This is a genomic window from Peribacillus sp. NPDC097225 (genome assembly GCF_044761955.1).
Classification (GTDB): domain Bacteria; phylum Bacillota; class Bacilli; order Bacillales; family DSM-1321; genus Peribacillus.
This window is the reverse complement of sequence record NZ_JBIWDJ010000009.1, coordinates 1-57671: the sequence shown is the minus strand read 5'-3', so window position 1 is coordinate 57671 and position 57671 is coordinate 1. Positions and strand designations below refer to the sequence as shown.

The 57671-nt window shown below is 42.0% G+C and carries 51 protein-coding genes, 9 tRNA genes, 1 rRNA gene and 1 pseudogene (1 of these 62 running past the window's edge); 13 read left to right on the top strand and 49 right to left on the bottom strand.

Translation table 11 applies throughout. The features are described 5' to 3' along the window. The 6 genes from ACIQXH_RS18540 to ACIQXH_RS18515 form a co-directional block, all read right to left on the bottom strand. Positions 1–736, bottom strand: the start of a protein-coding gene (locus ACIQXH_RS18540; RefSeq protein WP_403125244.1) for an amino acid adenylation domain-containing protein. It extends 6458 nt beyond the left edge of the window; only the first 736 of its 7194 coding nucleotides appear in the window; it begins with the start codon at positions 734–736; the stop codon falls past the left edge of the window. Between the two features lie 35 nt (positions 737–771). Next, on the bottom strand, positions 772–1680 hold the full coding sequence (locus tag ACIQXH_RS18535) for an isochorismatase family protein (RefSeq protein ID WP_402959240.1): 909 nt from the start codon (positions 1678–1680) through the stop codon (positions 772–774). A 21-nt stretch (positions 1681–1701) separates the two neighbouring features. Beyond that, on the bottom strand, positions 1702–3339 hold the full coding sequence (locus ACIQXH_RS18530) for a (2,3-dihydroxybenzoyl)adenylate synthase (protein ID WP_403125241.1): 1638 nt from the start codon (positions 3337–3339) through the stop codon (positions 1702–1704). Between the two features lie 21 nt (positions 3340–3360). Then, the gene (gene dhbC, locus ACIQXH_RS18525; protein WP_403125226.1) at positions 3361–4578 is read right to left on the bottom strand and encodes an isochorismate synthase DhbC; all 1218 of its coding nucleotides are present in this window, start codon (positions 4576–4578) and stop codon (positions 3361–3363) included. A 57-nt stretch (positions 4579–4635) separates the two neighbouring features. After that, positions 4636–5421, bottom strand: coding sequence for a 2,3-dihydro-2,3-dihydroxybenzoate dehydrogenase (locus ACIQXH_RS18520; RefSeq protein WP_403125223.1), 786 nt, complete (start codon positions 5419–5421; stop codon positions 4636–4638). 220 nt (positions 5422–5641) lie between these two features. Next, the gene (locus ACIQXH_RS18515; protein ID WP_403125221.1) at positions 5642–6508 is read right to left on the bottom strand and encodes an alpha/beta hydrolase; all 867 of its coding nucleotides are present in this window, start codon (positions 6506–6508) and stop codon (positions 5642–5644) included. 417 nt (positions 6509–6925) lie between these two features. Here ACIQXH_RS18515 and ACIQXH_RS18510 point away from each other — a divergent pair, with 417 nt between their 5' ends. The 4 genes from ACIQXH_RS18510 to ACIQXH_RS18495 are packed head-to-tail and all read left to right on the top strand — an operon-like array spanning position 6926 to position 10785. Beyond that, positions 6926–7894: an iron-hydroxamate ABC transporter substrate-binding protein gene (locus ACIQXH_RS18510; protein WP_403125218.1), complete on the top strand. Its 969-nt coding sequence runs from the start codon at positions 6926–6928 to the stop codon at positions 7892–7894. 22 nt (positions 7895–7916) lie between these two features. Beyond that, positions 7917–8924: a FecCD family ABC transporter permease gene (locus tag ACIQXH_RS18505; protein ID WP_402959245.1), complete on the top strand. Its 1008-nt coding sequence runs from the start codon at positions 7917–7919 to the stop codon at positions 8922–8924. Positions 8925–8952: 28 nt separating this feature from the next. After that, positions 8953–9945 (top strand): FecCD family ABC transporter permease, encoded by a 993-nt coding sequence (locus tag ACIQXH_RS18500; protein WP_402991445.1) that lies wholly within the window; start codon positions 8953–8955, stop codon positions 9943–9945. Positions 9946–9960: 15 nt separating this feature from the next. Continuing rightward, positions 9961–10785, top strand: coding sequence for an ABC transporter ATP-binding protein (locus ACIQXH_RS18495; protein WP_402875598.1), 825 nt, complete (start codon positions 9961–9963; stop codon positions 10783–10785). Between the two features lie 51 nt (positions 10786–10836). On the opposite strand, the gene ACIQXH_RS18490 is transcribed toward ACIQXH_RS18495, so the two are convergent. Beyond that, a complete protein-coding gene (locus ACIQXH_RS18490; RefSeq protein ID WP_403125215.1) occupies positions 10837–13962 on the bottom strand; it encodes an MMPL family transporter in 3126 nt (1041 codons plus the stop codon). Continuing rightward, a complete protein-coding gene (locus ACIQXH_RS18485) occupies positions 13963–14427 on the bottom strand; it encodes a MarR family winged helix-turn-helix transcriptional regulator (RefSeq protein WP_402875595.1) in 465 nt (154 codons plus the stop codon). Positions 14428–14598: 171 nt separating this feature from the next. Here ACIQXH_RS18485 and ACIQXH_RS18480 point away from each other — a divergent pair, with 171 nt between their 5' ends. Beyond that, on the top strand, positions 14599–15132 hold the full coding sequence (locus ACIQXH_RS18480) for a YtxH domain-containing protein (protein WP_402875593.1): 534 nt from the start codon (positions 14599–14601) through the stop codon (positions 15130–15132). 42 nt (positions 15133–15174) lie between these two features. On the opposite strand, the gene ACIQXH_RS18475 is transcribed toward ACIQXH_RS18480, so the two are convergent. From ACIQXH_RS18475 to ACIQXH_RS18430, 10 genes are all read right to left on the bottom strand, one after another. Beyond that, on the bottom strand, positions 15175–16956 hold the full coding sequence (locus ACIQXH_RS18475) for an ABC transporter ATP-binding protein (RefSeq protein ID WP_402875652.1): 1782 nt from the start codon (positions 16954–16956) through the stop codon (positions 15175–15177). Between the two features lie 31 nt (positions 16957–16987). After that, positions 16988–18730: an ABC transporter ATP-binding protein gene (locus ACIQXH_RS18470; RefSeq protein ID WP_403125211.1), complete on the bottom strand. Its 1743-nt coding sequence runs from the start codon at positions 18728–18730 to the stop codon at positions 16988–16990. Between the two features lie 280 nt (positions 18731–19010). Beyond that, the gene (locus ACIQXH_RS18465) at positions 19011–19901 is read right to left on the bottom strand and encodes a peptidylprolyl isomerase (RefSeq protein WP_402991382.1); all 891 of its coding nucleotides are present in this window, start codon (positions 19899–19901) and stop codon (positions 19011–19013) included. Between the two features lie 226 nt (positions 19902–20127). Then, positions 20128–21201, bottom strand: coding sequence for an ABC transporter substrate-binding protein (locus ACIQXH_RS18460; protein WP_402875589.1), 1074 nt, complete (start codon positions 21199–21201; stop codon positions 20128–20130). Further along, entirely contained in the window at positions 21198–22001 is an 804-nt protein-coding gene (locus ACIQXH_RS18455) for an ABC transporter permease (protein ID WP_402875588.1), read from the bottom strand. The genes ACIQXH_RS18460 and ACIQXH_RS18455 overlap by 4 nt, the downstream gene beginning before the upstream one ends. A 1-nt stretch (position 22002) precedes the next feature. Continuing rightward, positions 22003–22806 (bottom strand): ABC transporter permease, encoded by an 804-nt coding sequence (locus tag ACIQXH_RS18450; RefSeq protein WP_402875586.1) that lies wholly within the window; start codon positions 22804–22806, stop codon positions 22003–22005. Continuing rightward, on the bottom strand, positions 22796–23905 hold the full coding sequence (locus tag ACIQXH_RS18445) for an ABC transporter ATP-binding protein (protein ID WP_403125207.1): 1110 nt from the start codon (positions 23903–23905) through the stop codon (positions 22796–22798). The genes ACIQXH_RS18450 and ACIQXH_RS18445 overlap by 11 nt, the downstream gene beginning before the upstream one ends. Positions 23906–23977: 72 nt before the next feature. Further along, positions 23978–24520 (bottom strand): helix-turn-helix domain-containing protein, encoded by a 543-nt coding sequence (locus tag ACIQXH_RS18440; protein WP_402875580.1) that lies wholly within the window; start codon positions 24518–24520, stop codon positions 23978–23980. A gap of 328 nt (positions 24521–24848) precedes the next feature. Further along, positions 24849–26231, bottom strand: coding sequence for a protoporphyrinogen oxidase (locus tag ACIQXH_RS18435; RefSeq protein WP_403125205.1), 1383 nt, complete (start codon positions 26229–26231; stop codon positions 24849–24851). Between the two features lie 270 nt (positions 26232–26501). Further along, entirely contained in the window at positions 26502–28535 is a 2034-nt protein-coding gene (locus tag ACIQXH_RS18430; RefSeq protein ID WP_402875650.1) for a Na+/H+ antiporter, read from the bottom strand. Between the two features lie 182 nt (positions 28536–28717). Here ACIQXH_RS18430 and ACIQXH_RS18425 point away from each other — a divergent pair, with 182 nt between their 5' ends. Next, entirely contained in the window at positions 28718–29482 is a 765-nt protein-coding gene (locus tag ACIQXH_RS18425) for a MerR family transcriptional regulator (protein ID WP_402875577.1), read from the top strand. Positions 29483–29549: 67 nt separating this feature from the next. Here ACIQXH_RS18425 and ACIQXH_RS18420 read toward each other — a convergent pair whose 3' ends face one another. After that, on the bottom strand, positions 29550–30443 hold the full coding sequence (locus ACIQXH_RS18420; RefSeq protein ID WP_402875576.1) for a diacylglycerol/lipid kinase family protein: 894 nt from the start codon (positions 30441–30443) through the stop codon (positions 29550–29552). A 431-nt stretch (positions 30444–30874) separates the two neighbouring features. Here ACIQXH_RS18420 and yhfH (ACIQXH_RS18415) point away from each other — a divergent pair, with 431 nt between their 5' ends. Genes yhfH (ACIQXH_RS18415) through yhfH (ACIQXH_RS18395) form a run of 5 tightly spaced genes read left to right on the top strand, consistent with a single transcriptional unit; the run spans position 30875 to position 31686 of the window. Continuing rightward, positions 30875–31009, top strand: coding sequence for a protein YhfH (gene yhfH / locus ACIQXH_RS18415; RefSeq protein ID WP_402875574.1), 135 nt, complete (start codon positions 30875–30877; stop codon positions 31007–31009). A 46-nt stretch (positions 31010–31055) separates the two neighbouring features. Beyond that, positions 31056–31196, top strand: a complete 141-nt coding sequence (yhfH, locus tag ACIQXH_RS18410) for a protein YhfH (RefSeq protein WP_403125202.1) — start codon at positions 31056–31058, stop codon at positions 31194–31196. 22 nt (positions 31197–31218) lie between these two features. Then, the gene (gene yhfH / locus ACIQXH_RS18405; RefSeq protein WP_402959253.1) at positions 31219–31359 is read left to right on the top strand and encodes a protein YhfH; all 141 of its coding nucleotides are present in this window, start codon (positions 31219–31221) and stop codon (positions 31357–31359) included. A gap of 26 nt (positions 31360–31385) precedes the next feature. Continuing rightward, the gene (gene yhfH / locus ACIQXH_RS18400) at positions 31386–31526 is read left to right on the top strand and encodes a protein YhfH (protein ID WP_402991368.1); all 141 of its coding nucleotides are present in this window, start codon (positions 31386–31388) and stop codon (positions 31524–31526) included. 22 nt (positions 31527–31548) lie between these two features. Beyond that, the gene (yhfH, locus tag ACIQXH_RS18395) at positions 31549–31686 is read left to right on the top strand and encodes a protein YhfH (protein ID WP_402959257.1); all 138 of its coding nucleotides are present in this window, start codon (positions 31549–31551) and stop codon (positions 31684–31686) included. Positions 31687–31840: 154 nt separating this feature from the next. Here yhfH (ACIQXH_RS18395) and ACIQXH_RS18390 read toward each other — a convergent pair whose 3' ends face one another. The 11 genes from ACIQXH_RS18390 to ACIQXH_RS18340 all read right to left on the bottom strand — a co-directional run bounded on the left by ACIQXH_RS18390 (position 31841) and on the right by ACIQXH_RS18340 (position 45555). Further along, entirely contained in the window at positions 31841–33472 is a 1632-nt protein-coding gene (locus tag ACIQXH_RS18390) for a PucR family transcriptional regulator (protein WP_402875567.1), read from the bottom strand. A gap of 261 nt (positions 33473–33733) precedes the next feature. Continuing rightward, the gene (locus ACIQXH_RS18385) at positions 33734–33949 is read right to left on the bottom strand and encodes a hypothetical protein (protein WP_402875565.1); all 216 of its coding nucleotides are present in this window, start codon (positions 33947–33949) and stop codon (positions 33734–33736) included. A gap of 13 nt (positions 33950–33962) precedes the next feature. Beyond that, the gene (locus ACIQXH_RS18380) at positions 33963–35447 is read right to left on the bottom strand and encodes an NCS1 family transporter (protein ID WP_402959259.1); all 1485 of its coding nucleotides are present in this window, start codon (positions 35445–35447) and stop codon (positions 33963–33965) included. Positions 35448–35490: 43 nt separating this feature from the next. Then, positions 35491–36909, bottom strand: a complete 1419-nt coding sequence (hydA, locus tag ACIQXH_RS18375) for a dihydropyrimidinase (RefSeq protein WP_402875561.1) — start codon at positions 36907–36909, stop codon at positions 35491–35493. A 14-nt stretch (positions 36910–36923) separates the two neighbouring features. Continuing rightward, complete coding sequence (preA, locus tag ACIQXH_RS18370; RefSeq protein WP_402875559.1) at positions 36924–38210, bottom strand: NAD-dependent dihydropyrimidine dehydrogenase subunit PreA; 1287 nt, start codon at positions 38208–38210, stop codon at positions 36924–36926. Between the two features lie 26 nt (positions 38211–38236). Continuing rightward, positions 38237–39595: an NAD(P)-dependent oxidoreductase gene (locus ACIQXH_RS18365; RefSeq protein ID WP_402875649.1), complete on the bottom strand. Its 1359-nt coding sequence runs from the start codon at positions 39593–39595 to the stop codon at positions 38237–38239. Between the two features lie 559 nt (positions 39596–40154). Beyond that, positions 40155–41417 (bottom strand): GTPase HflX, encoded by a 1263-nt coding sequence (gene hflX, locus ACIQXH_RS18360; RefSeq protein ID WP_403125198.1) that lies wholly within the window; start codon positions 41415–41417, stop codon positions 40155–40157. Positions 41418–41748: 331 nt separating this feature from the next. Beyond that, positions 41749–43869 carry a heavy metal translocating P-type ATPase gene (locus ACIQXH_RS18355; protein ID WP_402875555.1) on the bottom strand — a complete coding sequence of 707 codons (2121 nt, stop codon included), beginning with the start codon at positions 43867–43869 and terminating at the stop codon, positions 41749–41751. Then, positions 43862–44224, bottom strand: coding sequence for an ArsR/SmtB family transcription factor (locus ACIQXH_RS18350; protein ID WP_402875647.1), 363 nt, complete (start codon positions 44222–44224; stop codon positions 43862–43864). Before ACIQXH_RS18350 ends, ACIQXH_RS18355 begins: the two co-directional genes overlap by 8 nt. A 319-nt stretch (positions 44225–44543) precedes the next feature. Next, the gene (locus ACIQXH_RS18345; protein ID WP_034304915.1) at positions 44544–44744 is read right to left on the bottom strand and encodes a cold-shock protein; all 201 of its coding nucleotides are present in this window, start codon (positions 44742–44744) and stop codon (positions 44544–44546) included. Between the two features lie 289 nt (positions 44745–45033). After that, positions 45034–45555: a TetR/AcrR family transcriptional regulator gene (locus ACIQXH_RS18340; RefSeq protein ID WP_403125194.1), complete on the bottom strand. Its 522-nt coding sequence runs from the start codon at positions 45553–45555 to the stop codon at positions 45034–45036. 98 nt (positions 45556–45653) lie between these two features. On the opposite strand from ACIQXH_RS18340, the gene ACIQXH_RS18335 reads away from it, so the two are divergent. Then, positions 45654–46472: an SDR family oxidoreductase gene (locus ACIQXH_RS18335; protein ID WP_402876099.1), complete on the top strand. Its 819-nt coding sequence runs from the start codon at positions 45654–45656 to the stop codon at positions 46470–46472. A gap of 123 nt (positions 46473–46595) precedes the next feature. Here ACIQXH_RS18335 and ACIQXH_RS18330 read toward each other — a convergent pair. From ACIQXH_RS18330 to sigW, 8 genes and pseudogenes are all read right to left on the bottom strand, one after another. Beyond that, positions 46596–47590, bottom strand: a pseudogene (locus ACIQXH_RS18330) (HAAS signaling domain-containing protein). Between the two features lie 260 nt (positions 47591–47850). Then, entirely contained in the window at positions 47851–49653 is a 1803-nt protein-coding gene (gene glmS / locus ACIQXH_RS18325; protein WP_403125191.1) for a glutamine--fructose-6-phosphate transaminase (isomerizing), read from the bottom strand. After that, the gene (locus ACIQXH_RS18320) at positions 49623–49859 is read right to left on the bottom strand and encodes a hypothetical protein (protein WP_402959269.1); all 237 of its coding nucleotides are present in this window, start codon (positions 49857–49859) and stop codon (positions 49623–49625) included. Before ACIQXH_RS18320 ends, glmS begins: the two co-directional genes overlap by 31 nt. Positions 49860–50111: 252 nt before the next feature. Continuing rightward, a complete protein-coding gene (gene glmM / locus ACIQXH_RS18315; RefSeq protein ID WP_403125188.1) occupies positions 50112–51461 on the bottom strand; it encodes a phosphoglucosamine mutase in 1350 nt (449 codons plus the stop codon). A gap of 53 nt (positions 51462–51514) precedes the next feature. After that, positions 51515–52852 carry a CdaR family protein gene (locus ACIQXH_RS18310; protein WP_402876106.1) on the bottom strand — a complete coding sequence of 446 codons (1338 nt, stop codon included), beginning with the start codon at positions 52850–52852 and terminating at the stop codon, positions 51515–51517. Continuing rightward, positions 52845–53669 carry a diadenylate cyclase CdaA gene (cdaA, locus tag ACIQXH_RS18305; RefSeq protein WP_402876108.1) on the bottom strand — a complete coding sequence of 275 codons (825 nt, stop codon included), beginning with the start codon at positions 53667–53669 and terminating at the stop codon, positions 52845–52847. Before cdaA ends, ACIQXH_RS18310 begins: the two co-directional genes overlap by 8 nt. Positions 53670–53881: 212 nt before the next feature. Then, positions 53882–54511 carry a zf-HC2 domain-containing protein gene (locus tag ACIQXH_RS18300; protein WP_402876110.1) on the bottom strand — a complete coding sequence of 210 codons (630 nt, stop codon included), beginning with the start codon at positions 54509–54511 and terminating at the stop codon, positions 53882–53884. 16 nt (positions 54512–54527) lie between these two features. Continuing rightward, positions 54528–55091, bottom strand: coding sequence for an RNA polymerase sigma factor SigW (gene sigW, locus ACIQXH_RS18295; protein WP_402876112.1), 564 nt, complete (start codon positions 55089–55091; stop codon positions 54528–54530). A gap of 175 nt (positions 55092–55266) precedes the next feature. Here sigW and ACIQXH_RS18290 point away from each other — a divergent pair, with 175 nt between their 5' ends. Then, positions 55267–55446: an aspartyl-phosphate phosphatase Spo0E family protein gene (locus tag ACIQXH_RS18290; RefSeq protein WP_402876114.1), complete on the top strand. Its 180-nt coding sequence runs from the start codon at positions 55267–55269 to the stop codon at positions 55444–55446. Between the two features lie 139 nt (positions 55447–55585). On the opposite strand, the gene rocF is transcribed toward ACIQXH_RS18290, so the two are convergent. The 11 genes from rocF to rrf form a co-directional block, all read right to left on the bottom strand. Continuing rightward, complete coding sequence (gene rocF / locus ACIQXH_RS18285) at positions 55586–56488, bottom strand: arginase (protein ID WP_402876116.1); 903 nt, start codon at positions 56486–56488, stop codon at positions 55586–55588. A 156-nt stretch (positions 56489–56644) separates the two neighbouring features. Further along, positions 56645–56720, bottom strand: a tRNA-Ala gene (locus ACIQXH_RS18280). 25 nt (positions 56721–56745) lie between these two features. Next, positions 56746–56817: transfer RNA gene (locus tag ACIQXH_RS18275), tRNA-Gly, on the bottom strand. Positions 56818–56820: 3 nt separating this feature from the next. Continuing rightward, positions 56821–56895, bottom strand: a tRNA-Gln gene (locus ACIQXH_RS18270). Positions 56896–56993: 98 nt separating this feature from the next. Further along, positions 56994–57077, bottom strand: a tRNA-Tyr gene (locus ACIQXH_RS18265). A gap of 16 nt (positions 57078–57093) precedes the next feature. Continuing rightward, positions 57094–57169: transfer RNA gene (locus ACIQXH_RS18260), tRNA-Thr, on the bottom strand. 16 nt (positions 57170–57185) lie between these two features. Further along, a tRNA-Val gene (locus tag ACIQXH_RS18255) sits at positions 57186–57261 on the bottom strand. A 17-nt stretch (positions 57262–57278) separates the two neighbouring features. After that, positions 57279–57353: transfer RNA gene (locus ACIQXH_RS18250), tRNA-Glu, on the bottom strand. Between the two features lie 28 nt (positions 57354–57381). Then, a tRNA-Thr gene (locus tag ACIQXH_RS18245) sits at positions 57382–57454 on the bottom strand. A gap of 3 nt (positions 57455–57457) precedes the next feature. Next, positions 57458–57532 (bottom strand) — tRNA-Asn (locus tag ACIQXH_RS18240). A gap of 44 nt (positions 57533–57576) precedes the next feature. Continuing rightward, positions 57577–57671, bottom strand: a 5S ribosomal RNA gene (gene rrf / locus ACIQXH_RS18235); the annotation flags it as partial.

The window sequence follows — 57671 nt, the reverse complement described above, 5'->3', positions numbered from 1 at the left end:
CCGAATATTTATGAGCATTTTTTTTAAAGGATTGTGTGGCAACAGTCGATAAATAACCCGTTTGGCTAAGAAAACCGTTAGATGTCCTAGGAGCCCGTTCAGCAAGGCTCATGACTTCCGGTTGATCAGCAAAGCGCTCCAGCCAAAAATGACGATCGGCTTCGAATTTCTCGGACGCCCTGTATCTAGCATCTTCCTCCAATAGCTTAACGAAGGGACTAAAGGCTGCCTCCTCACATGGTTGACCTTGGACAAGTGCCGTATACAGCTTCGCCACTCGCTGCGATATTAGTGAAAATCCAAAGGCGTCCATAACAATATGATGAATCCGCTGATACCAGAAATACCGTTCTGGCCCGACCTTAAACAACGCTTGAGAGAATAGTCTGTCCATTTTTAGGTTAATAGGTTGAAGCAAGTCTTCTTTCATCCATTGTAAGGCCTTCTCTTCAGGATTATCTTGATCACTTACATCCAAGAATTGAAAAGGAATTTCATTTGCCTCACCCATGACTTGATAGGGTCCACTTTGGTCTTCCCCAAAGTGGATGTGTAAACTTTCGGCCTCCCTTACTGCCTGCATGAGCGCTGCTTCAAACTTACTTACTTCCATTTTCCCTTTAATCTCTATGTATTCACCCGTATTGTAAATCGGGTTATCCGGCTCTAGTTGCTGCGCAAACCATATGCCTGACTGTGCGCCGGACAATGCCATGCGAGTTTTTTGGTTCTCCATATTACTCACCTCATTTACCTCCTTTTCACATCGGATCAAGCTAAAACTTTCTGGGAAGATAGCAGGTTCCACCAATCAGCAATTGTCGGTTTCTCAGCCATTTGCATGAAATTGATTTCCGCCCCTTTTCCTCTCAACATTTCCACAAGGCTCATCATGCGGATGGAGTCCATTCCTCTATCGATTAAATCCTCATGATCTTCAAGACCTTCTGAAGGGTCTTCGCCAAGAAGGTCGAAAATCATCATCCTTAATTCCTCTATTGTCCAATCGGCTCCTTCCTGACTAGCAGGTGATGTTTGTTCACTGACTTGTAATTGGTCAAGCAACTGAAGCGTTGAAGTTGTAAACGCACATCGCTCTGCGGCATATTTCAGGGCCATTTTATGTTCTTCCAACGAAAAATCAGCGACCGCATCGGCCACCAGGAATGGTTGTATATCTTGCATAAACGCTTCGCTTGCCGTTAAAAGGCATCCAATATGGGCATATACTCCACAAATAATAAGTTGATCACGTCCCTGTTCTTCCATTAATTCAAGAAGATTGGTTCGTTTGAATGCACTGTATCTCCACTTAGTCAGCATGATGTCGTCATCAGACGGAGCAACGTCGCCCACGATTCTTGTCTGGTTCGGGTCATCATCGAGCCCCGTTCCCCAAAAATCTGTCAGGAGCGCACGGTCCTTAGGATTTTGATCTCCCGGTTGCGCCGTATAAACTACCGGTATGCCTAATTCCACACAACGATCCTTGATGGTTGTTATGTTCTTCAATAGTTCCGGTATGGGTGAATCATTTTTTTCGAAAAAATCGATAAAATATTGTTGCATATCATGAATGAGAAGAACCGAACGCTTCGGTTCCGCCTTCCATGCCACCTTATTTTTTGGTAAATCAGATTCAACTGGCATTGCATATGGTGTGATAGCGGGAATAGCCATCAAATCACTCCTTTTTCTAATTTATTTTAATAATGTTGCTATTTTACGTTCATTTAGCTTGTCAGAAATGATTTGTCGAAGTGCCTTTTTGCTTACTTTTCCTAATGGCGTTTTAGGAAAGGTCTCGATGAATTCCACTCGGTCGGGAATTTTAAATGTAGCCAGACCCCTATCCTTCAAGAACTGTTTGAGCTCTCTGGCTTTAGGGGTTTCCCCCCTTGGTATCACGAATGCGCATGACCGCTCCCCAAGGTATTCATCAGGCATCGAGACAATGGCTGCATCATGAACGGCTTCATGGGCCAGCAGATGGTTTTCCACTTCTTCTGCCGCAATTTTTTCGCCACCTCGATTGATTTGATCCTTATCTCGGCCCTCAACGACTAAGTAGCCTGAAGAATTTATGCTTACCAAGTCACCCGTACGGTAAAATCCATCTTTAGTAAAGGCCTTCTCATTATGTTCCGGTGCCTTGTAATAACCGCAAATCGTATAAGGCCCCCTTGTCAATAATGTCCCTACTTCACCGGGCGCAACTTCCTTATCTTCTTCATCAACCACACGAATTTCATCAAATTCTGACATTGGACTTCCTTGAGTGTTCACGATGAGCTCATTTGAATCATCAAGCCTCGTATAATTCACTAGTCCTTCCGCCATGCCGAATACTTGCTGTAATTTACACTGAAAGGCCGGGCCTACTCGACGGGCGGCCTCAGCGCTAAACTTCGCTCCTCCAACTTGCATCACTTGAAGGCTTGATAAATCATCATTACGGGATGAAACGGCTTCAAGCCATCTCAATGCAAGGGGCGGTACGAGTGCGGTAATCGTCGCACCATGTTTTTCAATGAGAGGAAATGCTTCATCAGGGCTAGGACCAGGTGAAAGGACAACCTGTCCCCCACCATATAATGTGCCTAGGATGCCAGGAGAACTCATCGTAAAGTTATGGGCGATAGGAAGCACCGCTAGATAGATGCTATCTTGATTGATTCCACAAATTTCAGCACTTAACCTTAAACTGTATATGTAATCATCATGTGTTCTTGGAATTAACTTTGATAAACCGGTACTTCCGCCGGATAACTGTAGGAAAGCGACATCACTAGACTGGACGATTGTTTCCACCAATTCGTCAGGTTCTCCGTATAAACCTTCCAAACTTGTGAACTCCTCTGCGTCCCCTGTCACAATCACATTCAACAAGCTATCATTCTTACTTTGAACGCCTCGGGCAAGTGTTCTGTAGTCAAATCCACCATGTTTATCTGGAATGATGTAAGCAACGGCTTCAGTGAACTCGCAAAAATACCCGATTTCATTGCTGCGATGGGAAGGAAGGGCATATACAGGAAGAGCCCCGATCCTGAATAAGGCGAAAATGACTTCAAAAAACTCAACGACATTAGGAAGCTGGATGACGACCCTGTCATTCTTCTTTATCCCTAACTTTTGAAGGCCGACCGCTAACCGATCGGCACGGTCGTCCAACTCTGCATAAGTCAGGTTTCTTTCCCCTCCGGTAATGGCAATCCGATCTCCATGCTCCTTGGCACGGTCACGTAGCATGCCGCCAAAGGTCTCCCCTTTCCAACAACCTTCTTTTCTATATAAATCAGCCAAATCCTTAGGCCACGAAGTAAAACCTTCTAACATCATCTTTCCCCTCCATGCCAATTACTTTGATAATTCCGTATCAATCCCCATTGCGCGAAGCATGGTTTGAAACTTAGCCGAAGTTTCGGCAAGTTCTTCTTCCGGTTTAGATTCTCCGACCACGCCGGCTCCGGCAAACAAACGAAGCGCCTTTTCTTCCACTTCTGCGCATCGAATCGTGACGATCCATTCACCGTCACCATTTGCATCACACCATCCAACCATTCCCGTGAAATATCCCCGATCGAAAGGTTCAATCTCCAAGATGGATTCCCTTGCCCGCTCAAACGGCGAACCGCATACGGCAGGAGTCGGGTGAAGCGCGATGGCAAGCTCCAAAGAAGAAGTTTCAGGATCCGCAAGTTCCCCCTTCACTTCTGTCGATAGATGCCACATTGTCTCTGTACTTATTACCGATGGGCTTTTGGGGACTTCCATCTTTTTGAAAAATGGACGAAGTGCTTCCGCCACTGCTTCTACTACGACAGCATGTTCATGTAAATCTTTTGAAGAAGAAAGCAATTCCTTCGAACGTCTTTGATCTTCCACTGGATCGTCACTTCGCGGTCGGGAGCCTGCCAACGGATTAGCCACCACGTGTAAGCCAGTTCTTGAAACAAGTAGTTCCGGGCTTGCGCCGATTAATGTTTTGGTGCAAACGCTTGAATCTTCTTGCTCTCCCAAATCAACGGCAAATGTATAACCCTTTGTATTTTGTCTTGCCAAGTTATGAAGCAACTCATTGATATTTACACTTACCAAAGATGTAAGTTGCAAGGACCGAGCCAAGACGATTTTGTCCAGATGACCACTGGCTATCTGTACTAGTCCTTCTTCGACACCTTCTTTATATTGGGCAGGCTCTGGAACCGATTTAATTTGGTATGTAGGGACTGAGCCCGTCTCCACTGTTCTACTAGGACCATATTCTTGAACACGTACAGTTGAATGTATCGTCTCTGGCACATGCAGATTAGCGGGCTTCTTATAATCAAACGGTATGGCGCCGGTGACGATTGGATTATCCTGTCCAAGCCTTTTTGCTCGCTCCAACGTTGCTGCAACCCTGTTAGCAAGATCCTCCATCTGATTCTCTTTTTCTTCATTTCCCGGAACCGTTAGCAAGGAACCTTTTCCCAATAAGGTTTGGTTCGGGCTTGATAGAAAGAAGTCGCCATCTTGGTAATCTTCCAACATCGGTTTTTCCAATACAGTCGAATTATATGGATGTTTAGTCATGTGCTATAACCCCTTCGTTATTGAATAGTCAGATATGTTAGTGGTCTTCCGAGCTTATTAGACTCCTAATGTAGCTCCACCATCTACACAAAGATTACTCATGGTAATATGATTTGATTGGTCGGATATGAAGAAAAGAATGGCATCGACAATGTTAGAAGGTTCCGCAATTTTTTTCAGTGGAATTCCTACTTTATATAATTCAGGCATGCCATCGATGACCGGTTTTACCCCATTATCACCTTCCCATAAAGACCACTGCATTTCCGTAGCGGTCGAACCAGGAGCAACGATGTTACAACGAATATTATGCTGAGCCAATTCCAAGCCTAGGCACTTAGTAAACATGGTGGCCGCTGCCTTGGATGCCGCATAGGCCGCTAAATTGATTCGTGGGACACTCGCTGCATTGGAACCCACTGTAACAATCGAACCTTTTTTCCTGTTTATCATATGTTTACTCACGGAACGGGAGACATTGAAGACACCAGTGGAATTGACGGCAAAAGTCCTTTGCCAGTCTTGATCACTATAGGACTCGATTAGCCCCGGGCTAAGAACCCCGGCTACATTCACCAATATTTCTATTGGACCAATCTCTCGCTCGACCCTATCAACAATGCGGTCGATGGCTGGACTATCACTTACATCCGCTGAAAACCCATATACCTCTAAACCTTCAGACTTCAAGGCATCTACGTGTTTCTGTAATTTATCTGTTTGGAAATCAACCGCCGCTACTACGATACCAAGCTTGGCTAACGACTGAACGACTGCACCTCCAATCCCTTGTGCTCCTCCCGTTACGAGTGCCACTTTCCCCTTACATTCCTGAAAGTACATACTTAACTCTCCCTTTCTTGATAAGAGAATCTAGTGCAACCATGCAACAGATTCTCAGTTTCATTACAAAAATCGTTTGGTAGAGAACCATTTAACCTGCTCTCCCTCCATCTTTTATCAATAATGATAATCATTATCATTTAAATTCTACAGGTAATGTTATACATTTCTATCTTCACGGTCAATGGGTATTCATCGATTTGCTAAGAAAGACCTATTCCTACACAGGTCCATTTGCCCTTAAAGCAAAACGTAGTCCCTTGTTAATTAATGGAGGTAAAACAGACACGTGATTTTCCTCCTCGAACTCCGTGAACTTTACATGTAGCCGGCCTTTCGTTGAAGTTCTTAAACGGTTAGAGAGTTCTAATGCATTTTCATTCATGCCACTTTTGTGATTTTTTTCGAATTCCCCCACACCTACAAATAAGGAGATATCCCTATCATCCCTTCCCAATCGACTCAGGAAATGATTCTCTTCTTCCGAAAACCACTTTTTATTCCAATGAATCGAGGGACTACCCGCGATATATGTTTGAAAAGCTTGAGGATTACTGAATAAGGTATACAGGGTAAATAAGCCACCTAATGAATGACCGAGAAGCGCTTGTCTACCCCGGTTAATGTTAATGGAACTCATAATCTCGGGCTTGAGGTCTTCTTCAATGAAATTCAAGAAGTTCGCCGCCCCTCCATGTGGAGGCCAATCCCCCCCATCAGGTTTCTTTGGCAATTCTGAATAATCGACGGGCAATGTAAAGTCATAATAACGGTCGGTGGAAAATGCTCCGTCTATCGGATATCCAATACCGACGATAACGGCAGGTACGATCCCTGTCTTTTCAGGTCGCTTCGACTGCAAACGCATGGCCTCGACAATGGTTCCAAACACCGAATTGGCGTCGAGCACATATATGACTGGAAATCCTCCTGCTGGCTGTGCCTCTTTTGGTCGATAGGTGAAAATTTGGTACATCCGTCCTTCCCTACTAGATTTCATGAGGAATTGACTCGTCCCTTTCAAGACTACTTCTCTATCTTCCCTAAAGTGACCCACCATTGCTGCCTTATCCTTTTCTTTCTCCATATTCTTTCATTCCTCCCATTACCTAATTTTCGACTATTAATCTTCACTTCTAGTTATCATGTATTTCATAACCCATTTATTGATAGTACTTACTCCCCACTAAATGATAATGTTTCTCATTTAGTTTATCAACATTGGTGAAATTTGCAACCACACCTTTCCTGAATATCTTTTTCATAGAAAATTAATGATGATATTTTATTTTTTTACAAAAATGCTATTGATAATTTTGTGGATTACCTATATATTGTATATTGCATGATAATGATAATCGTTATCACTGGTTACCTTCGTTTAACTCACTAGATTCCTAGTTGGACAGGTATCGAAATAAATTTTTAACTGCGCTAGAGAGCATCTACATATTGTTTGTAACACATTTTTAAAAAAATATTTTAGAATAAGGGGAGTCAGAACATGAAGAAAAAGTTAATGGTACTTGGCATGGCGGCAGTCTTTAGTATTGGACTTGGAGCTTGCGGTAATGCTGAAAACAGTTCAGGAGATACTTCTGAAAAAAGCAGTGCGACCGAAACGAAGAAGCAAGAGACACAAAAGATAAGCTATCTTGGCAAGGAATATACGATTCTTTCTGAAGTTAAAAGAATAGTGACAGCAAGTTTGGAGTCAATGGAAGATGCCGCTGCATTAGGAGTTAAACCAGTGGGTGCTATAACGGTAGGTGGAAAACTTCCAGAATATTTGGTGAAAGACCTTGAGGGTGCAGAGTCAATTGGTGAGAAAATGCAGCCAAACTACGAAACCATTCTTGGCCTTAAACCAGATGCTATCATGTGGACATCCAAATCCGACGGTACGGTAACGGAAAAATTAGATAAAGTGGCTACAACATTCCCTTACTCACATATTTCTACTGATTGGGAGGACAACTTACGGTTAATGGCCAAGCTGTCCGGCACGGAAGACAAGGCCGAATCCATCATCTCTCAATACAAAGAGGATGCTGAAAAAGCAAAAGTGGAAGTCGGCGAAAACCTGAAGGATAAAAAGGTAATGGTTGTGAGGGTAAGAAACGGTAGTCTATTCCTCTATCCTCAAGATGTATACTTCAACCCAGTGTTATATGCTGATTTAGGATTAACGGTTCCTGAAGAAATTAAACCAGTCAAAGCGCAAGAAATGATTGCATTAGAGAAATTTGCTGAAATTAACCCGGACTATATCTTCCTACAGTTCTCAGAAAGCGAAAATGCTGAAAAACCAAAAGCTTTAGAAGAATTGGAAAGCAACTCCATTTGGAAGAGCATCGAGGCTGTTAAAAACGATAAGGTGTTTGTGAACTCTGTTGATCCGCTTGCACAAGGTGGAACAGCTTGGAGTAAAACAGCCTTCTTAAAAGCTGCATCGGAAAATTTAGCTAAATAAGCAGTAAGGTGCGTTGATTGATATGGCAAAAATAAATTCATTACCGATCATAATTCTATGTATGGCACCCGTCTTAATTATTCTGACAACCATTTTGTCCATTCTTTATGGTGCAAAAAATATAGACTTTATAACAGTATGGAATGCATTTTTGCATTATGACCCAGAGAACGTCGATCATGCTATTATAATCACTTCACGATTGCCAAGGGTTCTGGGTGCCCTTCTTGTTGGGGCATTTTTAGCCATATCAGGAGCACTCATGCAGGGGATGACAAGAAACTATCTTGCATCCCCTTCAATCATGGGAGTGACCGATGGCTCTGCATTTGTCATCACTCTTTGCATGGTTTTCGCTCCTGGCATGTCTTCTTTCCATATGATTCTTTTTTCGATGCTGGGTTCTGCCTTAGGGGCTGGCATAGTTTTTGGTTTTGGTTCATTACTACATAATGGTTTATCCCCGGTACGCCTAGCCATAATCGGTACGGTAATCGGAACATTTTTGAGTAGTATATCGGCTGCGATAGCCTCCTACTTCCAAATTTCCCAGAGTGTTAGTTTTTGGTATAATGCAAGATTGCATCAGATCAATCCGGACATCCTGAAACTTTCGATCCCCATTGGGGCAATTGGCATCATCCTTGCTCTATTCATTTCCAAATCCATCACCATTCTATCTCTGGGGGATGAAGTCTCCATCAACTTAGGTCAACGTACGAAACTAGTTAAGCTTGTTTCCCTACTCTCTGTCGTATGCCTAACGGGTATTGCAGTGGCACTCGTCGGCAAGATTGGATTTATAGGGTTGATCATCCCACACATCACACGCTTTTTAATAGGAATCGATTATAAATGGATCGTTCCCTGTGCTGGTGTAATCGGTGGAATTTTCCTAGCATTATGCGATGTAATCAGTAGGTTCGTTAATTATCCATTCGAAACGCCGATCGGAGTGGTCACCTCCTTAATCGGCATCCCTTTCTTCCTATATTTAATAAGAACGAAAGGAGGAGAAAAAAGTGTATAGTCAATCATCGAAACGCTTGGTTATCACAATGACAGTCGGTATCTGCCTAATCATAGCGACAAGCTATTTAAGCTTGGTAAGCGGTACCTTTGATATGACCGTCATGGATGTCGTTCGGACGTTATTCCGTATAAACCCGGTCGCAGACTACGATTTGGTCATTTTTGATTTTAGGCTCCCCCGCATTGTCATTGCCGGTCTAGTGGGACTTGCACTAGGTATTGCAGGAGCTGTCATTCAAGGTGTAACGAGAAACGGTTTGGCGGATTCAGGCATCTTGGGAATAAATGCAGGGGCCGGAACTGCCATCGTCATCTTCATGTTTTTCTTTCAAGGTAAATATATTGGAGCAGGTTCTGATTGGCTGTCCATCATGAGCGTTCCGTTGTTTGGATTGGTTGGTGGAATTTTAGCCGCCCTCATCATATTCCTTATTTCGTGGAAAAACGGTTCCCTTGATACGAGTCGTTTCTTACTGACCGGGATTGCGATTGGCTCGGCATTTGGGGCCCTTTCCCTCTACATATCTTTGAAGATGAAATCTTCGGATTTTGAAATGGCCACTGTATGGATCTCAGGCAGTATCTACTCGGCCAATTGGAAATACATCGTCGCCATGTTACCTTGGCTAATAATCTTAATACCCATCATTATGAGGAAGGCCTATTTATTGGATTTGTTTCAATTGGAACAGACCAGTATAAAAAGCCTCGGAATATCAGTAGAAAAGGAAACTTCGATTCTCTTGCTCAGCAGTATCGGCTTAGTGAGTGCATGTGTTTCCGTATCAGGTAACATCGGATTTATCGGGTTGATGTCCCCACACATTGCAAAACACCTTGTAGGAATCCACCACAAACATGTGCTTCCTGTGTGTGGGGTGATTGGGTCCTTCCTGGTAATCGCTTCCGACTATATCGCAAAGACGGTGTTTGCACCGGCTGAATTGCCAGTAGGAATCGTCATTTCCATTATCGGTGTTCCCTATTTTCTCTATTTATTAATAAAAGAAAAAAGATAAAAGGAGAGATGGCCCGTGAGCATTCTGCAGATGGAAAATCTGGAAACCAATTATGAAAAATTCACAGTGTTCAAAGATTTAAATTTGGAAATAAAAGAAGGACTGATCACAACCATCATTGGACCGAATGGATGCGGTAAATCCACTTTACTAAAAACAATAGGGCGCATCCTTAAGCAAAAAAACGGGACCATTTATCTGCAGGGGCAGGATTTACAGTCCATTCATACAAAGCGGATTGCCCAGTTAATGGCCTTGCTTCCCCAAAACCCTGTCGCACCTTCTCAATTGAAAGTGGAGGAACTTATTTCATATGGTAGATATCCACACCGCAATAATGTCAATAAATTAACCAGAGACGATAAAGAAAAGATTGAATGGGCCATGGACATTACCAAGACCCTCCCTTTTCGTGATAGGGAAATAGCCAACCTATCCGGTGGGCAGCGTCAAAAGGTTTGGCTTGCCATGGCATTAGCACAGGAAACGGGCATATTATTATTGGATGAACCTACGACATACCTTGATATGGCTCATCAATTGGAAGTTCTACGGATCGTTGAAAGGTTAAACATAGAACAAAATAGAACCATCGTCATGGTTTTACATGACATCAATCATGCGGCCCGCTTTTCTGATGAAATCATCACCATGAAGAATGGAAAAATCATGAAGGTTGGAACCCCTTCCGAGACGATTACACCGGAAGTCTTGAAAGAGGTCTTTCAAATCGATGCACGGATCATGATAGACCCCTCCAATGGGGCTCCCGTATGTTATGGATACGATAATATCGCCCAACAAGAAGAAGCAGCAAAAGATGTTTATGTAACGCGTTAATGCTAAGTAACCAAACGAAAGGCACCCAGGTGGGGTGCCTTTCGTTTGGTATCATTTCTCAGATTGCTGTTGGTTCATAAACGGCCACCAGTTAGCTTTTCCGAACGTTGCAACCATCACTGGGATAAACAGTGGCAATATGATGAACGCGTATAGAGCTAGGCCTACCAATATTAAAGTCGCAATCTCTAGGAGTGACAGAACGCCTGCAGGCATCATGGCAGCGAAAGTCCCACCAAGGATCACGGCCGCGGAGATAATGACCGTCCCCATTTTCCGCATCGATAAATACATCGCTTCTTTTACCGGTTTACCTTTCCACTCATTAAAGCGATCCATCAAGAAAATACTATAATCGATTCCGAGTGCTATTAAGATAACGAAAGCGAAGAATGGAACGGCCCAGCCTATGCCCGCATACCCCAGAATGTTAACGAATATCAATTCTGTAATCGCCGCTGCCGTGAAGTATGTCAAAACAAGAGACACGATTAAATAGATTGGCATAACCAACGATCTAAACATAAAGAATAGAACGATTGCAATACCTGAAAGCATCAACACCACTGTCTTAGAGAAATCAGCCTCTGACATCATGCTCAAATCATGATGGGTGCTTGTAATTCCGCCGATAGCAATGTTGGCATTTTCTAGTTTTGTTCCTTTCGTTACATTTTTGACCGCATCCTCAATCCTATCAATTTGTTCAATGGATTCGTTGGAATATGGATTCGTCTTGAAGATTACATCAAGTGTCATCACTTTGCCGTCGTCAGATAGATAGGTATTCAGTGATTCTCCAAATTCCTTGCTTTCCAACACCTCTTTTGGAATGTACATGCCTGTGACCGTTTTATCCGTCTTCGCAAGACCGGATAAATAGCCCTGTGCAGATGATAATCCATCATGGACTTCATTCAGGCCATCGGCACTTTTATTTAAACCATCTTCCAATTGGTTTAGCTGACCACCCATGCTGGAAAAGCCATTCAATAGCTCTTGCTGACCACTGCTTAAGCTTGTTAGGCCCCCTTCAAACTGGGATAGATTTTTAATGACTTCGCTTTGTCCATTGGCCATGGTCGTTAATCCTTTTTGCAAGGTATCCACCCCTGTGATCAACTGGGTTAGACCTTTCCCCAGGGCTTTTTGTCCGTTCACGATTTCCGCCATGCTTTTATTCGCGGTATTCAAGCCACCAGATACAAGGCCGAGATTCTTATTGAGTTCCGTTAGTCCAGCTGCCATCGTTCCTACCCCACTCTGTGCGCCCTGGACCGTTTGTTTGATTGTTTGGTAGTTCACATCTTGCTGAAGCTCCGGATTACTAGCTTCCATTTTTTCAAAGGATGCGTTCAGCCCCGTAAGACTTTTCGACACCTCATTAAGATTTGTCTGAATATCTTTGTACCCGCCTTTAAGTTCATTCAATCCAGATGTGGACTGCTGGTAGCCTTCCAAAAGCTTTCCACTGCCTGTAGCCAGCTTTTCAAGGTTAGACTTGACCTCTTCCAGTCCTTTTTTCACGTCCCCTGTACCTAAGGAGCCATCACGGATACCTGCTTCAATACTCGTTAAAGCGGTCTCTACCTGGCCTACCCCGTTTTTCAATTCATTGGTTCCAGAGATCAGGCCTCCGATTCCGTCTGTCGCCTTCTTTAAACGCGGACCAGATTCTGAAAGTTCACTTCCTGCCGTCTTTAATCCGTCACTAATCTGTTCAATCCCTTGATTCCCTTCTCCGATTCCTTTTTCCAACGTTTTGGCCTGATTGGAGACAAACAAATCCTCTATAGGCTCACCGGTCGGACGGGTTACAGAACGGACGACATCGACGTCATCCACCTTCGTGATTTCCACACTGATCTTCTCCGCAAGCCCGACATAATCCTCTGAATCCATCCGCTCATCATTCTGGATGACGATCTGGGTTGGCATGGATTGTCCCGGACCAAATTCGTCGGCAATGATATTGAAGGCCATGATTGAGGGAACATCATTCCCAGCCTCTTCAAGAGAGTTATAAGAAATCTTCCCTTCATACATAAATAAAAAGGGAACACAAACAATCGCCACGATAAGCAAGGCCAGCAAAGGACGATTTAAGGAGAAGTTTCCTAATCTGCCCCACAACTTACTATCGCTATGTTCAAGCTTGCCTTTTGAAGGCCAGAATAGCTTCTTGCCAAGCACTGCCATGAAAAATGGAACGATTGTATACAGGGCAACCATCAGAATAAAGACTCCGATGGCCACGGCAGCTGCTGATTGATATAGCTTAAACGTGGAAAAGCCAATGGCCGCAAATCCGATCATCACGGTCAATCCGCTGAAGAAGACCGTTTTACCAGCCGTACGATACGTTTCTACAATGGCTTCCGTCAATGACTCCTGTCCTGATAATTCCTCTTTAAAACGACTTAACAAGAGAATGCAATAATCCGTTCCGATCCCGAACAAAATCCCGACCAAGAAAATCTGGGTATAGGACGAGATGGGAAAATCCCAACGGTCCACCAAAAAGGAAACGATGGATTGGGAGCATAAATAGGTGAAGCCTACTGTAATCATCGGAATGAGAGGCGTCACTACCGAACGGAAGACCACCAATAATACCACCAATATGAAGATGACGGTGATTCCCTCCGTTTTTTTTAATCCTTCCTGGGAATTGGTATTAAGATCTTCATCGATTATCCAACTGCTCGTGTAATAATGATCAACATCTATTTGATCCAATTCCTTATAAAGCGCGTCAATGACGTCCTTTGCCTCACGGTCTCCCTTGGTCATGGTGATGGAGGTCAGTATCGTGGATTGATCTTTCGAAACCAACTGTTCTTTAAGGGATGGTTCTTTAAAATGGGTCAGTATTTCTTTGATGCCCAGTTCCCCTTTATTCACTTCTAACCTTTGTATCCCCTTTTCAATCTCTTGCCTTTCATCTGCAGTCAGCTTCTTTTCACTATGAAAAACCAGGGCCACCTGCGATTCATCCTCATTTTGCACTTGCTTCAAAAGTTCATTCGCCATTCCGGAAGAATACTCTTTCGGAACATCCAACTGTCCCTTTTCCTTGACGAGTTCCGCCATATTAGGAGCTATGAACAATAATCCAACTGTAATGGCAATCCAGATAATGACGATTGCCCATTTTCCTTTTAAAATTGCTCTCATTTACCTTTCCTCCCTTATCCCCATCTTCATCTCGGCAAAAGTCCATGAAAGCTTTTCATATGTATCCAGGAAACTAACAATCTCTTCATATTTAAAATTCCCCATGATTGTCTCTACGACTATATGAATCTTCTGCTCCATTTCCTGAAATAATGTTTCTCCCTTTTCGGAAAGCCTCAAATGGACCACCCTTCGGTCATCAAGGTCACGTGCACGCTCTATCAAGCCTTTGCCTTCAAGGCGTTTAATGTTCGATGTGACTGCGCTTTTATTGACATGGAAAGCCTCACTAAGCTCGGTCGAGGTACAGAATTGCTGTTGTTTTATGAAACGCAAAGTATAATATTGTTCATTTGTCAGTACATCACAAATCTCGTCTTTAATGAGAAGCTCCCCCATCTTATTCACATGAAAGGAAACCTTCATGTATCGATCAATCAATTCGGTAACTTGTTTATCACTCATCCCTTCACCCCATAAAAAGTAGTTCAGTCACTTAACTATTTGCCATCTTACTATAAATTGGATTAATATGTCAATTAGATGACAGTTTTATTGTTATCCGTTTAAATCATGGAAAATTAGGGAAACAAGAAAGTAAGAACATACTAACCATTCTTAAAGGAGGAAGTATAGATGACTCAATCAAATAATCAAAACGAATCGAATAGCAAACTACTAAAAGGTATTATTATCGGAGGAATTGTCGGCGGTGCCTTAACATTATTGGACTCGAACACAAGAAATAAAATGAAACGTTCTGCAGTTCTTTTAAAAGACAATTCCATGAATATGATTGAACAGGTAAAACAAAATCCCGGTGAAGTGAAGGAACAAATGGTATCCGGCGTTAAGGGTGCAACCGAAACGATCAAAGAGGCAATCAGTGACGTTGAAACCCTATATGAAACCGTTAATGAAGAAGTCGTAGGAAAAGTATCGGAAGTGAAAGAGATTTCCACCAACGCCCTCGGTTCAGCGAAAGATGCAACAAGTGAATTGAAGGACATTAGCTCTAAAGTCGTAGTGGCTGGGAAGCAATTGAAGGAAACTCCTGCACAATCCCTGAAAACGGAAAAGGAAGATAATAAAAAAGGCGAAAAAGATAGCGATGAAATGGTCACCAAATCCCAACTATCAAATGAAAAATCCATCTCATCCAACTTCTAACACATAAAGAAAGAGCAGAGAAAACTCTGCTCTTTTTTCGTACTAAATATTGAATTGACTATCGTACAAATCCTTATAAAACCCTCGACTCATCATAAGTTCGTGATGGGTACCCATTTCGATGATTTCACCATCTTTTATAACCAAAATCTTGTCGGCGGTTTCTATTGTTTTCAATCGGTGGGCGATGACGAAGCTCGTGCGCCCCTCCGTCAAGCGGTTCACTCCTTTTTGGATTTCAATTTCCGTCCTTGTATCAATACTCGATGTCGCCTCATCTAAAATCAACACATCCGAATCCGCCAAGATGGCCCTGGCTATGGCCAAAAGCTGCTTTTGCCCTTGACTTAAATTCAAACCGCCTGTTGTGATCCGGGTCTGATACTGATCTGGCAAGTGTTTGATGAAGCCATGTGCCGAAGCAACCTTAGCCGCTTCAATCACTTCAGAATCTGTTGCATCTAACCGGCCATATCGGATATTTTCTAAAATGGTCCCCGAAAATAGAAAAGTATCCTGGAGAACAATGCCGATTTTCTTTCGTAAATCACTAATTTTATAGTCTTGTATGTTTCGACCATCCATGTTGATTTGACCCTGGTCCACTTCATAAAATCGGGATAGCAAATTAATAATCGTCGTTTTCCCCGATCCGGTCGGACCAACAAGGGCAATGGTCTGCCCGGCTGATGCCGTAAAGTTAATTCCCTTTAGAATCGGTTGATCCTTGGAATAGCCAAAATGGACATCTGTAAACTCTACATCCCCCTTAAAGGCATCGACGGGTATTGCACCCTTTTTATCCTTCATATCAGGCGTTTCATCCAAGATTTCAAATACACGTTCGGCTCCTGCAATGGCTGATTGAAAGGTATTTAGTAGACTGGACAGTTGATTGATTGGTCGGAAAAATTGCCGGGAGTAGGTCACAAAAGCGGCAATGAGTCCCACCGTGACCGTTCCCTTTACGGCCATCAAAGCACCGACACCGATGACAATAGCTAAGCCGATGTTGTTAATGAAGTTATTAATTGGCCCCAAGAACCCGGAAACTGTATCAGCGGCCATTGAAGAACGGCGAAGCCTCTCATTAACGGTGGAAAACTGGCTGAAGACCTTTTCTTCTTTTCCAAATAAAGTGATGACTTCCGTTCCTGAAATGGATTCCTCGATGAACCCATTTAACTCCCCTAAGTCACGTTGCCTTTTTATGAAGTTACTGCTGCTGTATTTGATGATCTTTTTAGTCGTCAGTATCATCAGCGGGACAATCAGTAGGGTTACCACCGCTAAAATTGCATTCATGGAGAACATCGCTATCGTCACACCGGCAATCATGAGCAACGAATTAAAAATTTGGATGACACTTTGACTTAATGCATTGTTCAATTGATCAATATCGTTCGTCACCCGGCTCATCAAATCTCCATGAACCCGGTTATCAAAAAATCGTAAGGAAAGCGTGTGAAATTTATTATATAAGTCTTTACGCAGCGTTCGAATGGTCCGTAACGATACATTTATCATGATGGCTGTCTGCATCCAGGTGAACAGAGACGATCCGATATAGACAGCTGCAAGTACCCCTAGCATTCTTACCGTACCCGTAATATCTTTCGGAATAATATAGTGATCTATGATTCTTCCAATCAGATAAGGTCCTGATAGACCAAGTAATGTCGAGAGCACCACAAATAAAATCGCTATGATCAAACCCGCTTTCTGCTTCTCTACATACTGCCAAATCCTTTTAACCGTCTGTTTTTTATTCTTTGCTTGAACGACCGGGCCACCAAATCCTCTTGGTCCGCGGGCTTTCCCCATCACATCTGATACTGGAGGTTGATTCATCTGCTTATTCATGGGGAGCTATCTCCCTTCCGCTTTGCGTCCGATAAATATCCTGGTAAACACGACTTTTGGCGAGTAGTTCTTCATGAGTACCCTTCGCCTCAATCATTCCGTCATCCATCACAAGAATCTGATCGGCATCCATAATCGAAGATATCTTGGATGAAACAATGAACACCGTCGAATCGGTAAATTCCCGCTTCAACGCCTGTAGGACCTTTGCTTCCGATAGGGCATCTATCGCTGACGTCGAGTCATCCAAGATCAAGATCCTAGGTTTTCGGATAAAAGCCCTTGCAATAGACAACCTTTGCTTTTGCCCACCTGACAAATTGTTGGCACCCTGAGTCAGCCTATACGAGAATGCCTTTTCAAAGCCCTTAACAAAATCAAGAGCGGCCGCGGATTGAGTCGCTGCTTCCATATCTGCCGTCCCCGCCTCCTCTTTTCCGAACCGTAGATTTTCTTCAATGCTTCCGGAAAACAGCGAGGCCCTTTGAGGAATATACCCAATCTCACCCCTTAGGCTTTTTAGAGGATAATCCTGTAAAGGGATGCCATCAATAGTAATCGTACCGGTATCAGGATCATATAAACGCGGAATCAACTTAACGAGGGTGGACTTCCCACTGCCTGTTGAACCGATAATACCTATCTTTTGTCCTCCTCGGGCATGAAAACTAATATCTTTAATCACATATTCACCATTTTTGCTATAACTGTAATTCACACGTTCAAACTTCACATCCCCCGTCCTTGCCTGAACAGATGCTGGTTTGGAAGGTTCATTAATATCAATTTCCGTATCTAACACTTGTTGAATCCGGTCTGCCGAAGGAAAGGAGCGCGTGATCTGCATCAAGACGTGACTACTCGACATCAATCCGTTCATGATGATATTCAAGTAGTTGATGAAAGCTAATATGACACCGACCTGCATCGTTCCGTTTTCTACCCTGATTGCACCCATCCACATACCAGCCACCACACCCAAATTGATAACAAATAACAAAATGGGCATTAAGGCCATAATGGTCTGCTCTGCCGCTACATTTCGTTTCGTCAGCTTATCATTAAACTCCTTGAAACTCTCCTTTTCAAATTCCTGGCGGTCATATGCCTTAATGACCCGGATGCCACTCAGTGTCTCCTGGAGCTTTGTATTCACATGATCCATGGCTTCTTGAACCCGTTTAAATAACTTCCCTGCCTGTGAGGAAAAATAAATAATGGCGACCATCAAAACAGGTACAGCGACCGCTAATACCGGAAACAATTCACGTGCTGTCACCCAGACGATAATGACACTCCCAATAAACATGAGCGGCCCCCGGACAAATATCCGTAAGGTCATCATAAGAGAAGACTGCACAGAGGTAATATCATTTGTCACAATCGTGATCAGCTTACCTGTCCCGAATGAATCAGTATTCTTACTAGAAAAAAGTTCCGTTTTCCAAAAAACATCCCTACGTACATCTGAAGCAAAATGAACAGCGGCTTTCGTGCTGTAAACGGTACAACCCAATCCACCTATCAGTCCAATCACTGCAGCTCCCAGCATCAAAAAGCCTAGTTTGGTCACATACACATTGTCTTGGTTGGCTATTCCCTCATCAATGATATGCTGCATCATAGTGGGTTGTAGTAAATCCATCGCTACCTCTATACACATACATAACGGTGCTAAAATCGCAAACAGCGTATATGGCTTCAGATAGGGCAATAACTTTCTTAACGACTTCACTTGCCTTCCCCTTCTTTCTAAAACAGTTCCTATTGGTTTAAAGGCTTTAACATTATTTTCACATGAAACTTTCTTCCATCACCCATTCCGTATACCTTGTAAAATAGCCCGTCAACATGTCCATTTTATGTAAACCTTTCTTCATATCGATTAATTTTAACACCCTAAAACCACTAAAAACAATTGAAATATCGCCAGATTTCACCTCACAAAATCGTATATAAACAAAAAATGGTGCAAAATCGTATGTTACCGATTTTGCACCATTTTCCCTCGTATCTTATTTCGTTGCTTCGAATTTATTCGTTATATCGTAATCTTTCTTCACTTCTGCTAACCAAACCGTGTATTCTTCTTGTAATTTATTATTTAGAAGCGCTTCTTTGATTTCTGACTTGCTATCTTCTAAATTCGCTTTTTTAGCTTCTTTTTTACCCGTAACTTTTATGATATGGTATCCATACTCCGTTTTGACCGGGTCACTGACTTTATTAACGTCCATGTTGAAGGCAACGTCTTCAAATTCTTTAACCATATTACCTTTTCCGAAGTATCCTAAGCTTCCGCCTTTTTCCTTCGTTCCAGCATCAGTGGAATACTTGGTTGCCAGCTCAGCAAAGTCTCCGCCAGCAGCAAGTTCTTTTTCTACTTTTTCCGCTGTCTTTTTGTCTTCCACTAAAATATGACTAGCTTCCACTTGTTCTTCTTGGGCAAACGTATCTTTATTTTCTTCAAAATACGCGCTGATTTCATCATCAGTAACAGTAATCCTAGGTTCCACTAATTTTTTCGTATGAAGATAAACCACGATGTCTTGTTTCAATGACGCTAGGGAAGAACCGCTCGCTTCCAATTGCTCTTTTAAAGCATCTTCTCCACCGTATGATTCAGCTAAGGTATCGATTTCTTTTTGGATTTCTTTCTCTGTAATTTTAATGCCTTCCTTATCTGCTTCTAATTCAACGATTTTATCAGTGATTAATTGATCGACCGTTTCTGCTCCATAATTTTTGACAAGCGTATCTTGTAGCTCTGCCTCTTTGATTTTCTCTCCGCCTACGCTCGCGACTGTCTTATCAGTAGAGACTACCATTGCATATATTAGGATGGCGGCGATAATTAATATGGCGCCTGCCCATACATATGTCTTCGTGCTTTTCAATAAATTCATATTCTCTCTCCCTTGATTTTTCATTTTATAATAGCAGGAAATTATTAAGAATATCTTAAGATTCCTCTTCACTCTGCTCTTAATGATTATACTAACATAATTTTTTCTCCACCGACATTTTAGAGTATCAAAGGAAACCGGCTTATCCAGTGGGCGACTTATCTACTATGCAAAAAAAAGCCTGGTCCGAGAAGGAGGACAACACCTTCTCAAACCAGGCTTCCATTTATTTGCGATGCATCTTGAATTCTAGAAAAAGGTCGTTATAACGGGCCAGATTTTTCTTTCCGATGTTTTCGTACACTTCTAGTTTATCAGTCAGTTCAGGAGATGGATAGAACCTCTCATCCTTCACTACTTCTTCCGGTAAATACTTCAAGGCTGCTTTATTCGGAGTGGAATAGCTTACATATTCCGCATTCTGTGCAGCCACTTCGGGATCTAACATGAAATTAATAAACTGATGGGCCGCATTCACGTTTTTCGTTGTTTTTGGGATGACCATATTATCGAACCATAAGTTCGATCCCTCTTTGGGCACCACATATTCAAGGGCTTCGTTTTCCGCCATGATTTCGGAGGCCACTCCGGACCAGACGATTCCAATAGCTGCTTCCTGCGTTTCCAGGAGCATGCGGCTCTCATCTCCAACAATCGCTTTTACATTTGGAGTAAGGCTATCAAGCTTCGTTTTCGCTTCTTGAAGGTGTTTTTCATTCGTATCATTTAGGGAATAATTCAACGAGTTTAGACCCATGCCGATTATTTCACGAGCACCATCCGTCAAAAGGATTTGATTTTTCAAATCTTTATCCCATAAGTCTTCCCAGCTTGTTATTTCTTTTCCCCCAAGCATCTTGGAATTATAAACAACCCCAACGGTGCCCCAGAAGTAAGGGACCGAAAACTTGTTTTCCGGGTCGAAAGGTAAATCGATAAATCGCTCATCGATGTTTTTCAAATTTGGAAGTTTGGAATGATCCAGTGGAATCAACAGATTTTCTTTACGCATTTTATCAATCATATATTCGGACGGAATAGCCACGTCATAGGTGGTACCGCCCTGTTCAATCTTTGTCATCATTGCTTCATTCGAATCGAATGTCTCGTAAATGACCTTGATCCCGGTTTCTTCCTCGAATCGGTCAATCAAATCCGTATCGATATAGTCTCCCCAATTATAAATGGTCAGTGTATCGCTACTTGTAAACCCTTGCGATGAGTTCAACTTCGATGTCACATACAACAGCAAGGCAGAGGTGATTGAAATGACTAGGAACATTTGGACAATCTTCTTCATCTTTTCCCCCCCATTCCTGTATGCTTGACTCGCTGCGTAACAAAGTAATAGACAACGACCAATATTAGTGTGACAAAGAATAGCAAGGTCGATAACGCATTAATATTCAAGGAAATCCCACGGCGGGCCAATGAATAAATTTCCACTGATAAAGTAGAGAATCCATTACCCGTTACAAAGAACGTAACCGCAAAATCATCCAGTGAATAAGTCAATGCCATAAAGAAACCGGCAAAAATACCCGGTGAAATATAAGGCAGAATGACTTTCGACATTACATTCCATCGGCTCGCCCCTAAGTCTCGGGCTGCATCAATCAAGGTAGGGCTCATTTCTTGAAGCTTTGGAAGCACCAGTAACACAACAATTGGAATGCTAAAAGCGATATGTGATAGCAGTACCGAGTAGAACCCAAGCTTGATGCCAGCCATTGTGAAAAGAATCAAAAAGGAAGCACCAATAATGACATCTGGACTTACAATCAGGACGTTATTCAGGGATAAGAATGAATTCCTCATTTGGCTGTTTGTAAAAGAACGGATCCCAATGGCACCGATGACCCCGATAATCGTGGCGATTAGCGCCGACAATAAGGCAATCACAAGCGTATTTAAAACAATGATCAACAGCCTTGTATCCTGGAAAAGCTCCTTATACCAATCCAGCGTGAAACTCTCGAAGTCATACATCGTTCCACCGCTGTTAAACGAATAAAAGACTAAAAAGAAAATCGGCGCATAGAGTACCAGAAAAATCAGGACAAGGAAAACCCTCGATAACGGCGATAGTTTTTTTCTCAATTTACACACCCTGCTTTCGGTTACCCGTTACGAACATAATCAGGAACATAATAATGATTAAAAAGACGGCAATGGTAGAACCCATTCCCCAATCCTGGGTCACCAAGAAATGTTGTTCAATTGCAGTTCCGAGCGTAGTGACCCGATTTCCAGCAATTAGCCTTGTCAGCATGAACAGTGAAAGGGCTGGGATGAAAACAACCTGGCAGCCGGTCTTAACGCCATCGATCGTTAACGGGAATATCACGCGTCGGAAAGTCATCCAACGTGATGCGCCTAAATCATTAGCTGCATCTACAAGAGTCGGATTCATTTCGTCCAACGCATTGAATATTGGTAAAATCATGAATGGAATAAAAATATAAACGGAAACGAATATGAAACTGAAATCAGTAAAGAGTATCTGTTGTTTTCCGATTCCTATCGCTTCCAAAAAGGCATTCGTCATGCCATATGTGCCGAATATGCCAAGGAACGCATAGGCTTTTAATAACAGATTGATCCATGATGGTACAATGACCAGCAGCAGCCAAAGTTGCTTGTGTTTGGTCTTGGTCAGAAGATACGCTGTTGGATACGCTACTAATAGCGAGATCGCTGTAATTAAAAAGGCATACCAAAACGAACTGAGTGTCATCTTCAAATAAACGGGAGTGAAGAATTTTTGATAGTTAATTAACGACAGATTGCCTTCGATATCGAAAAAGGAATAATACAGAACCAGTAGTATCGGCGCAATGACGAAAAATGCAATCCATAAGATATAAGGGATAAAGTAAATATTTCTAGAAAACTTATTTTTCATGGCTTTCTCCACCATGGTACGCTTCTAAACGCTTATCGAACTCTTCCTCTGTTTCTCCCAAACGCATGACGTGTATGGCCTCTGGGTCAAAATATAGACCGATTTCATCCCCGACGGTCACCTTTTTCGTCGACTGGACTAGCCATTCATTTCCATCATGGTCATAACAGCTGATTTCATAGTGCACGCCACGAAATAACTGAGAGTCCACCCGAACTTGCAGTTTCCCTCGATCGACTGAAGTAATCTCTAAGTCTTCAGGTCGGATGACAATTTCCACGGCTTCATTACGATTCAATCCTTGGTCCACACATTCGAATTGTCTCCCTACAAACTCGACAAGGTAATCTTCAATCATTTTTCCTTTTACGATATTGGATTCGCCAATAAAGTCGGCAACAAAGCGATTCAAAGGTTCATCATAAATATCAATAGGCGTTCCGCTTTGTTGGATTTTCCCTTTATTAAGGACGAAAATTTCGTCTGACATCGCTAGCGCTTCTTCTTGGTCATGAGTGACGAAGATAAAAGTAATGCCAAGTCTTTGTTGCAATTCCCGCAATTCATACTGCATTTCGGTACGCAGTTTTAAATCCAGGGCTGATAATGGTTCATCTAGAAGAATGACTTCCGGTTCATTCACAATCGCCCGTGCAATCGCTACCCTCTGACGCTGACCGCCTGACATCTCCCTGATTTCGCGTTTTTCATAGCCATCCAAATTCACGAAACTTAGGGCTTCTTTCACCTTAACCTCGACGTCGGCGTTCTTCATTTTTTTAATCCGAAGTCCAAATGCCACATTCTCAAACACATTCAAATGTGGAAATAGGGCATAGTCTTGAAAAACCGTGTTGACCTGACGTTTATTGGCCGGAACATTGTTGATTTTTTCACCCTCAAAATAAATATCACCTTTTGAAGCTTCCGTGAACCCTGCTATCAATCGTAGGATGGTCGTCTTACCACAACCCGATGGACCCAGTAGTGTATAAAACTTCCCTTTTTCAATTTCAAAACTGACATTATCCAGAACAACTGTATCGTCATCGAATTGCTTCGTAACATTTTCAAACCGTATAATCTTTTCATTTGCCATAGAGACTTCCCTCTTTCCATTGAACCGCATGTTCTACTTTTCAAATAGACAAGCGTTTGCAATCACTAAATTCTATAAATATGATTCCGTCACCACCAGCAGTAATTCGGATGCCCCATCAAAATCATTGATGATTTGATGTTCATCGGATGCATGAAAGTAAATGGATTCCCCAGCTTTTACAAAATAGGTATGAGTACCAAGCTTCACAATCACCCTGCCACTCAATACATATCCAAAGGTTTCTGACAACGAGGGTTCAAACTGCTTGAACTCCCCTTTTTCCTGAAGTGTCAGCCGAATCGGTTCCATTTCTTTTTCATTGGATTCTGGTACAAGCCACTGAATCTGATAACCGCGCTCTTCATCAATGAAAAAGGTTTGCGTTTCTTCCTCATACACTACCTTTTGAACTTGCTCCTCTTCATCAAAGAAGTCTTTTGGGGTGCAGCCAAGTACTTCAAGGATATTAAAAAAAGTCTCTATTGAAGGTGAACTTAAATCTCTTTCCAGCTGCGAGATATACCCTTTACTTAAATCCGTTCTCTCTCCCAGCTCTTCCTGAGTCAATCCTTTTTTTAAACGGAGATTTTTAATCTTTTTGCCAATATGCATAGTATTACCTCAATCCGTTTAGGAATAGTAAACTTACAGTCAATAAAGTTTTGTATTAGTAAACTTTAAGTTTAATTTAATTTTAATTTAACGGTCTTTATTATACAGGAATTAAGTAAAAGTTCAACGGTAATGCAAGGAAAAAATCCCGTTGCGATGAGATGGCTAGATAGTCCGCCAACAACTGGGAAAAAGGAAGGCTGACTCTTGTATCCTTACCAGTATTTAATCAATCGTTTAATGAAAGTTTACCCGTTTAGATGCCCAATCCATTCTGCCGAAAGATGTGCATAATAAAAGGACCGCCATTTTCGGCAGTCCTTTTTCATCATAATCTGGCCGCAATCTCCTGGGCCCTTTTCTCTCCATCCGTAATACAATCAGGGATTCCTACCCCATAATATGAGCAACCTGCAAGAAGTACATTCGGATAGTTCGCTTTCATTTTCTGCTCTAGGGATTGAACAATGTAAGGGTGTTGAATGTGGTAATTCGGCATGTTGTCCTGCCACTTCGTAACTTCGCTTGATACAGGACACTCAGAAATATCCAAGCTTTTTTTAATATCCCCTAATGCCACTTGTATTAATTCTTGCTTCGATAATGACTGTAACCGATTATAATCAGGGTTGGAGCTTTTATAAAAGAGCCGGACTAGCAACTGGCTATTTTCTGAAGTATGCTCCCATTTCCGACTAGTCCAGGTACAGGCATTGCACATCAAATCACTATTTTCACCGACAATGAATCCTGTTCCATCAGGCAGTGTACTGTCGGGGATATCGAATCCAAGGTATATGCTGATCATAGAACTATTAAGCAATCCGGCAAAGTCCTGGTCCAGTTCAGTGTCGCCCAATAGTTTTTGCGTAGTCGTATGTGGCGTACTTAGAACGATGAAATCCGTCTCGATGGTTTCTCCATTTACTAAGGTAACCGTATAGCGCTCTTCATTTTTCCTTATTCTTTCAACCGGATTCCCTTTTAAAATGTCCACACAATCGAGGAGTTCTTCCAACCGTTCAACCAACATCGATAAACCATTCTTAAACGAAAGGAACTTTTTGTTCCCCTTGCTCCTGTATTTATCCTTATTCTCCGATAAGCCGCGGATGATGCTCCCATATTCATTTTTATAATCCAGCATTTCCGGTAATGTCTTGGCAATGGTCAGGTCATGTAACTTACCTGAATAAACGCCAGATAAAACTGGAGAAATCTGCTTCTGAACGAGTTCCTTACCCAGAAAGCTTTCCAGAAATAAACCGATTGAATCATTCTTCGTAAACGTCTCGTTTTTTGTATAAAAATCTCTTAACGCGTCCACCTTACCCTGTGGAGAAATGAGTTCGGTTTTTGCCAAGGACTCCAGGCTCATCGGAATACCGAATAGAGCGTCTTCAGGTATTTTCTTCAGTTTCCCGTCCGTATGGATGAATGATGTTCCTGTGGCATTGTAGACCACATCATCTTCAAGACCCAATTCTTTGATAAATGGTTTTACATGTTGTTTTCTGGCAACAATCGAATCCGCACCCGCCTCCATCTTAAAAGCACCATCATGAATCGTATTGATTTTACCGCCTAATGTATCATTTCCTTCTATCAGGATTAATCTTGCGGGAAGGTTATCGGCCTTCACGACCTTCTGTAAATGATACATGGTCGACAACCCTGTAATTCCTCCGCCAATGACTACAACTGTTTTCATATTTTCACACCTCTATTAGCATACTTATCAATAAACAAAGTGTACCATAAGGCAGAAGGGAAATTAAAACAGCCACGAATTCAACATGGACTTTTGAACCGGCTGTAACATTTCAGACAAATTCCAATCACTTAGTAGATGGTGTGCGAATGTTCCTTATCGATATCCCACTCGCTTTGTTTTATCTTTTCCTTTTCTCTACGGTTGAAACTCCTCCAAGCGCACGAAAAGCACGGTCGATTAATTCGACCGTGCTTATCCTGAATATGGTCAATGACTGTTTTCGTTGATACTAAGTGCTTCGCGTAAATTGATTTGCTGCCGGATTCTATTGGCAACATCCCTTGGTATTTTTCTTTTTTCAAACATTTCCTGAACGTCGTCACGTTCTGCCTGAATCGCCTTATAAAATAGTTCTCGTTCATAATTGACCATTTTACTAGGTTTACGACCTTTATTTTCTCTTTTGTATCTCAAAATAAGTAATTTATACTCTTCGATGATCATGGAAGAGGTCTCATGGTTTTCAGGTGTAATGCCTGCTTGTATCTCTTGGATAGCCACTTTATACATCCTGATCTTAAGGTCTTTCACCTTTTCTAGTCTCTCCAAATTAATTCTTCTTATTTCTTTTTTATTCGGGAAGAATAGTTTAAACACCTTTAACATCGATCGTCTAAAAAGTGTCAAGGACCTGTAAAAACGGAATTTCATCCGATTAGTGACTGCCCCTTCCATACGTTGGATATATTCCAAGCAAATATAAGCGGATTCCCTATCTACTTTCTCCTCTTTAATGAGTTGGTCCAGGAATTTCCTCTCCGCCTCAAGAGCTTTAAAGCGAAGTTCTTTTTCTTCTTCTCCAATTGTATTTGAACTTTTGCCCTGTTCAACATAGGAAAGCGCATTGATTTTCGTATGGTATCTCGAAATAATGGACATAGCCGCTTCCCGGTTTTCATCCGTCATTTGAGACTCCACAGTTTTAATCGCCGATTGATGTGCATGAATGGTAGCCAATTTTAGCTTATCAGCCTGCTTATCCACCACTTCTTCTTCCTCTGTTCGGGCCACGATAGGAAGGAAGACACTTGCAACGATCAAAGAAAGTAATATGACGCCCGCTGCAATGAAGATGATTAACGAGCGCTCCGGAAATGGACTGCCATCCGCTAATATATAGGGAATCGAAAAAGACCCTGCTAGTGTAACCGCTCCGCGTACTCCGGAAATGGTAATGATTCCTGCCGCCATGAAGTCCGGTTTTTGGACACCGGATTTATACGTCATCCAACCGATTGACCAAGCGGCAGTAATCCAGATGTATCTTAGGATAAATAGGAACAGAGTAATGACTACAATATAGAGAATCACTTGTCCATTATGGAATGCTGGATCTTGGAATATGATCTTGGCCACGCTAGGAATTTGCAGACCTAATAGAACGAATACCAAACCATTTAATACATATAGAATGACAGACCACGTACTCTTGGATACGACCTGCAATTCGACTGTTGGTGATAGCTCCCGATCTCGTTCTATGGCATGAACAATTCCCCCTGCCACAACCGCTAAAATACCTGAAAGGTGGAAATGCTCCACAACGAGGAAAATGATAAAAGGTGTTAGGATTTGGATCAACGTATGCATCGTTACATCTTCCATACCCAACCGGCGAATGATGACACGTAGCCTGATAATAATGAAGGACAAAACAGCCCCACCTACAAATCCCCCAATAGCTATCAAAATAAAACTAAATGTTGCATCGACCAAGGAGAAGACCCCCGTGACAGTAGCCGCAACAGCAAATTTAAAAGCTACCAGACCTGAAGCATCATTCATTAACCCTTCCCCTTCAAGAAGGTGCATGATACTTTTCGGTAACTTAAGCCTACTAGCCAGAGCACTGACCGCGACAACATCCGTAGGAGAAAGGATGGCCGCTAATGCAAATGCAGCAGGCAATGGGATAGAAGGAATCATCCAGTTAATAAGATATCCTCCAGCCCAAACGGTGACGAACACGAGGCCTAAAGCAAGCATGAGAATCGGTGTCCTCAACTTCCATAAGGCTGTACGAGGCACATTTTTACCATCGTTAAATAAAAGCGGTGCTATAAACAGAAGCAAAAAGAGTTCTGTTTCCATTTGTATATGTATACCTAAAGGTAAGAGTGCTATTACGACACCCAGTGCTATTTGAATTAACGGCACCGGTACAAAAGGGACAAAATGATTGATTACATTAGACGCTCCAATTAAGATAAGAAGCGCTAATATAACAAGAAAAAACTCCATACGAACATTCAACTTCCTTTCTTAACTATTTTCATAACTATAAGCGTACCATAATATACCCCCTCCGTTCATTCATTAGCTTATCCTTCCCTTGAATTATTAGGAATTATCTATACATTTTAACTAAAACCTATTGACCCCAACGTTGCGTAAGGGATTAAGATGAGGATGAGGTGATTGGAGTGTTATATAAAATCAAAGAAATTGCCGATATAGCAAATATCAGCATACGGACGTTACACCATTATGACAAAATCGATTTACTTAAACCAGAAGCGATTTCTTCTTCCGGATATAGGCTTTATTCCGATCAAAATCTAGAGACATTACAGCAAATCCTTTTTTATAAAGAAATCGGGTGTTCACTTCAACAGATTAAATCCATTCTTGAAAGTCCTGATTTTGATCGCAAACGTGCTTTGCTTCAACATAAAGATCTCCTCAAAAAAAAGAAAGAACGACTAGAAGAGATGATTCAAACGATTGATCAGACCCTGTTAATAATCGAAGGAGGCGGCACCATGAACAAAGAAGAGATGTTTGAAGGCTTTGATATGTCTGAGATAGAGCACTACCAAAAGAAGTATGCTAAAGAAGCGCAAGAACTATATGGGAAAAAGATAGTCGACGAAACTTTGAAAAAAACCAATAGCTACTCAAAAGGTGACTGGAAGTCCATAACCAAAACTCAAGAAGACATTTATCAAACATTAATAGAAGGAATGAGTCATGGTCCTGGTGATCCACAGGTTCAACAAGCAGTCGCAGCATGGCAAAAATATATCACAGAAAACTTTTATGAATGTACCCTGGAAATACTCCGTGGACTTGGTGATTTATATGTCCAGGATGAACGTTTTACAGCTACTATCGATAAATACAAACCCGGTTTGTCCACATTCTTTCGAAGCGCCATTATCATATACTGTGATAATCACACTTCATAGTATTAAAAAAAGCTGTACGGCCTGTGGTCGAACAGCTTTTCTATTATACACGATCAATTTCACTCAATTATGACGCTCCTGGAACAAACAAACGCAGGTGATTATGCAATACTTCCGCTTGAAAAGGCATTTCGCTACCTCTTTCACCATCCATATTAACAATGAGGTCCTCTGATGTAGATACGTGAAGCTTAGAGGTTGGAATGTACTCTATTTCTTCATGGTTCTTGATTTCTCCCTTAATTAAACTTGGAATGATTTTGAGGATGAGTGGAATGGAAAGACTTTTGATGATGAATGTATGGAGTTTCCCGTCATTCACTTCCGCCTCTGGTGCAAGTTGTTCAAAACCACCGACAGAATTTGTCATCGTAGCAAACAGTAAATAAGTCTCACCGGTCCACCTTCCATGATCATGTTCCACAGTTATAGGGAATGGTGTCTTCTTGACTAACGTCTTTGCTCCTTCCAAAAAATAAGATAGTGAGCCAAGACGCGTTTTCTGCTCCACACTCACATTATAGGTAGCCTCTGCAATGGCCCCGACCGCCAATACATTCATGAAATACCGATTATTGATCTTACCGATATCCGCTTCTTTAACCGCAGATTTTGTGTACATCTCCATTGCTTTGATAGGGTCTAACGGTATATTAAGTGCCCTTGCAAAGTCATTCACTGTTCCGAGTGGGATAATCCCTAATATGGGCCTATGCTCCTGTTCCGCGAGACCATTGACCGTCTCATTTACCGTACCATCTCCCCCCATTGAAATTACGGCATCATATTTCCCTTCACATGCTTCTTTTGCAAACCGCGAAGCATCACCCTCGCCCTTCGTTTTCCGAACCACTACTTGTTCATAAATATCTCCAAGCACCTTTTCCACATTGGGCAAAATTTCTCCTGCTTTTTCTTTTCCAGAGGATGGGTTAATAATGACCATAACTTTTTTAGACATAAGTGACCTCCTGTTATTTATTGCTATTAACAAGTTACCTCTTTACTAAAATACTAAAACCAATTTCCCATTCTTTTGCGAAAATAACCCCACCGATGAGTTAAAATCTTAGAAAACCCTTCGAATCTCACCCCCGTACTAGCAAAAATCCCCTGTACTATTCTGTTATATAAATTAATCTATTTAGTCTTGGCCGCTCCATCCCATCAATCCCACTTTTTAGGCAAACATAGTAATCAGGTTTAGTTAAAAAGAAAAAAATAATAAAATATATCACAGAAAACCCTTGTTACAATAGGATTCTCCATACTAATTTGGAAATATTTTTAAATTTTCTGTGAAATGCCTATACTTTTTTAACCATCGGGTATATACTGTATTATAACAACAGACAGATATTAAAAACTGTACTACAGAAAGGAGAGTGTGACATGCAAACGAGTCAATTAGAAAACATGAAAGACCAATCATTAGCACAATGTACCGAATGTGGTGAAACCCTTTTTGATGGAACAGAATCTTACTTGATGGAATGCGATCGCTGCCTTTCTAAACGTGAAGAGTGAATAAGTCTTAAAAATAGAAAAGACCTTAATAAAGGAGGAAACCATCATGCAAACTAAAAAATCCATTGAATTTTTCAACAGTATCCCTGCCAAACATTGTCCAGAGTGTGGCGACCATATCGTCGAACACGCTGAATCTTACTTGATGGAATGTGACCGTTGCCTTTCTAAAAGCGAAGACTACTAAACAACTAAAAGGAGGAACAAATATGCAAACTAAAAATCCAATGGAATTCTTCAGAACCCTTCCACCCAAGCAATGCACCGAATGCGGGGAGCAAATCGTGGAACAAGCCGAATCCTACTTGTTGGAATGTGACCGTTGCCTTTCTAAAAGCGAAAACTATTAAAAAACAAGAAGGAGGTACCACCTATCATGCAAACTAAAAATCCAATGGAGTTCTTCAGAACCCTTCCACCCAAGCAATGCACCGAATGCGGGGAGCAAATCGTGGAACAAGCTGAATCCTACTTGATGGAATGTGACCGTTGCCTTTCTAAAACCGAAGACTACTAAACAACTAAAAGGAGGAACAAATATGCAAACTAAAAATCCAATGGAATTCTTCAGGACCCTTCCACCCAAGCAATGCACCGAATGCGGCGATCAAATTATGGAACAGGCTGAATCCTACCTCGTGGAATGTGACCACTGCCTTTCTAAAAAAGATGAATAATAAGAAAAGCCGCTGACATCAAAAGCTGTAAAGGCCAACTCTTTGATGTCAGCATATTTTTTATAGAACCTTATCCCCTACCTGCGACGAAATTTTTATTCATAATAAAAAGGATGCCTCATAAGACACCCTATTATCATCTGCTTTTTACATTTCAGTTTTCCACAAACCCATCCGCTGTTTTTCCGTTTACCTTCGTCTTGCGAAGTTTCAAATAATCTAAAGCAAAAATCATGAACTCAATGCCGAGTCGTTGTTCAGATTTCATGAAATTGGCACCTAATAGCCTTTCTAACTTTTCAAGGCGGTGGTAAAGTGTTTGTCTTACGATAAATAATTGTTTGGATGTCTCCTGTTTAGATCCATTACAGGCAAGATACGTTTTCAAGGTTGGCATTAACTCCCCGTTATTTCGTCTGTCATACTCGATGACCGGACCTAAATATTCATACACGGTTTCTTCCAAGTTTCCATGTTTGTTAATGAGCGCAATCATTCGATACATATGTAAATCTTGATAAAAATAGCTTCTGCTTTCCTCAGTTAATGTTTCCTGAAGCAACAAGGTCTCACGTGCCGTTTCATAACTCTTGTAAATTTCACTTAACTTTTGAACATATTTCCCAAACCCTATTGAAAGCACATTCATTCGGTTGCGACCCGTAGCATCCATCATTCTGATTCGATCCAGGGCCCCCGTCACTCTCTCTTTCCAATCTCCAGGTGAACGGTTATCCCCTAAAATAAAGACCAGATGTTGGTGTACTTCCATAGAGAAAATCTGAAATCCATATTGTTCAAAAACGGATCTAAACAGGATTTTAAAATAAGTCCCTTCTAGTTTAGCAGAACCTTTATTATACCTTGAGTGTTGTTTGCAAATGCATACGATGCCGCCTTCCAATTGCATCTTCGGATCAATATAAGATAGTTGCTCCCGGATGACTTCATCACTATATTCCCCTTCGAGCCAGTTCGTTAGCCATTTGCTCTCTTCAGATATCTTCTTTTCCTCTAAATAGATTTCACGTAATAGATATTGAGCTAAAGCCGTAGCCGTTCGATCCAAGATAAGGGAATCAAAGTCGGTCATTTCTCGATTACTACTATAAATGACCAGTTCCGCATAATTTTCACCAAGGACACGAATCCTTTGTTTCAGAACGAATTTACTTAAATTTTGCTTTTCATATACTTCGGCTAACAATTGCTGGATGAGTTTTTTCTTTATTTTTGGAATACAGGCTATATCATTCTCATTGGGAATAAACATCACCTGAACATTTAAATACGAATGAAGAAATTTTAGAATTGGTTCATAATGGTCAATTTCGAGGAGTTTTTTATTCAACTGCTGTGAGTAGGTTTCTAGGTTGGAGATCATCTGATACTGTTTATTAATGATTAAGGAATGAATGTCCTGAGTAATTTCAACAAAAGGAACTTCCTGATTAAATAAAATGAGGGGAAAGCCATGCTCGTCTGCAAGGTCTATCGCACTCTGTGGAATGGCCATGGCATGGGTAGCCATCTCTATACAGAGTCCTGCCGCATTACATGTAATGAGCTGATTTAAAAAAGAAAGGAATGTACTATCTGAATCCTTCCACCCAAGACCGGTGGTAAGAATTAGTTCGTTTCCATTTAACAAGTGACTGATTTGGGTGACTTCCAAACAGTGGACCCATTTGACTTGGCGTTTTAACCCACCTTCGCCTCCGACCACATCCGTCCGGTTAAAATGCCTGCGCGTTAGAATTTCCTCAATTGTAATCGACGTATTCATCCATCCACCATCCTTTTATAGCTATAGAACCTATTATAAACGGACTGTCTGTAAATCTCCAGATACTGGACATAATAACTAACGTCAAAATTCTACAAAATTTTCAGTTATTTTTGTAGAAATCATGCTATGCATTTCATTCCTAGTAGTTTCCCCCTTTCATATTCTTACTATCTATCCATAAATGAACATAAAAAAATGACCTATTCAACTGAAAATAGGCCAGCTTAACAGCTTTACATCCTTAGGGGATACATGTTTTTAATTTAGTTTTTTAAAAAGCAATGTTGAGAAATATTTTCTGCCTTCTGGAGTCTTGATATTCAACTGCTTCCATTCCTGCTTCGTTCCTTCAATCAATTCGAAATCAAGGAAAGCGCCACTTAAGTTTTCAGAAACCCGGGTGATTCTGTACCCTCGTTCAAGTAAAAAATCAATTTGTTCCCTTTCTAAGCGATACTCTTGGTATTCAGACATGTCCCACTCCTCCTTATTTAACGTTTTCCCCGCCTAAAGGCATGTTCAGTACCTCTTCTTCGTCAACCATTCTCTTTCCGATATCCCAATCCTTGCCGACGGAGATTCCTAAATATTTCTCATCGCTCGGATCTATAATCTCTGCCTGTTCGTACTTCTTGAACCACCAATATTTAGCCAGTACATAATAGGTTGCACTTCCGAGTATAAAACCGACTATAAATGAGTAATTGGAAAAAATCGTTGCCCCGCTTCCACCAATGACCCAGGCAATGATTCCCGCCCAATTTACACCGTTTTTATACTTATATTGCCCTTCACTTTCATATAGTTCTGGTACATTGACACGGCGCTTACGAAGAAAGTAATAATCAGCCACCAAAATACCCACAATGGAGGCTAAGATCCCACCGACAATTAACAAAACCTCAATGATGATACCGAAAAGGCTCCATGGCTGAACAACGATTCCAATGATTCCCGCAACCACAACTCCCGACCAAAACGGCATTCTTGGTCCCATTACATTCGAGAAGATGGTTGCTGCCGGAATAACATTAGCCGAAGTATTCGTTGACCACTGAGCAAAAACGATCATTAGTAATAGAACACCAAGGGTAATGCCACTGGCTGACCCCTGTATAGCAACAACAGGATCATAATTGGAAACGGCCATGTAGGAAACGGCTCCGATAATAACCATGAAGGTTTGGGTAATAGGATAGGTAATAACGTTCCCTATAATCTGCCCTTTATTGCGTTTGAACCAGTTCTTCTCATTTTTTGGTGCCTCTATAAAACGGGAAAGTGTCGGCATATCCGCGGTCAACGTTCCCCAAAACCCCATATTCGACATGATGACGACCATGAAAGCTGTTACAGCCGCCCCTCCGGTTGCCGGACTCTCAATCCATGACCAGACTTCCCTACCTTGTGCGACTGCTTGGTCAGAAAGCGTAAAATACATCCAGCCAGAAATCAAGATGATAACCGGGGCTGCCAAATCGGCAAACCGTTCGATTGACTTGATTCCCATGGCTGTATTGACTAATTGCAAAATGGCAAAAACCAAAAAGCAGATAAACCAATTATTAAAGTTAAAAAGAGTGGCAAAGATAGCGTTCATCGCAGTTGCACCGAAATAAGTGTTCAATCCAAACCAGCAAGAGGCAACAAACGCCCTGACAAGTGAAGGGATATGAGTGCCAATCGTTCCGAAAGGCGCCCTCATGTATACAGGAAATGAAATTCCATGTTCAACGCCTATATCCCCTGTCATTGTCATCAAGAAGCCAAGAACTACGCAGGCGATTACTGTCGCAAGTACGACCCAACCAAGCGATAGGCTTTGGACCCCATTCCCTCCAATGGCAAAGGCGGCCAATACGACAGCCATCCCCACCCAGATGAAGCCAAATCCTACTGCGCTAATGTTCTTCTCTCTATGCGGTATAGGCAGCAAATCGGGAGACTTTAAATAATCCTTATTTTCGCTCATCCATAAAATCCCCCTTTAATTTGCTTTACATGTCCATTTAACTTTAGACCGGAAGCTTATTCTCTGAAACCGACTCAAGCGATGTATTATACTTAGCCCGCTTCAAGAACTGCCCTTTACCAGCTTCCCCTACAAACTGTTTATCACGAATGACGAACTGGCCACGAGATAAGACAGAAACGGGTTCACCTGTAATTTCCAGTCCTTCAAAAGCATTGTAATCTACAGCCATATGATGGGTTTCAGCGGAAATGGTCCGCTCCACTTTCGGGTCGAAGATAACAAGGTCGGCATCCGATCCAACTGCAATCGTTCCTTTTTGTGGAAATAAACCAAACAACTTGGCTACTCTTGTAGAAGTAATATCGACAAACTGATTCAGGGTGATGCGGTCTTTTTTGACTCCCTCTGAATAAAGGATACTCATTCGGTCTTCAATCGTCGGTCCACCGTTCGGAATCTTGGTAAAGTCGTCCCGACCCAAGTCCTTTTGTCCTTTAAAGTCAAAGGAACACTGATCAGAGCCTATGGTTTGCAGCTGGCCTGTCTTTAAAGCATTCCATAGCACATCCTGATCCTTCTTCTTCCTCAATGGTGGCGACCATACGTATTTGGCCCCTTCAAAATTGGGCTTTTCAAGATAGCTTTGATCCAGCACCAGATATTGAGGACATGTTTCTCCCCAGATATCGACGCCCTTATTTCTTGCTTCAGTAATCTTCTCAACCGCATCTTCACAAGTGACATGAACGACGTAAAGCTGTCCATTCGCCATTTCCGTCAACTTCGCTGCTCTTCCGGTCGCTTCTCCTTCAAGCTCAGGAGGTCTAGTTAAGGCATGATAAATTGGATCGGTCTGTCCCTTTGCGAGTGCCTGCTTTGTTAAATAATCGATGACATCTCCATTTTCTGCGTGGACCATGACAAGGGCACCAAGTTCTTTCGCCTGCAGCAAAGTCCGATAAAGCGTTGCATCATCTGCTTGAAAAACATTTTTGTATGCCATGAACACTTTAAAGGAAGAAATCCCTTCTTCATCAATGATGCTTGGCAGTTCAGCCAGAACTTCATCATTGATTTCACTGATCATGAGATGAAAGCTATAATCGATGGCGGCTTTGCCGTCCGCTTTCTTGTGCCATGTTTCAATGGCATTCTTTAAAGGCTCCCCCTTTTCCGTTAAGCAGAAATCGATGACCGTCGTCGTGCCCCCATATGCAGCTGCAATCGTTCCCGTTTCATAATCGTCCTTCGTGGTCGTCCCACCAAACGGCATATCTAGATGGGTATGTGGGTCTATACCCCCTGGGAATATTAGTGCGCCCTTGGCATCAATGATTTCAGCTCCCTCGGCTGATAGGTCTTTACCAATCATTGTAATGACTTCATTTTCAATCAAAATATCTGCTTGGTACGTATCTGCAGCCGTTGCTATAGTGCCGTTCTTAATAATTTTTTTCATAATTTACCCCTCCATTATTTTACGAAATCCACACGTTCATTACCGATGTTGCCTAGCAAACCTTGACGCTCATTCCAAGTCATAGGGGCTAGATCGCTGGCCATTTCAATCATGTCAATCGCTCCATCGACCGGACACACGATTGAACAAAGGTTACAGCCGACGCAATCTTCTTCACGCACTCGTAAAAATGAGTTGCCTGAAGTGTCCTTTAACATATCAATACATTGGTGGGAAGTATCTTCACAGGCTATATGGCATTTATTGCAGTTGATGCACACATCATTATTGATGCGGGCCACGACTTTATAATTCAAATCCAGATTTCCCCAGTCGGAGTAGCGCGATACGGACTTACCGACAATGTCCATTACAGAAGCAATCCCTTTTTCATCAAGGTAATTGGATAATCCATCAATCATGTCTTCGACGATCCGGAAACCATGATGCATAGCGGCTGTACAAATCTGTACGCCAGTCGACCCCATCAATAAAAACTCGACCGTATCCTGCCAGTTAGAAATCCCCCCAATACCGGATATCGGGACATTAATCCCTGGGTTCCTTGCGCATTCAGCCACCATATTCAAGGCTATGGGCTTCACTGCAGGACCACAGTACCCGCCATGGGCCCCTTTTCCGCCAACATGGGGGATTGTATTCCAGGAGTGAATATCCACCCCTGCAAGGCTATTGATCGTATTGATCATACTAATTGCATCCGCACCGCCTCTTACGGCTGCTTCTGCCGTAACCGTGATGTCCGTAATATTTGGGGTCAGCTTGACGATGACAGGTTTCGAAGCCGCTTCCTTCGCCCAATATGTTTGCTTTTCCACCAGTTCAGGTACCTGCCCTGAAGCAGCCCCCATCCCTCTTTCGGCCATGCCATGCGGACATCCAAAATTCAGCTCGTAACCATCAACGCCTACATCCTCTATCCGTTTGATAATTTCATGCCACTTTTCCTGTTGTGGCTCGACCATTACGGACGCTATGATTGCGTGATTGGGAAACTTCTTTTTCGTTTCATATATCTCTTTAAGATTCACTTCAAGAGGTCGATCCGTAATTAGTTCAATATTATTGAATCCAGCAACTCTTTGGCCGTTAAACCCAACGGCTGCAAAGCGGGAAGAAACATTTAGGATTGGATCCCCAAGCGTCTTCCAAACAGCTCCTCCCCATCCGGCTTCAAAAGCCCTCTGCACTTGATAACCCGAATTAGTTGGTGGTGCCGAAGCAAGCCAAAAGGGGTTAGGAGATTTGATACCTGCAAGATTAATTGATAAATCAGCCATTGATACGCCTCCTAGTTATTGTTTTATTAAGCTATATCTTCTGTCTTGCTCATTAACACTCCGTCAATTTCATAGGCTGTCATTTTCCCTTGCTGGGCAGCGGAAACGACCATAGCCTCTCCTTGGCCCTTCCCAAATATGACATCGCCACAGGCGAACACTTTTTCATTCGACGTCTTATAGGAGTCTCCAGTTAAGGTAACGACACCTCCATCGTGATCGATGTTAAATTGTTCAAGTAGACCAACATAACGTGATTGACCAATCGCACGAATCACACCATCGGCCGGAAGGATGAACTCAGAGCCTGCAATTGGAACCGGTCGTCTGCGACCATCTTCCCCTGCCTCACTCAGTTCCATCTTCACACATTCAATGCCTGTTACCTGGCCCTTTTCATCGGCAACGATTCTTGAAGGATTCGTCAGCCAATGGAATCGGACACCTTCCTGTTTGGCAAACTCATATTCAAAATCATACGCCGTCATTTCCGCCTGGGTCCGACGATAAATGATACCAGCCTCTTCAGCACCAAGACGGACCGAGCAGGTTGCAGCATCGATTGCTGTATTTCCAGCTCCAATGACCATCAGCTTCTTCCCAACGAACTTATCGGTGATATCCTCCGTTTTCGTTGCTTTTACGAAATCGATTGCATCGTAGACTTCAGCCAAGTCCTCCCCTTCAATCCCAAGCTTTGGTACATCCGACATACCAATTGCCAAAACAACGGCATCATAGTCCTTAATCAGTTGGTTAGCGGAGATATCCACCCCAACCCTTGAATTCGTTCGGATCTCGACATCAAGGTTCTTTACTTGATCGACTTCCCAATAGGAGATGTGCTGAGGTAATCGGAAAGACACTATTCCGTAAGTGTTTAATCCGCCAGGGTTCTTTTCTGCTTCGAAGATGGTTACGCTGTAGCCAAGCAAGGCCAATTCCCTTGCTGCAGACAAGCCCGCAGGACCACTGCCGACAATGGCAACCGTTTTGCCATTCTTCTTGCCAGCCTTGAATAGAGCTTGTTTATTTTGAATGGCCCAATCTGTGGAATAACGCTGGAGATCGCCAATAGGAATTGGCTTTGTAGAATGATTTAGAACACATGCCCCTTCACATAACTCTTCTGTCGGACATACCCGCGCACAACTGGCACCGACTGGATTAGCCGTCATGATCGTTTTGGCCGACCCTTTTAGATTTCCTGATGCGATTTTTTTTATAAAGGTCGGGATGTCAATCCCTGTGGGGCAGGCCTGGATACAAGGAGCATCATAACAGTATAAACATCGATTAGATTCTTCCAATGCCTCTCTTGGGGTTAAGCCCCTCTCTGCCTCCTGAAAGTTTCTCTTCAAATCGTCTTTTAACGAGCTTGTCATATCCATCTACTATTCTCCTTCCAAAAAATTATTGTGGAAAATAAAAAAGGAGGAATTGCCTATAGTCAATGAACTAGCAATATCCTATCCCTACTTTTGATGATTTATGGCTGTAGCACTGTCATTTTTATCTTACAGGTTACATTTAAAAAATCACCATTAGCCCCCTACTTATTCATGAATCTCAAAATTAAATGAATATTCTTTATTTTATAATGATAGATAGGGAGTTACATTATACAAAGTGTAAAATAATGCGGACAACTTAATGTGCACTATGTCATGTTTCTTTACAAAAACTGATAAAAAAAGTCAACGTCCTACACTTCTCGCTACATTCTCGACATCATTCCTAAGGTCTTAGTAAGGGAATATCAAACAATCTACTTATCAACAGGTTGTCCACAAAAAAAAAGCCTTGAAAACTTTTTCAAGGCTTTTTGAAAGTTATCCACAAGTTATACACAACTAAACGATATATGTATAACTTGTGGATTCATGGTTACGGAAATCTTTCGAAACATTCTATTTAAATTCAGTTCAGTGCCTGGAAAAAACATCAGGATTTTTCAATCACGTAGTTATGATATTTTTCATAATCGGTCTTCTTGCATTCAAGCTTTAGCTTGGTCCCATTTTCCTCATATTCCGTTTCCGTTATATGGCCATTATCATTGAAGTAAGATACTAGTTTTCCCTGGTCATATGGAATCAGCATTTCACAATGAATATAGTCCATGAATACATGGCTACGGATCTGATCAATCAATTCCTTAAGGCCTACCTTCTCTCTGGCCGCCATATAAACGGAATCACGGTTAACCTTTGGAATGTCCATATCGGTCAAATCCGCTTTATTATAAGCAAATATGGTCGGTATCTCTTTGATGCCAATATCTTGTAAAGTCTTTTCGGTAATCTCTATCTGTTGTTCATAATTAGGATTGGAATAGTCCACAACATGGATTAATAAATCTGCTTCCACTACTTCTTCAAGGGTAGACCGGAATGCCTTTACCAGATGGTGTGGTAGTTTAGACACGAACCCGACTGTATCTGTGAGTAAAAACTCCTTGTTATCTGGCAAGGGAATGTTTCTAACGGACGTCTCAAGTGTAGCGAAGAGCATATCCTTCTCGAGTACCTGCTTCTCGGATGTCGGTTGGAACATCTCCATCAATGCGTTCATGATGGATGATTTCCCGGCATTCGTATACCCGACTAATGACACAACAGGGATGGCATTCTTTTTCCGTTGTTTCCTCTGTGTTTGACGGTGTGCTACAAGTTCCTCCAATTCCTTATTCAAAACACTGATGTTTTCCTCAATCCGCCTACGGTCAAGTTCAAGCTGCTTTTCCCCAGCACCCTTGTTCGTTCCCACTCCTCCACTTTGTCGACCTAACGATTCTCTTAAGCCGATAAGGCGTGGAAGCATATATTGAAGTTTTGCCACTTCTACCTGGAGCTGTGCTTCCTTCGTTTTCGCCCGTTGTGCGAAGATGTCCAGGATCAAGATGGAACGGTCGATCACCTTGCAATCCATATCCCGCTCCAAATTACGAAGTTGTGAGGGGGATAATTGATCATTGAAGATAACGACATTTGCCTCTTTATATTCAACTAGCGCCTTTACTTCCTCAATTTTACCTGTACCGATGAAATGTGAGGAAGTGACACGATGTAGATTCTGTGTGATCGTTCCAACCACTTCTACCTCACAGGCTTCGGTTAAATTGGCGAGCTCCTCCATCGAATATTCAAAATCCTTTTGACCGTTCAGATTGACTCCAACTAATATTGCCTTTTGATGTAATTCCATCTTTCAAATCCCTTCCTTTAATACCTTTGATCTATTCAACAACCGTACCTAACGATGGCATGCATTCCTTTAAAAGTCAGCCAAATTGTAGCATACTACCTATCCTGTTCATAGTTTTAACCTGGCTATGCATTCAATATATCCTAATGTCCATTAAAACAACAAAGTCCGGGAACTAACATCCGTTGGTGGTTCTAATTCTTAATGATGGATTGTGGTCTAACAATTCCAAAGAATAATGGAGGCACTTTTCCAGAGTTTCACATGAAACGTTTAGATATAGCAAAGGGCTTCTGGATTCCCTTCAAGAAATCCAGAAGCCCTTTATCTATTATTCTTTTATTCTGAGCAACCTCAGACTATTCAAGGTCACGAGTAACGTCGCACCCATATCCGCAAAAATCGCCATCCAAAGTGTCAGCCAGCCCGGTGCAATCAACAATAAGGCCAATAATTTAATCGCTAATGAAAACGTAATGTTCTGCTTAATGATTTGTAATGTCTTCCTGCTTAATGAGATGGTGTAGGGCAATTTCGATAAATCATCACCCATTAGAGCGATATCGGCTGTTTCAAGGGCCGTATCCGTACCCGCTCCCCCCATTGCAATTCCTACCGTGGAAGCCGCTAAAGCAGGGGCATCATTAACACCATCGCCAACCATGGCCACTCGGTTATACTTCTGTTTCCATTGTTTGATGAAGAATAGCTTATCCTGCGGTAATAATTCTGCTTGAATTTCATGAACGCCCGCCGCTGTTCCAATCACATTCGCTGTCCCGATATTATCACCGGTCAGCATGATTGTTTTTTCAATCCCTAAAGCATGTAATTTACTGATAGCTTCCTTACTGCTTTCTCTTATTTCATCCGCAACGGCAACCAGGGCTAGAATATTAGTTTGATTACCGAGAACTATAACTGTCTTTCCTTCATTCTGATAGTTATTGATCAGATGTTGAGCCTTTTCAGAAATGGTTAACCCCACTTCATCAAAGAGTTGTGGTTTTCCAATATAATAGACTGCCTGATTGATTGTTCCTTTTAACCCTTTGCCTGTCAATGCAGAAAAATCATCTACCATCAGAGAACGATAGTCTATATCCTGCAGATCCGCTTTCTGAAGAATGGCCGTGGACAATGGATGTTGCGAGCGGCTTTCTAAAGCAGCCGCTATTTTCAAAGCATCCCGTTCGCTCATTTCATCCACCATTACGGAAAAGTTAGTCACTTCAGGTATTCCCTTTGTCAATGTTCCCGTTTTATCAAATGCAATCGCCTTCAAAGCTCCAGCTTCCTCCAGATGGATTCCACCTTTAATCAGAACACCGTTTTTCGCTGCATTTCCGATAGCTGTAACAATGGCAATGGGTGTGGATATGACCAAGGCACATGGACAGCCGACAACTAACACAGTCAATCCGCGATAAATCCATTCACTCCATTCTCCGCCCAGCATCATTGGTGGAATGGTTGCAAGTGCCAAAGCAATCAGCATGATTGCCGGTGTATAGAATTTTGCAAATTTATCAACGAACGCTTGGGAAGGGGCTTTTTCCGCTTGTGCCTCTTCTACAAGATGAATAATCTTTGCAATCGTCGTATCCTCAACCCTTTTCGTGACTTCCACTTCCAAAAGACCTTCGCCGTTCAACGTACCAGCAAACACTTCTCCTTCGACCGTTTTAAATAGTGGCACCGATTCACCAGTAATGGCCGCCTGATTCAGTGTGGATGCACCTTTTATGATCCTTCCGTCCATCGCAAGCTTCTGGCCCGGTTTGACAATCATGGTGTCTCCCACCTCGATTGCATCGACAGCCAACATCATTTCATGATGGCCCCTCCTGATTAGTGCCTCTTTAGGGGCAATATTCATAAGGGACTCAATGGAATTTCGAGCTTTATCCATCGAATACTTTTCAAGCGCTTCACTTATAGCAAATAGAATGACGACAGTGGCTGCCTCGCCCCATTCGCCAAGTATAGCCGCTCCAATAATGGCGACCGTCATCAGCGTATGCATATCAAAACGAAGTCTTACGAGATTTTTCAACCCATTGATGAATAAGGAGTATCCACCAACTAAAATGGAAGTGGCATAACCCAGAACCGGCAAAAGACTACCCTCGCCATATTGATGTTCCAAAATCCAACTGATAAAAAGGAGGATAGCCGAAAGAAAAACCTTAATGTTTTCTTTTTGCTTCCAAATTGGTTCTTTTATTGTCACCTGCTCTTGTTCAGTACGAATTTTCAGGTTATCAAAGGCTCCAGCCTTCTCAATTTCTTCAATCGAAGCACTTCCTGAAATAGAAATCTTCGAAGCCCCGAAGTTGATTTTTGCCTCCTTCACACCTTCAAGTTCCCGGACATTGTTTTCAAATTTGGCTGCACAGTTCGTACAGGACAGCCCTTGAATCCGATAAGTCTTTAATTGGGAATCAGCCATTGACCCTCACCTCCCGCTGATGTGCTATCGCTATAAGGATTAATTGTTTTATATGATCATCGTCTAAAGAGTAAAAGGCTAACTTTCCCTCTTTTCTGTATTTCACAATTGCATGTTTATATAGAGTACGGAGATGATGAGAAGTTGTTGCCATTGACGCCCCAATGATATTTGCCAAATCACATACACATAACTCTTCATCCTCACAAAGTGCATACGAGATTTTCACCCTGTTTTCATCACCGATTACTTTAAACAACTTTGACATACTTGAGATATCTACCTGACCGATTTCCTTTTGGATACGGTTCACCTTTTCTTGATCATGCAGATGAACTTCACACATATCCTTCATCTCATCCATCTTCTCACATCCATTCATTCAAACCTACGTTTGATTATAATATACCACATTTCACATTATACTCAAACCTGTGTTTGAATGTGTATGAATAATGGTCCCTGACTCAAAAAAAGAAGTTCCCGCTGTCCAACCTCTTCATTTACAAATTCTTTTTTCTGAAAAAACTATGTTATACTAGGTAGACCTTTTTAAGCGATTTACTTTACTCATTCCATTTACCCTACTCAACATTGAGCAGGGTTTTTTATTATTGAATAAAACAAAAAAGGCAGACCCTAGTAATAGGGTCTGCCTTTTTTGTTTTTAGAAATTATGCTTTTTGAACGTTAGAAGCTTGAGGTCCGCGTTGACCTTGTTCTACTTCAAAAGTAACTTCTTGACCTTCGTCTAAAGATTTGAATCCTTCGCTTTGGATAGCTGAGAAATGTACGAATACATCGTCTCCGTTTTCGCGTTCGATGAAGCCAAATCCTTTTTCTGCGTTAAACCATTTCACTTTACCTTGTTCCATTGTTGTTGCCTCCTAGTGCCAAAGCACATTGTATTACTATCCTTGCTCTAAGTCATCATCGAAACGAAAAGTAGTACTTTTAGTATCCTTAGTACCGAACATGAATAATTAACCTAAGCATACCATCAAATGGTAGGGATTGCAAATACTTTAAGCAATCTTTTTCAAAACAAAAGTACTTGCACACTTTTAAAACAAGATTCGTCTCTTATCTTTGCTCCTCGGGCGTTTAGTTCCTTCCATCGATTTCATCAGTTCCTACCCTCTTTTTCAGGTCTACAGCTTCCCGCTACCGCTCTATTCCATCTAATTTTGCATCCAATACTTTTGTCCAGTTTGTCAGGCCGATTTTCAATAGTTTTTCCGCTGCCACAGCCGGACTCATGGCGTACCCGTTCCTTACCCAAAAACCCAAATAACCGATGGTGCCATAGCTCGCAAATAGGGCATAGTCTGGATCCTGGAACACTTCTTGTAAATGTGCTGCAAGCTTATCTGATAATTTTTGAATAGCGTCCGCCTCTGCAAATTCGAGTTCATAAAATGAGCGATATTTGAAAATATGTTCACATAAATGGAGGGTGATTGGCTTACCCCATTGGTAATCCATCTCATAAAATGACAAGAACCGGTCGTTTAACTTCCGTCTCACCTCATCCATCAGTTCGTATTTGGCTGCAAAATGCAAATAAAATGTGGATCGGGAAATGCCCGCCTTTTGAACAATTTCTTTCACAGCTAACTCTTCAAAGCTTTTCTCAAATAAAAGCTGTAAATAAGCGGCAACTATCGATTCTTTTGCCGTTTCCATTTTTGACACTCCTCTGGACATTTTTAGTGGAAATGTCTTGCTTATTTTATTATAAAACCGTTTACACTAAGTTTATATCAAGTTTAGGGGGAATTGAAATGGATAAGCATGTGTATGTAATTACAGGCGGTTCTGGTGGTATGGGTAAAGCCACTGCAGAACTGGTAGGCAAAAAAGGAACCATATTGTTGGCAGATGTTTCTGAAGAACGTTTAATCCAAACAAAAGAGGAATTAGCGACTAAAGGTATAACTGATGTCCATTATCAAACTGTCGATATTACATCAAGGGAAAATGTTGCTGCTTTAGCTAAAAAATCTGCCGAACTTGGGATATTAAAAGGATTGGTTCACACAGCCGGGCTGTCACCGACGATGGCCAATTCGAAACGTATTACAGAAGTGAATTCTGTTGGCACCGGAATTGTCCTAGATGCGTTTCTTCCACTTGCTACAGTAGGTACTGCTGCGGTATGTATCTCTTCGATGAGTGCCTATATGGCGCCCCGTCAAGGTCCTTATACGGAAATTTTAAAACAGCCTTTAACCGAAAACTATATTGAGACCATGGAGCAATTTACACAAGGCGACTCAGGAGCGGCTTACAGCCTATCTAAATTAGGGGTTGTCTTATATGTGGAAGACCAAGCGTGGGCTTGGGGTGAAAAAGGTGCACGTATCTCATCTATCTCTCCGGGTACCATTAACACGCCGATGGGGCGTCAGGAAGCATCCCAACAAGAGCAAATGAAAACAATGCTCGAACACACACCACTCCGCCGTGAAGGAGAAGCATCCGAGATCGCAACAGCTGTGGAATTCTTGCTTAGCGATGCAGCTTCCTATATCACTGGCATAGATTTACGTGTGGATGGTGGTACAATCGCGAATATTCATCGCATGAAGACGCAAAAATAAAACTCCAACAATAATCTTACAAGACAAGGGCCATCCAACATTGATACTTTGCTTATGTCGGGTGGCTTTTGTTCTCAACTGGTTGGATAACAGCGGGTAGGAACCCTTATCGAATACATGTCATCAATGGATTCTAGACTTGCGGTATCCATCAAATACATTTAATGCTGCGGCTAAAATGAAGATGGTAATTGAGCCTCCTACAATCGCATTTCGAAACTGCATGGCCGTTGTATCGGATAAACTCCCCATATATGTAAGGAATTCAGGGTTCATTACATCCGGATTACTTACAATGACAATGAATCCGATGGTTGTGATCATTTCAAGAACCAAATTGAAATTTGCCAGTTTTTTTGTCCATTGCCTTTTGATACTCTTATAAAAAGCTAACCAGATTTCCATGGCGATCACCAGAAGAATGAACGGCCAATAGTTAAGTAGGATATCCTGTTGGAAGACCGGAATCACGAGTTCGATCCTATCTCCACCTTCATACACCCCGACAAATTGATTTGCATAAAAGTAACCGTCGTCCAAATCGCTGTCCACATCAGTCCACTGAATACATTGAACCTCGTAATCTCTTTCTTCTTGTGAATGTAAGGGATACTTCTCAAATCATTTGGGGTCCATTTCTGTAGGCTTGCCGATAGTGGACTTTGGTCCTTTCCTTTATCCGTTCGCTCCAGAACCGCGAAGACAATCGTCACCCAGAAGAAGACTTGAAAGCCGACTTCAAGGACCCGCAATATGCCTTCGACTATAAGGGTAATCACTTTAGGAATAACTGCTTCATCTTGGCTAAACCCCATAAAAGAATCGATAATCAGCGAAATGAGTGCAATGCCCGCTGCTATGGGAAAAACCACTTTCAATAGTGAAATATATAAATCATAATAACGCGGTCCGATCAGGTGCATCGGCTGAGCCCGATACCCACTAGCCACTGTCGCTGGGTTCCCCAATTCGCCCAGAACCTCCTCCACATCCAGTTCACTATAATCATCAGGAAGCATCTCTTCAATGGTTGACCGCAACTCGAGTGCAATATCCCTGCGTTTTTTTTCAGGCAACCTGCGTGTGACCTCTTGTATATAAACCTCAATCAAACCCAACATCTTCCTCCCCCTTCAATAGGCCAAAAAGTTTTTTATATTGCTTATCTAACGATTGATTTACCATTATATGTTATATGGTACTTGACATATATTATGTATCACACACTATTGTGGTGGGAAGGAAAATTGATATATGTCCCTGTTTTTATTTTTCCATTTAGATATTCTCTTTCTTTCGGACATAAAAAAACCCATTTAGATAATGGTATCTAAATGGGTAAATAAATTTTTATAAACATTTATAGATATGACGCTACTTATTCAACCGTTACACTTTTCGCAAGATTACGTGGTTTATCCACGTCACACTCCCGGTGTAGGGCAGCATAGTACGCAATGAGTTGAAGCGGGATGACAGAGATAAGAGGTGTTAATAGTTCGTTCACTTCCGGGATGACAAAACGATCATCTTCTTCTTCCAACCCTTTCATTGAAATGATGCAAGGATTAGCGCCACGGGCGACGACTTCTTTGACATTCCCACGGATGCTTAGATTGACTCCTGCTTGCGTAGCAAGAGCGATAACAGGTGTGCCTTCTTCGATTAGGGCAATCGTTCCATGCTTAAGCTCACCGCCGGCAAATCCTTCTGCCTGGATGTATGAGATTTCTTTCAGCTTAAGGGAACCTTCAAGACCCACGTAGTAATCAAGGGAACGACCGATGAAGAAACAATTACGCGTAACAGACAGGTATTCGCGAGCAATCTCTTCCATCTCTTCTTTCGAATCGCAAAGAGCTTCCATGCCTGTCGCAGCTATTCCAAGCTCTTTGACAAGATCGAAATCGAATGCAAGGTTACGGAACTGGCCAGTTACGTTAGCTAATATCGCCAATACCGCTACTTGAGCCGTATAGGCCTTCGTAGAAGCCACGGCAATTTCAGGACCTGCATGTAATAAGAGCGTATAATCTGCTTCTCGTGACAGCGTAGAGCCCGGTACATTTGTGATGGTCAATGCTTTATGGCCAAGCTCTTTGATGGCCACTAAAACTGCACGGCTATCTGCCGTTTCCCCACTTTGCGAAATGAAGATGAACAGTGGTTTTTCGGATAATATCGGCATATTGTATGTGAACTCTGATGCTAAATGCACTTCAACCGGAATTTTAGCCATTTTTTCAATGAATTGTTTACCGATTAGGCCTGCATGGTAGCTTGTTCCACAAGCCACGATATAAATACGGTCTGCCTCGCTTACTGCTTCTGTAATATTGTAATCAATCGCCAGTTTACCTTCTTCGTTTTGGTAAGATTGAATGATTTTACGGATAACAGTAGGCTGCTCATCAATTTCTTTAAGCATATAATGTGGATACGTACCTTTTTCAATATCACTCGCATCGAGTTCCGCCGTGAATGGAGCACGAAATACTTCTTCGTTTGAAAGGTTTTTAATTGTCACTTTTTCTTTTGTGACAATAACCATTTCTTTATCCATTAATTCAAGGAATTGATCGGTAACTTGCAGCATAGCCATTGCATCAGAAGCGATAACGTTAAAGTCTTTTCCAACACCGATTAGGAGTGGGCTTTTATTTTTAGCAACAAAAATCGTTTCTTCGTTTTCAGCATCCAATAGGGCAAGGGCATACGAACCTTCTAAAAGGGTAAGCGTGTGACGGAATGCCTCTTCCACTTCCATGCCGTCATTCACGAACTTCTCAATAAGCTGAACGATGACTTCCGTATCAGTGTCGCTTTTAAAAGCAACATCCTTCAAATATTCCCGTTTTAAAATCGCATAGTTTTCGATGACCCCATTATGAACTAATGTCAGGCGACCTGAGTTACTTTGGTGAGGATGAGCATTATCACGACTAGGTACACCATGAGTGGCCCAGCGAGTGTGTCCAATCCCTGTATTCGCCGTAGTCCCTTCATCCACAACACCGCGTAAGTCTGCAATCCGTCCCTTTTCCTTGAAGACCTTGATGCCTTCCTTATTTTGCACAGCTATACCAGCAGAATCATACCCACGGTACTCTAACTTTTCAAGACCTTTTAACAGGATTTCTTTCGCGTCATTTAGACCAATATATCCAACAATTCCACACATAATTTCTGTTCCTCCAACTGATTAGAGGGAACAGGAATGCACGAGGGCATCCCTGCCCCCTCATCTCTGATATTTTTATAAAGGAAATACCCGAAGGCTTTTTCCCATTGTACATTTCCAACTCTTTGTGCAGTCGGTTGCCCCACTGTTTTAAAATTGGAATTATTACGGCTGTGTACTTCAGCCGGGAGGTATCCGCCGAACATTCGATACTCCTCCTCCTCGTCAACTAAACCCGTCTCGACCCAGTTTAGTTCAGGCGCTTTAGTTTTCCTATTATCTTGCCTGGCCTCCTTTTCCCTTATAACCATTTTATGGTAAAAGTAGTTGTAAATCAGGATAATCATACCCTATACATGGGACATAGGTCAATTCTTTACTACCATTAAAACAAAATATGATTCTTAATAAAAATATGCATAAAAGGAAATTTTCGTTCCCCTTTATGCATAGGTTGTTTATTCGTTTAGTCCCATTTCTGCTCTTACCGTTGCTACGATGCGGTTTACATAACGCGTACATTCTTCAATAGTAGGCGCTTCAGCCATAACACGGACAAGCGGTTCAGTTCCAGATGGCCGTACCAGAATCCGGCCGTTACCACCCATCTCCGCTTCCACTTCTTTTATGACTTCCTGTACTTTTTCATTCCCCGTTACCCCATGCTTGTCAGTTACTTTAACATTAATGAGTGTCTGCGGATATTTTTGCATCTCACTCGCAAGCTCAGATAGAGGTTTTTGCGTCTCACTCATGATGTTCACAAGCTGTAAACCCGTTAATAAGCCGTCCCCAGTTGTATTGTAATCCAAGAAGATGATATGCCCGGATTGCTCTCCACCAAGATTATAGCCACCTTTACGCATTTCTTCCACTACATAGCGATCGCCAACTGCTGTTTGAGCACTATGTATACCATGTTCCTCAAGCCCTTTGTAAAAGCCAAGGTTACTCATGATCGTAGAAACCACGGTTCCTTTTTTCAATCGATTATTCTCTTTTAAGTATTTCGCACAGATATACATGATTTGATCGCCATCTACGATATTTCCTTTTTCATCAATAGCTATTATGCGGTCGCCGTCGCCATCGAAAGCAAGTCCAACATCTGCCCCTTTTTCCTTCAAGAATTCAGCCAGAGCCTCAGGGTGGGTAGAACCGACCCCATCATTGATGTTCAAGCCATTCGGTGATGCCCCCATTGTCGAAATATCTGCATCTAAATCAGCAAATAGATGCATAGCCAAGGAAGATGTCGCACCGTGAGCACAATCAAGCGCAACATGTATGCCCGTAAAGTCTTCGTCAACCGACTGTTTTAAGTATTGCAGATATTTTTGGCCGCCTTCGAAGTAGTCATTTAAATGGCCTAAGTCTCCGCCCGTAGGACGCGGTAACTCATCATTCTCCAGATCAAGCAATGCTTCCACTTCCGCTTCCTGTTCATCTGAGAGCTTGAAGCCATCCGGTCCAAAGAATTTAATTCCATTGTCCGCTACAGGATTATGAGAAGCTGAAATCATAACACCCGCTTCAGCACTTAAGGCTTTTGTCAGATAGGCCACTCCCGGTGTCGAAATGATGCCCAGTCGCATGACTTCAGCGCCGATGGATAATAATCCGGCAACAAGAGCACCTTCTAACATTTCCCCTGAAATACGAGTATCGCGCCCTATTAATACCTTTGGTTTTTCTGAATTCTTAGTAAGGACATAGCCGCCAAAACGGCCTAGTTTAAATGCCAACTCCGGCGTTAACTCCGTATTTGCTATTCCCCTAACTCCATCTGTTCCAAAATATTTACCCATCTGTATCGCTCCTTCTTCAAATCATTACTAAATTAAATGATGTTAAGGCCAGGTTACGTTTCTTCCTCTTCTTGGGCCATGGAAACTGACACTGCAACTCTTTTAGAATCTAATTCCCAAGATACTCCCGCGGGGACTTTAACTGCCAGTTCAACATCATGCTTACCTTCATCTAAATTACTTACATCGACCGTGAGCGAAATGTCGTCTTTAGATATTTTTTTTAGATCTTCCGCTTTCCCATTCAATGTAATGCTCATCACATCCGTATCCAATTCCACTTCTTGATCATCCTGTTTACCTACCGGGATTATTTTCAAGTTGGTGAAAGTTTTGGATTCCGTGGTTTCCGGTTCAACCTTATCTACCGTTTTTTCTTCTTCGACAACTACTTCTTCTGCCTCTTCTTCAGTATCCTTATCTTCCACATCCACTTTTTCGGTACGAATCTTCACCGTAGCTTTACTTAAGGACATTTTCTGCACACTTTCAGGTTTTGAAAGATTAAGTTCCATTTCGGTATCTCCATCTACTTTCGAGATATTGACTGGAAGATTTAATGCATTTATTTTATCCAATGATGCTTCTTGTCCATATAGAGTTACCTCTGTAGGGTCGACACTAATACTCTTGATACGAACTCCGGCCTTGGCCTTCCCAGTTTGCTCTGGCACGATTGATACCTTTTTGGAAGGAATACTGACCTTTAACGAAACTGCCACGGAAGCTGGCTCAATCGCGACATCTAATTTATTCAAATCCCGGTCTAGCGCTTTTACCGTTGCCTGCCCGTTCACCGATTCGTTTAGCCCTTTCCTTATTTCAAGGTTGGCCTTTACATAGGATATTTTTTCAATTACATCTTTGGCACCCGTAATTTTTACGGTTTCAGGATTTACTGTTGGCTGCCCAGCGGTATACCCTTCCTCCAGTAATGAACTGTTATATTCTGCATCGACCTTAAACTCTTTCGTCATCCGTTCCTGAACATTTACTTCCGCATATTCCGGATCTATCGTTGCCACGAGCTTTTCATTTAAATCGCTTATTTTAAATGTGACAGTTCGGTCCCCCATCGAGATTTCGGGATCGGAAAGATCTACATATACTTTAAAATCCCGTTGGCTTTTTGCGTTGATCAGAAGGCTTTTTGCCCCCTTCAATGTGACATCCACCGTTTCAGGTACGCCGCTGACCACTAAATTTTCACGATCATAGTACACTTCAACCGGAACATTTTCAATGGTTTCCGTACCATTCTCAGGCGCAGTGGACAATCCAAGGGACTTTTTATCGGACTCCATCTCGAAATTAACGGATATAAATAATAGAGCAGCCAAGGCGAAAGCGACAATTCTCATAAACCAAGCGCTATTCGTGAATTTATCCATTTTTCTTCCCCCTCCAATTCCAGATACCCGAGGAAGTTGTTTTGACATTCTGCAATACCAGTTCACTTGTTAGCATGGCTCTAAATGATTCCTGATTTAAATCGCGGTATAGCTCCCCATTTTTGGTGACAGAGATACCTCCCGTTTCTTCAGAAACAACAATTGTTACACTATCTGTTACTTCACTCATTCCAATGGCAGCCCTATGCCTTGTGCCCAGCTCTTTTGAAATGAACGGACTTTCCGATAAGGGCAGATAGCAAGCTGCTGCTGCGACTTGATTATCCTGTAAAATAACAGCCCCATCATGGAGGGGTGTATTCGGAATGAAAATATTAATGAGCAGTTCAGAAGAAATATAGGACCTTAAAGGAATTCCCGTTTCAACGTAATCACCCAGTGCCGTTCCTTTTTCAATGGTAATCAAGGCTCCAATACGCCTTTTTGCCATATACGTAGAGGCCTTTAGAATTTCTTCTACTAAACGCTCTTGTTGATTCTCTTCCGGAGCACTGCCCCTTGAAAAGATCTTTCCTCGTCCTAATTGTTCAAGTGCTCTTCTCAATTCAGGCTGGAAAATGACGAGAATTGCCAGAACACCCCAGTTCATGACTTGTTCCATTAACCATCCGAGTGTATTGAAACCAAACAGATTGCTCAAGCTTTTCACAATGACAATTACAAAAATTCCCTTTAGCAGTTGTATGGCTTTCGTGCCTCGAATTATAGTTAACAATTTATATATCACAAACCAAACAAGGAAAATATCAATGAAATTTACTACATAGTCCCAAACATTCAAATTGGATATAGACATGTTGTTTCCTCCAGTCCGTAATACTCCAAAAACACAATAACCATCATTATGTAATAACCTTAATAGTATACCATTTTTTAAATCATACTTCTAAAACTAGTACAGAAATTTATATGGGAAGTAGTGCTAGTAACCACTATTTTTGTCTGGATACAATATAAAGCTGAACAAAAGCACCGTTCTGATTAGAACCATGCTTATGCTCAGCTTCATTATTCCCCATCTCTTTCCTCTTTTGAAGAAGGAAGTAGAGATGTTCCAATATCCTTTATTTTGTACCACATCCACTCAAAGGCTTGGTCTATGACTTCTATATCACCGGTAACATTTCCTGCCTTGGCCATATACTCCTGACCATTAATGACTGTCACATTCCCCTTTACTTCGCCCTCTATGCGTATGTCCCCATTTTGAACCACAACGTTCCCTTCAATGGTTTCCCCACTAGGGACAATGACGGTTTCCCCTTCTACCAATAAGTTAGGTTGCTTGGAGACGGAAAAATGTTCGTCCTGATTATAAGTGGAAAAGATCGATCCTGTCATTAATACAATGAACATCGCCGCGGCTGTCATAAACGGATGAGCCTTAAACCATCTCTTTGCCCCCGTAGCCTTCTTTTCCTTAGGCAATTGGGCCATTACCCTTGCCGTAAAATCATCCGGGGCCTTGATATGGGAAGTGCTTTGTACAAGGGCAACTGCTTTTTTCATTTCATTGAAAAAATCTCGGCATGCAGGACATGTAAGCAGATGGTCCCTTAAAATTTCTTTATGCTCGGGTTTAATGTCCTCATCTAAATAATCATGCATATAATTAATGATTTCCTCGTGGCAGTTCATTTTTCTCACCTTCTTTTTATAAATGGCGCAGTTGTTTACGCAAAGCTTCTCGCCCACGATGTATTCTCGTTTTGACAGTGCCTACCGGCAAATCAAGAATCTCACTGATTTCCTTTAACGATAATTCCTCAATGTATTTTAATACGATGACCGAACGATACTTTTCCGGCAACTTCATAATTTCGACCTGGATGGTTTCCTGAAGCTCTAACGACTCTACTTCTTCCTCTGGCATCGCCATGTCCGATGCAATTTGAGAATACATATTCAATCCCTCTGTACCAGTGACTTCCGCATCTAAATAGTAATCCGGCTTTTTCTTACGAAGTCGGTCGATACAGAGGTTCGTCGCTATGCGATATAACCATGTTGAAAACTTCATATTGATATTGAAACTGCGAATGTTCACAAAGGCCCTTACAAAAGCTTCTTGGGACAGGTCTTCAGCCTCCTGCCGGTTTCCAAGCATTCTAAAACAGATTTGAAAAACTTTATCCTTATAAATTTCGACTATTTCCCCAAATGCATTGTGGTCTCCCTTTAACACTTGGTTTATTCTCTCTTTAACAAGTCCATCCATTTTTGTTTTTTACCCCCGCTTCATGCGGCTATACGATTATTACGAATCGCAAGCTAAAAGGTTTCATAATTTATTACTTTTATTTTAGCAAACTTTTACATTTTATGTTTAAAACGAAAAAAACAAGGATATATATAGTAAGAAATTGTAAAAATAAAGGAAGTGAACCTTGATAATGACTGCAGAACAAATACTAGATAACATTGAGCGATATAGACAGAAAATGATTATCTTAGCTTCCCGTTCCTCTATGATAGATAACGAAGTGGTCGAAGTGAGTAGCAAACTTGATACCCTGATGAATCAATATTTTCAATTGACCCAAAGCGGAACGAAAAAGCAAACAGTAAAGTGAAGAGGGAGATTGCCTTGGAATCATATAACGTTACCTTCGTTCAACATTATCTAAATCATATACTTTTGTATTCTAGCATATAGAAAAACAGTAACCCATAAAAAAACCGGTTACTGTTTCTTTTATATATTGCGTTAAGTTATAATAGCTTTTCTCCAAATAGAGAACCCATCAGGGCTACCGCCACGATCGCCGTTTTATTACGCTCGTCTAGTACGGGGTTTACTTCTACAAACTCAGCTGAAGTAATCAACTCTGACTCCGCAAGCATTTCCATGGCCAAATGACTTTCCCGATAGCTTATCCCCCCAAGCACTGGTGTTCCTACTCCAGGTGCCTCTGCAGGGTCTACCCCATCAAGATCTAGGGATAGATGAACCCCATCCGTTTTATCACGTAAGTATTCAATGCATTCTTCCATCACTTTCGTCATACCAAGCCTATCAATTTCATGCATCGTATAGACCTTGATGCCTTTATCACGTATTAGTACCTTTTCTCCTTCGTCCAAGGAACGGGCTCCAATAATGACGATATTCTCTGGTTTCACCTTTTGTGCATACCCATGCAGATTAACTAAATCAGGGTGACCGAGTCCAATGCTGACAGCGAGTGGCATGCCATGTATGTTTCCTGACGGAGAAGTCTCCTCCGTGTTCAAATCTCCATGGGCATCATACCAAATTACCCCTAAACTCTCATAATGCTTCGAAATCCCAGCAAGTGTTCCTATTGCTATCGAATGATCTCCCCCAAGAACTAGAGGGAATGATCCACTACAAATAATTTCATCTACCCTTGCTGCTAATTGTGCATTCCCCTTAGAAACAAGTGATAGATTCTTCAAGTTTGAGCCAGCCTCTTCAGACGTCCCGGGCCTCCCCACTATGATGTCTCCTAAATCTTCCACTTCTAACTGCAATTGTTGGATTCGTTCGACAACACCTGCACAACGGAGTGCACTTGGCCCCATATCAACCCCACGCCTTGTTTGACCAAGATCCATGGGAAGACCGATAACTGAAATTTTTTGAATAGACATACTATTCCCCCTTTCTGTTATTTTATAACTGTTAAGGAGAATGGTTCAACCGGACATTTTTATGTATAAAGATACAGCCATAGAAAGTTGTTTTTCAAAAAAAAAAGCCTTAAACCGAAGAGGTTTAAGGCGTAAGTGTTGGTGTATGTAGTTAGATGGTGGAGCCTAGCGGGATCGAACCGCTGACCTCCTGCGTGCAAGGCAGGCGCTCTCCCAGCTGAGCTAAGGCCCCTAAGTATAAAATCTAATAAAAATAAAGCGAAAGACGGGATTCGAACCCGCGACCCCAACCTTGGCAAGGTTGTATTCTACCACTGAACTACTTTCGCATATGGCTGGGCTAGAAGGGATCGAACCTTCGCATGACGGAATCAAAATCCGTTGCCTTACCGCTTGGCTATAGCCCAATATATGTAAATTAATAGTTAGCAAAATAAAAAGCGGTAATTATATATTCCCCTAAAGAAGAAAGTATATAACTGAACCACATTTTTTTGAAAAAAGATGGTGGAGGGGGGCAGATTCGAACTGCCGAACCCGAAGGAGCGGATTTACAGTCCGCCGCGTTTAGCCACTTCGCTACCCCTCCACATATAAGTGAAACATGGTGCCGGCAAGAGGACTTGAACCCCCAACCTACTGATTACAAGTCAGTTGCTCTACCAGTTGAGCTACACCGGCAAATCAATATTAAAAATGGTGGAGGATGACGGGATCGAACCGCCGACCCTCTGCTTGTAAGGCAGATGCTCTCCCAGCTGAGCTAATCCTCCAAAAAGTGAATTGAAAATGGTGACCCGTACGGGAATCGAACCCGTGTTACCGCCGTGAAAGGGCGGTGTCTTAACCGCTTGACCAACGGGCCGTAAAAATTTTTAAAAGGTAGTTTGGGAAGCTCCCAAGCGGATTCGAACCGCTGACCTCTTCCTTACCATGGAAGTGCTCTACCTACTGAGCTATGGAAGCATATGGCTCCGCAGGTAGGACTCGAACCTACGACCGTTCGGTTAACAGCCGAATGCTCTACCACTGAGCTACTGCGGAATAATATAATGTTTCCTAAAACTCTTAGAAGATATAAATCATCTGCTTGGCGGCGTCCTACTCTCACAGGGGGAAACCCCCAACTACCATCGGCGCTGAAGAGCTTAACTGCCGTGTTCGGAATGGGAACGGGTGTGAC

Coding starts and splice junctions, on each gene's coding strand:
- ACIQXH_RS18485 (WP_402875595.1), bottom strand. CDS start 14,427: ATGAGTGATAAACAAGTTACCGAATTGATTGATCGATACATGAAGGTT.
- ACIQXH_RS18340 (WP_403125194.1), bottom strand. CDS start 45,555: ATGGAAACGGCAAAAGAATCGATAGTTGCCGCTTATTTACAGCTTTTA.
- yhfH (WP_402991368.1), top strand. CDS start 31,386: ATGCAAACTAAAAATCCAATGGAGTTCTTCAGAACCCTTCCACCCAAG.
- ACIQXH_RS18350 (WP_402875647.1), bottom strand. CDS start 44,224: ATGAAGGATATGTGTGAAGTTCATCTGCATGATCAAGAAAAGGTGAAC.
- glmS (WP_403125191.1), bottom strand. CDS start 49,653: ATGTGTGGAATTGTTGGATATATTGGTCTAAATGACGCGAAAGAAATC.
- yhfH (WP_403125202.1), top strand. CDS start 31,056: ATGCAAACTAAAAAATCCATTGAATTTTTCAACAGTATCCCTGCCAAA.
- ACIQXH_RS18345 (WP_034304915.1), bottom strand. CDS start 44,744: ATGGAACAAGGTAAAGTGAAATGGTTTAACGCAGAAAAAGGATTTGGC.
- glmM (WP_403125188.1), bottom strand. CDS start 51,461: ATGGGTAAATATTTTGGAACAGATGGAGTTAGGGGAATAGCAAATACG.
- ACIQXH_RS18515 (WP_403125221.1), bottom strand. CDS start 6,508: ATGGAGAAAGAAAAGGATAAGGCAGCAATGGTGGGTCACTTTAGGGAA.
- hflX (WP_403125198.1), bottom strand. CDS start 41,417: ATGGAATTACATCAAAAGGCAATATTAGTTGGAGTCAATCTGAACGGT.
- sigW (WP_402876112.1), bottom strand. CDS start 55,091: ATGGATGGACTTGTTAAAGAGAGAATAAACCAAGTGTTAAAGGGAGAC.
- ACIQXH_RS18390 (WP_402875567.1), bottom strand. CDS start 33,472: ATGAATACGTCGATTACAATTGAGGAAATTCTAACGCGCAGGCATTTT.
- hydA (WP_402875561.1), bottom strand. CDS start 36,909: ATGAAAAAAATTATTAAGAACGGCACTATAGCAACGGCTGCAGATACG.
- ACIQXH_RS18460 (WP_402875589.1), bottom strand. CDS start 21,201: ATGAAGAAGATTGTCCAAATGTTCCTAGTCATTTCAATCACCTCTGCC.
- yhfH (WP_402875574.1), top strand. CDS start 30,875: ATGCAAACGAGTCAATTAGAAAACATGAAAGACCAATCATTAGCACAA.
- yhfH (WP_402959253.1), top strand. CDS start 31,219: ATGCAAACTAAAAATCCAATGGAATTCTTCAGAACCCTTCCACCCAAG.
- rocF (WP_402876116.1), bottom strand. CDS start 56,488: ATGTCTATTCAAAAAATTTCAGTTATCGGTCTTCCCATGGATCTTGGT.
- ACIQXH_RS18300 (WP_402876110.1), bottom strand. CDS start 54,511: ATGAACTGCCACGAGGAAATCATTAATTATATGCATGATTATTTAGAT.
- ACIQXH_RS18465 (WP_402991382.1), bottom strand. CDS start 19,901: ATGAATTTATTGAAAAGCACGAAGACATATGTATGGGCAGGCGCCATA.
- ACIQXH_RS18365 (WP_402875649.1), bottom strand. CDS start 39,595: ATGACAAGCTCGTTAAAAGACGATTTGAAGAGAAACTTTCAGGAGGCA.
- ACIQXH_RS18385 (WP_402875565.1), bottom strand. CDS start 33,949: ATGTCTGAATACCAAGAGTATCGCTTAGAAAGGGAACAAATTGATTTT.
- dhbC (WP_403125226.1), bottom strand. CDS start 4,578: ATGACTAAACATCCATATAATTCGACTGTATTGGAAAAACCGATGTTG.
- cdaA (WP_402876108.1), bottom strand. CDS start 53,669: ATGTCTATATCCAATTTGAATGTTTGGGACTATGTAGTAAATTTCATT.
- ACIQXH_RS18510 (WP_403125218.1), top strand. CDS start 6,926: ATGAAGAAAAAGTTAATGGTACTTGGCATGGCGGCAGTCTTTAGTATT.
- ACIQXH_RS18355 (WP_402875555.1), bottom strand. CDS start 43,869: ATGGCTGATTCCCAATTAAAGACTTATCGGATTCAAGGGCTGTCCTGT.
- ACIQXH_RS18290 (WP_402876114.1), top strand. CDS start 55,267: ATGACTGCAGAACAAATACTAGATAACATTGAGCGATATAGACAGAAA.
- ACIQXH_RS18490 (WP_403125215.1), bottom strand. CDS start 13,962: ATGAGAGCAATTTTAAAAGGAAAATGGGCAATCGTCATTATCTGGATT.
- yhfH (WP_402959257.1), top strand. CDS start 31,549: ATGCAAACTAAAAATCCAATGGAATTCTTCAGGACCCTTCCACCCAAG.
- ACIQXH_RS18450 (WP_402875586.1), bottom strand. CDS start 22,806: ATGAAAAATAAGTTTTCTAGAAATATTTACTTTATCCCTTATATCTTA.
- ACIQXH_RS18500 (WP_402991445.1), top strand. CDS start 8,953: ATGACAGTCGGTATCTGCCTAATCATAGCGACAAGCTATTTAAGCTTG.
- ACIQXH_RS18475 (WP_402875652.1), bottom strand. CDS start 16,956: ATGGGGAAAGCCCGCGGACCAAGAGGATTTGGTGGCCCGGTCGTTCAA.
- ACIQXH_RS18430 (WP_402875650.1), bottom strand. CDS start 28,535: ATGGAGTTTTTTCTTGTTATATTAGCGCTTCTTATCTTAATTGGAGCG.
- ACIQXH_RS18320 (WP_402959269.1), bottom strand. CDS start 49,859: ATGTTCGGCGGATACCTCCCGGCTGAAGTACACAGCCGTAATAATTCC.
- ACIQXH_RS18520 (WP_403125223.1), bottom strand. CDS start 5,421: ATGTACTTTCAGGAATGTAAGGGGAAAGTGGCACTCGTAACGGGAGGA.
- ACIQXH_RS18535 (WP_402959240.1), bottom strand. CDS start 1,680: ATGGCTATTCCCGCTATCACACCATATGCAATGCCAGTTGAATCTGAT.
- ACIQXH_RS18310 (WP_402876106.1), bottom strand. CDS start 52,852: ATGGATAAATTCACGAATAGCGCTTGGTTTATGAGAATTGTCGCTTTC.
- ACIQXH_RS18530 (WP_403125241.1), bottom strand. CDS start 3,339: ATGTTAGAAGGTTTTACTTCGTGGCCTAAGGATTTGGCTGATTTATAT.
- ACIQXH_RS18380 (WP_402959259.1), bottom strand. CDS start 35,447: ATGAGCGAAAATAAGGATTATTTAAAGTCTCCCGATTTGCTGCCTATA.
- ACIQXH_RS18505 (WP_402959245.1), top strand. CDS start 7,917: ATGGCAAAAATAAATTCATTACCGATCATAATTCTATGTATGGCACCC.
- preA (WP_402875559.1), bottom strand. CDS start 38,210: ATGGCTGATTTATCAATTAATCTTGCAGGTATCAAATCTCCTAACCCC.
- ACIQXH_RS18435 (WP_403125205.1), bottom strand. CDS start 26,231: ATGAAAACAGTTGTAGTCATTGGCGGAGGAATTACAGGGTTGTCGACC.
- ACIQXH_RS18480 (WP_402875593.1), top strand. CDS start 14,599: ATGACTCAATCAAATAATCAAAACGAATCGAATAGCAAACTACTAAAA.
- ACIQXH_RS18420 (WP_402875576.1), bottom strand. CDS start 30,443: ATGTCTAAAAAAGTTATGGTCATTATTAACCCATCCTCTGGAAAAGAA.
- ACIQXH_RS18335 (WP_402876099.1), top strand. CDS start 45,654: ATGGATAAGCATGTGTATGTAATTACAGGCGGTTCTGGTGGTATGGGT.
- ACIQXH_RS18445 (WP_403125207.1), bottom strand. CDS start 23,905: ATGGCAAATGAAAAGATTATACGGTTTGAAAATGTTACGAAGCAATTC.
- ACIQXH_RS18440 (WP_402875580.1), bottom strand. CDS start 24,520: ATGCATATTGGCAAAAAGATTAAAAATCTCCGTTTAAAAAAAGGATTG.